The organism is Bacteroidales bacterium, from assembly GCA_013314715.1.
In the GTDB taxonomy this organism is placed as follows: Bacteria; Bacteroidota; Bacteroidia; order Bacteroidales; family GWA2-32-17; genus Ch61.
Genome location: JABUFC010000022.1, coordinates 1 through 54958 on the forward strand (window position 1 = coordinate 1; position 54958 = coordinate 54958).

At 32.2% G+C, this 54958-nt stretch carries 41 protein-coding genes and 1 tRNA gene; 29 read left to right on the plus strand and 13 right to left on the minus strand.

From position 1 onward, the window contains the following. From HPY79_06575 to HPY79_06595, 5 genes are all read right to left on the minus strand, one after another. On the minus strand, positions 1 to 256 hold a 256-nt coding region (locus HPY79_06575), incomplete at its 3' end, for a hypothetical protein (protein NSW45459.1). A gap of 316 nt (positions 257 to 572) precedes the next feature. After that, a complete protein-coding gene (locus HPY79_06580; GenBank protein ID NSW45460.1) occupies positions 573 to 929 on the minus strand; it encodes a heavy-metal-associated domain-containing protein in 357 nt (118 codons plus the stop codon). Between the two features lie 5 nt (positions 930 to 934). Beyond that, a complete protein-coding gene (locus HPY79_06585) occupies positions 935 to 3184 on the minus strand; it encodes a TonB-dependent receptor (GenBank protein ID NSW45461.1) in 2250 nt (749 codons plus the stop codon). 56 nt (positions 3185 to 3240) lie between these two features. Then, entirely contained in the window at positions 3241 to 4488 is a 1248-nt protein-coding gene (locus HPY79_06590; protein NSW45462.1) for an aspartate kinase, read from the minus strand. A gap of 150 nt (positions 4489 to 4638) precedes the next feature. Next, entirely contained in the window at positions 4639 to 5049 is a 411-nt protein-coding gene (locus HPY79_06595) for a hypothetical protein (GenBank protein NSW45463.1), read from the minus strand. Between the two features lie 86 nt (positions 5050 to 5135). Between HPY79_06595 and wecB the strand changes: the two genes are divergently transcribed. Then, positions 5136 to 6272, plus strand: a complete 1137-nt coding sequence (gene wecB, locus HPY79_06600; GenBank protein NSW45464.1) for a UDP-N-acetylglucosamine 2-epimerase (non-hydrolyzing) — start codon at positions 5136 to 5138, stop codon at positions 6270 to 6272. A 93-nt stretch (positions 6273 to 6365) separates the two neighbouring features. Here wecB and HPY79_06605 read toward each other — a convergent pair whose 3' ends face one another. Continuing rightward, a complete protein-coding gene (locus HPY79_06605) occupies positions 6366 to 8384 on the minus strand; it encodes a M13 family metallopeptidase (GenBank protein NSW45465.1) in 2019 nt (672 codons plus the stop codon). A gap of 256 nt (positions 8385 to 8640) precedes the next feature. Here HPY79_06605 and HPY79_06610 point away from each other — a divergent pair, with 256 nt between their 5' ends. From HPY79_06610 to HPY79_06645, 8 genes are all read left to right on the plus strand, one after another. Continuing rightward, on the plus strand, positions 8641 to 9357 hold the full coding sequence (locus HPY79_06610) for a DUF4197 domain-containing protein (protein NSW45466.1): 717 nt from the start codon (positions 8641 to 8643) through the stop codon (positions 9355 to 9357). 67 nt (positions 9358 to 9424) lie between these two features. After that, a complete protein-coding gene (locus HPY79_06615) occupies positions 9425 to 10006 on the plus strand; it encodes an acyltransferase (protein NSW45467.1) in 582 nt (193 codons plus the stop codon). After that, positions 9988 to 11271, plus strand: a complete 1284-nt coding sequence (locus HPY79_06620; protein NSW45468.1) for an oligosaccharide flippase family protein — start codon at positions 9988 to 9990, stop codon at positions 11269 to 11271. Before HPY79_06615 ends, HPY79_06620 begins: the two co-directional genes overlap by 19 nt. After that, the gene (locus HPY79_06625; protein NSW45469.1) at positions 11268 to 12164 is read left to right on the plus strand and encodes a hypothetical protein; all 897 of its coding nucleotides are present in this window, start codon (positions 11268 to 11270) and stop codon (positions 12162 to 12164) included. The genes HPY79_06620 and HPY79_06625 overlap by 4 nt, the downstream gene beginning before the upstream one ends. A gap of 148 nt (positions 12165 to 12312) precedes the next feature. Beyond that, positions 12313 to 13521, plus strand: coding sequence for a hypothetical protein (locus HPY79_06630; GenBank protein ID NSW45470.1), 1209 nt, complete (start codon positions 12313 to 12315; stop codon positions 13519 to 13521). Positions 13522 to 13525: 4 nt separating this feature from the next. After that, entirely contained in the window at positions 13526 to 14572 is a 1047-nt protein-coding gene (locus HPY79_06635; protein ID NSW45471.1) for a glycosyltransferase family 4 protein, read from the plus strand. Next, positions 14569 to 15801 (plus strand): glycosyltransferase family 4 protein, encoded by a 1233-nt coding sequence (locus HPY79_06640; protein ID NSW45472.1) that lies wholly within the window; start codon positions 14569 to 14571, stop codon positions 15799 to 15801. The genes HPY79_06635 and HPY79_06640 overlap by 4 nt, the downstream gene beginning before the upstream one ends. Continuing rightward, entirely contained in the window at positions 15798 to 16259 is a 462-nt protein-coding gene (locus tag HPY79_06645; protein NSW45473.1) for a hypothetical protein, read from the plus strand. The genes HPY79_06640 and HPY79_06645 overlap by 4 nt, the downstream gene beginning before the upstream one ends. On the opposite strand, the gene HPY79_06650 is transcribed toward HPY79_06645, so the two are convergent. Then, positions 16256 to 17368 (minus strand): class I SAM-dependent RNA methyltransferase, encoded by a 1113-nt coding sequence (locus HPY79_06650; protein ID NSW45474.1) that lies wholly within the window; start codon positions 17366 to 17368, stop codon positions 16256 to 16258. The genes HPY79_06645 and HPY79_06650 overlap by 4 nt on opposite strands. Beyond that, on the minus strand, positions 17369 to 19897 hold the full coding sequence (locus HPY79_06655; GenBank protein ID NSW45475.1) for an ATP-dependent Clp protease ATP-binding subunit: 2529 nt from the start codon (positions 19895 to 19897) through the stop codon (positions 17369 to 17371). It abuts the gene before it with no gap. A gap of 198 nt (positions 19898 to 20095) precedes the next feature. On the opposite strand from HPY79_06655, the gene gyrA reads away from it, so the two are divergent. The 16 genes from gyrA to HPY79_06735 all read left to right on the plus strand — a co-directional run bounded on the left by gyrA (position 20096) and on the right by HPY79_06735 (position 45203). Continuing rightward, positions 20096 to 22687, plus strand: a complete 2592-nt coding sequence (gene gyrA, locus HPY79_06660; protein NSW45476.1) for a DNA gyrase subunit A — start codon at positions 20096 to 20098, stop codon at positions 22685 to 22687. Positions 22688 to 22701: 14 nt separating this feature from the next. Next, positions 22702 to 23970 carry a tetratricopeptide repeat protein gene (locus tag HPY79_06665; GenBank protein ID NSW45477.1) on the plus strand — a complete coding sequence of 423 codons (1269 nt, stop codon included), beginning with the start codon at positions 22702 to 22704 and terminating at the stop codon, positions 23968 to 23970. Positions 23971 to 24020: 50 nt separating this feature from the next. Then, complete coding sequence (locus HPY79_06670; GenBank protein NSW45478.1) at positions 24021 to 25145, plus strand: hypothetical protein; 1125 nt, start codon at positions 24021 to 24023, stop codon at positions 25143 to 25145. Between the two features lies 1 nt (position 25146). Next, positions 25147 to 26406 (plus strand): hypothetical protein, encoded by a 1260-nt coding sequence (locus HPY79_06675; GenBank protein ID NSW45479.1) that lies wholly within the window; start codon positions 25147 to 25149, stop codon positions 26404 to 26406. Between the two features lie 7 nt (positions 26407 to 26413). Next, on the plus strand, positions 26414 to 27553 hold the full coding sequence (locus HPY79_06680; GenBank protein NSW45480.1) for a hypothetical protein: 1140 nt from the start codon (positions 26414 to 26416) through the stop codon (positions 27551 to 27553). Between the two features lie 97 nt (positions 27554 to 27650). Then, positions 27651 to 28190, plus strand: coding sequence for a ferredoxin (locus tag HPY79_06685; protein ID NSW45481.1), 540 nt, complete (start codon positions 27651 to 27653; stop codon positions 28188 to 28190). 34 nt (positions 28191 to 28224) lie between these two features. After that, positions 28225 to 29160, plus strand: coding sequence for a hydroxyacid dehydrogenase (locus tag HPY79_06690; GenBank protein ID NSW45482.1), 936 nt, complete (start codon positions 28225 to 28227; stop codon positions 29158 to 29160). Between the two features lie 3 nt (positions 29161 to 29163). After that, positions 29164 to 30057, plus strand: a complete 894-nt coding sequence (locus tag HPY79_06695; protein ID NSW45483.1) for a hypothetical protein — start codon at positions 29164 to 29166, stop codon at positions 30055 to 30057. A 32-nt stretch (positions 30058 to 30089) separates the two neighbouring features. Continuing rightward, on the plus strand, positions 30090 to 30839 hold the full coding sequence (locus HPY79_06700) for a S1/P1 nuclease (GenBank protein ID NSW45484.1): 750 nt from the start codon (positions 30090 to 30092) through the stop codon (positions 30837 to 30839). Positions 30840 to 30958: 119 nt separating this feature from the next. Next, on the plus strand, positions 30959 to 32416 hold the full coding sequence (locus HPY79_06705; GenBank protein NSW45485.1) for an aminoacyl-histidine dipeptidase: 1458 nt from the start codon (positions 30959 to 30961) through the stop codon (positions 32414 to 32416). A gap of 163 nt (positions 32417 to 32579) precedes the next feature. Next, positions 32580 to 35996 (plus strand): hypothetical protein, encoded by a 3417-nt coding sequence (locus HPY79_06710; GenBank protein ID NSW45486.1) that lies wholly within the window; start codon positions 32580 to 32582, stop codon positions 35994 to 35996. A 77-nt stretch (positions 35997 to 36073) separates the two neighbouring features. Further along, positions 36074 to 37045: a DUF4837 family protein gene (locus HPY79_06715; GenBank protein NSW45487.1), complete on the plus strand. Its 972-nt coding sequence runs from the start codon at positions 36074 to 36076 to the stop codon at positions 37043 to 37045. Positions 37046 to 37110: 65 nt separating this feature from the next. Further along, the gene (locus tag HPY79_06720; GenBank protein ID NSW45488.1) at positions 37111 to 42024 is read left to right on the plus strand and encodes a PKD domain-containing protein; all 4914 of its coding nucleotides are present in this window, start codon (positions 37111 to 37113) and stop codon (positions 42022 to 42024) included. A 138-nt stretch (positions 42025 to 42162) separates the two neighbouring features. Continuing rightward, on the plus strand, positions 42163 to 43737 hold the full coding sequence (locus HPY79_06725) for a PD40 domain-containing protein (protein ID NSW45489.1): 1575 nt from the start codon (positions 42163 to 42165) through the stop codon (positions 43735 to 43737). Beyond that, positions 43734 to 44738 carry a PorP/SprF family type IX secretion system membrane protein gene (locus HPY79_06730; protein NSW45490.1) on the plus strand — a complete coding sequence of 335 codons (1005 nt, stop codon included), beginning with the start codon at positions 43734 to 43736 and terminating at the stop codon, positions 44736 to 44738. Before HPY79_06725 ends, HPY79_06730 begins: the two co-directional genes overlap by 4 nt. Positions 44739 to 44795: 57 nt before the next feature. Further along, positions 44796 to 45203 carry a hydrolase gene (locus HPY79_06735; GenBank protein ID NSW45491.1) on the plus strand — a complete coding sequence of 136 codons (408 nt, stop codon included), beginning with the start codon at positions 44796 to 44798 and terminating at the stop codon, positions 45201 to 45203. On the opposite strand, the gene HPY79_06740 is transcribed toward HPY79_06735, so the two are convergent. The 4 genes from HPY79_06740 to HPY79_06755 all read right to left on the minus strand — a co-directional run bounded on the left by HPY79_06740 (position 45201) and on the right by HPY79_06755 (position 49214). Continuing rightward, positions 45201 to 45272, minus strand: a tRNA-Arg gene (locus HPY79_06740). The two genes, HPY79_06735 and HPY79_06740, sit on opposite strands and share 3 nt — an antisense overlap. Before the next feature lie 5 nt (positions 45273 to 45277). After that, positions 45278 to 46417, minus strand: a complete 1140-nt coding sequence (locus HPY79_06745; protein ID NSW45492.1) for a carboxypeptidase-like regulatory domain-containing protein — start codon at positions 46415 to 46417, stop codon at positions 45278 to 45280. After that, positions 46404 to 46844 (minus strand): hypothetical protein, encoded by a 441-nt coding sequence (locus HPY79_06750; GenBank protein NSW45493.1) that lies wholly within the window; start codon positions 46842 to 46844, stop codon positions 46404 to 46406. The genes HPY79_06745 and HPY79_06750 overlap by 14 nt, the downstream gene beginning before the upstream one ends. A gap of 111 nt (positions 46845 to 46955) precedes the next feature. Continuing rightward, positions 46956 to 49214, minus strand: a complete 2259-nt coding sequence (locus tag HPY79_06755) for a T9SS type A sorting domain-containing protein (protein ID NSW45494.1) — start codon at positions 49212 to 49214, stop codon at positions 46956 to 46958. Between the two features lie 135 nt (positions 49215 to 49349). Here HPY79_06755 and HPY79_06760 point away from each other — a divergent pair, with 135 nt between their 5' ends. The 4 genes from HPY79_06760 to HPY79_06775 all read left to right on the plus strand — a co-directional run bounded on the left by HPY79_06760 (position 49350) and on the right by HPY79_06775 (position 54293). Beyond that, on the plus strand, positions 49350 to 52121 hold the full coding sequence (locus tag HPY79_06760; protein NSW45495.1) for a 2-oxoglutarate dehydrogenase E1 component: 2772 nt from the start codon (positions 49350 to 49352) through the stop codon (positions 52119 to 52121). 68 nt (positions 52122 to 52189) lie between these two features. Further along, positions 52190 to 53374 (plus strand): 2-oxoglutarate dehydrogenase complex dihydrolipoyllysine-residue succinyltransferase, encoded by a 1185-nt coding sequence (gene odhB / locus HPY79_06765; GenBank protein ID NSW45496.1) that lies wholly within the window; start codon positions 52190 to 52192, stop codon positions 53372 to 53374. A 37-nt stretch (positions 53375 to 53411) separates the two neighbouring features. Next, positions 53412 to 53624 (plus strand): hypothetical protein, encoded by a 213-nt coding sequence (locus HPY79_06770; protein NSW45497.1) that lies wholly within the window; start codon positions 53412 to 53414, stop codon positions 53622 to 53624. A gap of 12 nt (positions 53625 to 53636) precedes the next feature. After that, complete coding sequence (locus HPY79_06775) at positions 53637 to 54293, plus strand: hypothetical protein (GenBank protein ID NSW45498.1); 657 nt, start codon at positions 53637 to 53639, stop codon at positions 54291 to 54293. On the opposite strand, the gene HPY79_06780 is transcribed toward HPY79_06775, so the two are convergent. Then, positions 54290 to 54838: a cob(I)yrinic acid a,c-diamide adenosyltransferase gene (locus tag HPY79_06780; GenBank protein NSW45499.1), complete on the minus strand. Its 549-nt coding sequence runs from the start codon at positions 54836 to 54838 to the stop codon at positions 54290 to 54292. The genes HPY79_06775 and HPY79_06780 overlap by 4 nt on opposite strands. Between the last annotated feature and the right edge of the window lie 120 nt (positions 54839 to 54958).

Sequence of the window (54958 nt, forward strand, 5' to 3'; positions counted from 1 at the left end):
CCTTGTTGCCTGTCATTCCGATAAACATCCCGATGGTTTGGTTACCAACCGGAAAACCTGTCGTTTGGTTGGTTATATTTAAATAAGTGTTAATAGAATTAAACTCGTGCAGGTGTAATGTTGTTCGAGGTACATAGGCTTCGCTCCAACCAAAGCCTATACCTATTTTATTTTTATGGTACAACCATACATTACACTCCGAATATGAACATAATATTGAATATTGAGAAAACATTTTCAAAGGCGTAAATGCCATATAACTAATTGACAATAAATCTATTGCCCCCCCCCATGTATATTCTGAAGGGCTTTACGAACGTTTGATTGGCTAATAAAACGCATAAGTTGATAAACTAATTTTTTGCAAAGGTAAAGCATATTTTTTTTATTGTCAAGAGGCAAATTTTTAAACTACGTTGTTATTGTATAGATGGTTGGTTTGAATTTACAAATGGTAGTTGTTATTGTATAGTTGGTAAAATTGCAGATTGAAAAAGTTTTTGATTTTTTATAAATCAGAATAATTGCAGACTAAAATCAGTTTACTTCTTATGCGAGAAATAAACAACCTATTAATTCTGGTGTTCTTGATGATTTTTATCGTCAGGGAGTTTACAACATGGAGGTAATTCTTCGTATGCAAATGGGTCGGCTTTTAAATCGTCTGCCTGATAGCCTACTTTTGAGATGGCTAAACGAATTTTATCCGGAGATGTTTTTTGGGGATTGTAAACAACTGTTACTTCTTTTGTTTTAAGATCAAGATTGGATGAATAGATACCTTTTTCGTAAGCTAACGCTTTTTCGATTCGTTCCTTGCACATTCCACATTGAGCCGATGTTTTAATTTTAATTTCGCTTTTGTTTTGGGCATGAACCATAAAAGTTGCGATAAGAAATAAAATAAAGGTTAATAATTTAGATTTCATATACATTAAGATTTAGTTAGTTTATATCGAATACCAATGTAAAATAGACGTCCCATAATAGGTGCATAAACCATTGATGCATCAAAATAGTTTCCAAATGGGTCGTCCGGAGCTATAATAGGGTGATGTTGGGTATAATTAAGCAAATTTTCAACACCTGTATAAGCATCCCACTGTTTAAAACGACGGGTAAGCTGTACAAATATCATTGTATAAGCCGGAGCCGATGAAGGGATTTGATAAGCATTTGGATTTGTAGAATAATCCGGCAATGACGCCGAACTGTTCCATTGTGTAGTAATGTCAATGAGCCATTTTTCGTACCTTGTTGCATACGATACCGTAAAAAGTGCCTTAAACGGAACTACTAATGGCTTTTGAATTAAATGACTGGTATAGCTTTGTTGTACATCGTTATAGCGACCAATCAAAGTTAAATCAAGGTGTTTTATCGGATTAGCGGTTAAGTTAATTTGATAACTATTGCTATAACTTCTACCTGTAAGTTCGTAAATACTAACTTTTTGAGGATGGCTAACATTGTCAACTACAACCTGACTTGTAAATTCGGTTCTAAAAGCATCAACAACAATTTGAATGCTTTTTTCGTCGTTTATTTTTATTTTATGCGAAAAGCTTAAGCCTGCATTCCATGCTTGTTCGGGTTTTATAGGGTTAAGAAAATACCATTTTCGTGCACTTACCATATAACTTAAATTTTCAGCTACGGGATAAGCAAAATGAGTGCCTTTTCCGCCAGAAAGACGCAAGGTTGTATTTTCGTTTATTTCGTATTTAAAATGAAGGCGAGGCGTATAAATCATTCCATACAAAAGGCTGTAATCGGCTCTAAAGCCGAACATTAAAGTAATGATTTTTTGATAATCGTAAGTGTATTGAGCAAATATGCCAACTGTTTGATTGTTCATATTGAAAAGTGTGTCAAGATTGCTTACCTTCATTTTTTCATCAAGTAACGAGGCATTAAAGGAGGAACCAAGGTCAATTTTTTGGTCTTCTTTAAACAGATAACTATGGTAAATTAAGTTTGCATAAAGGCTTTTTTCGTCTGCATTATAATTATTTAAGCCAAAGAAAGCATCCTGAATATGATAAGCACCAGCAATTTGAATTCCTATGCTGGTTTCGTGTCGAGGTAGAATAAAGCCATGCTTAGTGATGAGCTCAAAACGTTGGGTATTTATTCCTATTCCATATTTTTGTTGAGAGTTTTTGTCTGTTTTAGGATTAAATGACGCTAACCCTCCGGTTTTATCGTCTAACAAAATTTTTATTCCATATTGAAAATGTAATTTTCCTTCTTTTTCGTAATTAAATCGCTGAAATACGTTGAGTTGTTTAGATAAGGGAATGTCCAAAAAATGATCGTGGTTGTGGTCTTGTTTAAGCAATTGCGATTCTGTATGAAGCAAAGTCATTATTGAAAAATTTTCGCTGATTTTTTGGGCAATATCTAGATTCATTTCACCTCTTCCTTCGTTATTGGCATAAACATTTAAAAATAAGGGGTCAGATAAATGAGGTTTCTTAAATTCTGCATTTATTTGACCTGTAATAGATTCAAAGCCATTTATTACAGATGAAGTCCCTTTAGAAACCTGAATAGATTGCATCCATGTTCCGGGTACGTAAGTTAAACCGTATGAATAGGCTAATCCTTGCAATAAGGGCATATTTTCACCCAACAACTGCGTATAACTTCCTGCTAATCCAAGCATTTGAATGTGTTTTGCACCGGTAACAGCATCGCTGTAATTTACATCAACTGTTCCACTATTTTCGAAACTTTCGGATAAATTGCAACAAGCCAATCGTTGTAATCCAGTATTAGTAATAATTTCAGTTTTAATGGGGTTAAGTTTATCAATGTGTTCTGCCTTTTGACGAGCAGTAACTTCTACCTCATTAAGTACTTGAATGGACTCGAGTACTATTTTTATGTTATTTTGTCCATCGACAATACGGAGCGTATCGGATTTATAACCCACAAAACTAACAATTAAATAGTTGGTTTCGGGAATGGTCGTTAGTTTAAATTTTCCGTTAGCGTCTGTAGTTGTACCTTTCTGAGAATCTTTCCAATAAACACTAGCTCCAACAAGTGGTTCAAAATGTACACGCCCTGCTTCTTTATGCTTTTCGTAAACATAGCCTGTTAATATATTTTGTGTAAAAGTAGCATTACTTATTAGTAATACTGAAAATAAAATAATAGAATTATAGCGGTTATTCATAGACCGCAAAGATAAGTAATTTATTAATCTATTAAAATGATAGAGTTTTTTTTTGTTTATTTAACAACTAATCGTGCAGTTTTGCGGCTTATTTCTTTAATAATGATTTTGTTATTACCAATAACTTTTTTTATAGCTTCATCAGTATAATGTCGTATAGTTATTAAAGTTAAATCTGTATTATACAATACATCGAATTGATTTTTCATAGCTTGTAAAAAAGCATTTAGTTTTCGCTCATCATAATCAACGCAAATACTAAAGCTTACTGCCGATTGCTGCATTAGGTTAACTTTAATTTTATGTTTTGCCAAATAGCTAAATATAAGACTAATATTATTTTCGGCAATGAACGAAAAATCTTTAGGCATGATAGAAATCAATACCTGATGATATTTATAAATAAAGATAGGAGGTAATGCGATTTTCTCGTTTAAATTCTGAACTACGGTCCCTGCTTCTTGAGGAGCAAGAAAAGGCTTTACCCACAAAGGAATATTCTTGTTTTGAAGAGGTTTGATAGTTTTGGGATGAATGACTTGTGCTCCATAATAGGCTAACTCAATGGCTTCTTTGTAAGTAATTTTGTCTAATTTAACAGCCTCAGGAATAATGCGAGGGTCGGCGTTTAAAACACCCGGTACATCTTTCCAAATGGTTACTGCATTGGCATTGAGCATATAAGCCAAAGCTGCAGCAGTGTAATCGGAGCCTTCTCTGCCCAATGTAGTTGAATCGCCCATTTCGGTACCTCCTATAAATCCTTGGCAAAGATGTATGCCTTTTGTTTGAAAACATTGATTGATTTTAGGTGTAGATTTATCAAATAAAACACTGGCTTCTTTGTAATTCGCATCTGTGATTAATAACCTGCGAATGTCCCACCATGTTAAGACGATGCCTGCACTTCGCAAATAATGTTCTACAATTTTAGATGAAATAAGTTCACCGTATGAAACAATTTGGTCGTATTCAAAATCGATATTGGATGAGGGTGTTGTATTTATTTTTTGTTCAAGTTTATTAAACCAAGTTTGGACTTCTTGAAAAACATTATCTGTTTGTTTAAATAACGAATTTAATATGTTAAAGTGAAATGTTTTTATTTCTTGTAAGGCCTCATATTTTTGAATGCTATTTTCTATGTAATAACGGTAAACCCATTCCAAGGCATTGGTTGTTTTACCCATTGCCGAAACAACAATTACCAAATGTTCGTTCTGATATTGTTTAATGATGGTTCCAACTCGTTCAATGCCTTGTGCGTCTTTTAACGAGGCACCGCCAAACTTAAATATTTGCATACAGTAAATTTTGTGCTAAGGTATGAAATACCTATGCAAAATTCAAAAATAGAGTGTCCCAAAAATTTAAAAAATGACAGAAATATAATTTTATTTCAAGTTTTACAAATTAAATAAATAAAAAATTTTTATGTAAAAAAATATTAAACTTTATAAATCCTGAAATACTCTTGCTAATGAAAACCCCGGTGCTTTAATGGTTAAATCGAGAAAGTATCCAAAAGGCGTTTGATAAACTTCAAAGCCAACATTTTTAAGTCGCTCTTCAATTCGGTTAAAAAGCTCAAGTGTAAATTCTGGCGTAGCTTTACTCTCTGATAGGTGTGCAAAAGAATGTAACACTATTTTGTTTGTATTATTCTTGCGACATATCCATTTAATATTATTCAAAAGTTTTTTAGTAACGTCGTGTTCGGGTAGCATATCTTTTTCTTCGGCTTGAATAAAAGCCACTTGCACTTCATTAAAATTTTTCGATTCGTTTACGTCAGGAAATTTTTCTAATGCTTTTACCGTAGGAGTATAGCCAAATTCTGTACAATAAATAAACAATACTTTCATAATGAACATTTTTGCAAAAATAGGGATACTGTTTAAATATGCCAAGTAAATTATTCTGATTAACTTTGCATGAAATTCATTTAAAGATGGTAAAACTATTAAACATTGTAGGCGCACGTCCACAAATTATTAAGGCGGCTGCTTTGAGTCGTGCAGTAAAAAAATACTATGCTCATCAAATTGAAGATATCATTGTACATACCGGGCAGCATTACGATTATAATATGTCTCAAGTGTTTTTTGAAGAGTTAGAAATACCCAAGCCACATATAAACATGGGAGTAGGGAGTGGCAGCCATGCAACTCAAACAGCCCAAATAATGTTAAAAACTGAAGAGATTATTCAATCTGAAAAGCCCGATATTGTTGTGGTTTATGGAGATACTAACAGCACTTTAGCAGTAGCAATAACAGCTGCCAAAATGCACTATCCGGTTGCCCATATTGAAGCTGGTTTACGTTCGTTTAACAAAACAATGCCCGAAGAAATTAATCGTATTACATGCGACCATGTCTCCACTTTGCTTTTTGCACCTACTCAAACTGCTATAAACAATTTGAAAAACGAAGGTTTTAAATTAACCCAAACGACCTTTGATATTGACCATCCTGCCATTTTAAAGAGTGGCGATATTATGTATGACAATGCTCTTTATTTCAGCAATAAAGCCACTAAACTTGCTTTTTTAGATAAAATAAAAGGTGAATTTGCATTGGTAACTATTCATCGCGAACAGAATACCGATAATATAGATAATCTGAAGCAAATAGCAAGCCTGCTAGTCCAAATTGCCGATGAGCAACAAATCAATATTGTTTTTCCTATTCATCCACGAACAGTGAAAGCCTTATTGCAACATTTGCCCGAAATGAAAGCTCGATTAGATACACATCCGCTCATTCATTTAATAGAGCCGGTTTCGTATTTAGAAATTCTTGCTCTTTTAAAGTCTTGTAAAATCGTAATGACCGATTCAGGCGGTTTACAAAAAGAAGCATATTTTATGCAAAAGCCATGTATTATTTTACGAACCGAAACCGAATGGGTCGAAATTGTTGAGCAAGGAGCGGGGAGAGTTACTGATATAAACCCGATAAAAGTAAAAGAAGCGGTGCAGTATTTTATACAGCATGCAGATGATTTAAAATATGCACCTGTATTTGGCGATGGTCATGCAGCTGAATTTATTTGCAAAAACATATTGAATTATTTGAATGAATAACATTTGCGAGACTTTTGCATCTAATTCGTGCTATATACTAAAAAACAACAGGCTGCCCTTTTGAGACAGCCTGTTGCTATTTTTTGTTTTATTTTACCATATTTTTAGGCGGTTTTCGGGTTTTACATAACGTTTGTCAGTAGGTTTAATGTTAAATGCCGTGTTAAATTCTTCGAAATGATAAATTGGAACATTTACGCGAACTTCGGCCGGTGAGTGAACGTCTTCTTTCAGACGGCGTTGCAATTCCTGTAAGCGGATATTTTGCCTCCATACATTGGCAAACGACAAATAAAAACGTTGAATGGGTGTAAAACCATCAATAGGCTGTTCATTGCCTTTAAAAGTTTTCTTTAATGCATCAATGGCCAAACTTAAACCACCCATATCGGCAATGTTTTCGCCTAAAGTTAGCTTACCATTAACATTTAAAGAGTCGTTAATTTTATAGGCTTCGTAAACAGGAATAAGTTTATCGGCTTTAGCTTTAAAATTAGCGGCATCTTTTTCGTTCCACCAATCATTGAGATTACCGTTTTTATCGTACTGACGTCCTTGATCATCAAAACCATGAGTCATTTCGTGACCAATAACTACACCTATCGCTCCATAGTTTACAGCATCATCGGCTTTGGCATTAAAGAAAGGCGGTTGCAAAATAGCAGCCGGGAATACAATTTCGTTCATATTAGGGCTATAATATGCATTTACAGTTTGTGGATACATATCCCATTTCTGGCGATCGACGGGTTTGTCAATTTGCGAAAGCATATAATCCACATCAAAACGTTCTGCTGCTAATACATTTAATACAAAAGGTTGTTCTTTTATTTCAACCTGAGAATAATCTCTCCATTTATCGGGATAACCAATTTTTAAGTTCATAGCATCAAGTTTCTCAACAGCTTTTTGTTTGGTTTCGTCGGTCATCCAATCGAGTTTTTGAATATGTTCACGGAACGTAGCTTTTAAGTTTTTAACCAATTCGAGCATTCTGGTTTTTGATTCTTCGGGAAAATATTTTTGTACATATAATTTGCCGACTGCTTCTCCTAGCATGTTGCTTGTTAGTTCAACTACTTTTTTCCAACGGTCTTTCATTTTAGTTTTACCAGATAATACGGTACCATAGAAATCAAAACTTGTTTTTTCAATATCTTTATTCAAATAAGATGCACAATCGTTAATCAAATGGAAAGTATAATATTGTTTCCATTGTTCTATTGGGATAGATTTGTACATTTTATTCAATTCAGTAAAAAAGTTGGGTTGACCAATATTGAGTGACTTAATATCGCTTTTGCCCAATGCAGTAAAATATTCGTTCCAATTAAAATTGGGAGTGAGTTTTTGCAATTCTTCTACGGTCATTTTGTTGTAAAGTTTTTTGGGGTCACGCATTTCAACACGTGTCATAGATGCTTTAGCCATTTGAGTTTCGATATCGAAAATGTTTTTGGCTATTTTTTCAATTTGATCTTCTGGATAAAGTTTGGCCACTTTTAACAAATTAACAATATATTTCTGATATTCATCGCGTAACATTTTCGAAACATCGTCTTGGCTAGTGTAATAGTCGCGGTCGGGTAAGCCTAGCCCACCTTGAAAGATTTGAGCAATAACCATTTCGCTGTTTTTCTCATCTTGTCCAGCATATAAATAAAATGGAGCAAATATGCTATTATGATGCATTTTGCCAAGAAAAGCAGCAAAATCCTTATAATCTTTTAGTTGGTTAATTTCATCAAAATAAGGTTTTAAAGGTTCGATACCACTTTTTTCAATGGCATTGGTATCCATTCCAGAACTATAAAAGTTCAAGATTTTCTTTTGTTCGTCGTTTAAATCTTTTTTCTTTGTAAGCTCATCGAATAAATCTTTAAGCATTTGGGTATTCTGCTGATCTAACTGATTAAAAGCTCCATAAACAGAATACTCGTCTGGAATCGGATTGTTTTTTTTCCATCCACCAATGGCGTACATATAAAAATTATCGCCCGGTTTGTAAGTGGTATCCATATTAGCTAAGTCGATACCCTCATTTTTTTTACCATTGGGCTCGTTGAGTGAACAACCGCCTAATAATAAGCCACTTAAAGCTACAATTGACATAAAATTGTTTATTTTCATAAATAATTAATTAATTTGGTTCAAAAATAGTTATTCTATGACGAAAAAATACATGATAAGTTACAATTTGATTATTTCATTAATTTATTTTAACTTTGGAAAAAAAAGCTATGAAATAGCCATGAGAATAAATTCACAGCAACCGAAAATGAAATTATCACTCACAAATAAGCCTTGCTCTTTATTCGAATGGCGTATTCCATGTGACCTTAATTTAAAAATTAAAAAATAATTACACATGAAAAAATTTGTATTTTATACATTACTAATTGGACTAATGGCAACTCTTTCATGTAATAAAGAAGAAGGACTTTCAGAAGAAGAAATTATTCAAGGTTTAAAAGAAGCCTTAAAAGTTGGTACCGATACCTCGAGCACCAATTTACATAAAACCGATGGGTATTACGGCGATCTTGCAGTAAAAATTTTCTTGCCTCCCGATGCTCATGGAGTATTGGAACATCAAAACGATCCGTTACTACAAGCAGCCGGAATCGATCAAAAAATAGAACAACTAATTTTATCATTGAATCGTTCTGCCGAAGATGCTGCCATCGAAGCCAAGCCCATTTTTGTTGATGCAATAACCACAATGAGCATTAGCGATGCTTCCTCTATTTTGCATGGAACCGATTCGGCAGCTACTTTATATCTGAAAGCTAAGACACGTAGTCAGCTTTTTAGTGTTTTTATTCCAAAACTTCAGGTGTCTTTAAACAAACCATTAGTTGCCGGTATGACAGCTTATGAAGCTTGGGAACAATTAAAATCGGTTTACAACCCTTTGTGCAATCCTATAACCGGATGGCAACCCATTACTAGTAACCTTGATACCTTTGCTACCAATAAAGGTTTAGACGGTCTGTTTATTAAAATTGCCGAACAAGAAAAACTTATCAGGCATAACGTCTCGTACCAAGTTAATGATATTTTAAGAAAAGTATTTGGAGAATAATTTTCGTATTTATTACCATTTGTCTTTTCCGTTTTTTTCCTCTTATTTTGCAGAAACAATATAAACCATGCAATTTTTTAATTGGTTAAAAGAAAAAATTTCGAACAGGCTATCGGTATTGTATAAACCTTTAATGCTTTCGAAATACAAACAAGGAAGTATAACACTAAAAAATGTTAGAATTAGTAATACTACTTATATCCATGCAAAAGAACATTTAGTTTTAGCCGATCATGTATTTATTGGACATTACAATTTTATTGAAGCTAGTAACGGAATTGTTATAGAAGAGGGTTGTCAAATCACAAATTTTGTTAGTATTACAAGTCATTCGAGCCATATTTCTATTCGCTTATACGGTGATGAATATTCAAATTACAGTGATTTAAAAGGCTATATAAAAGGACCCGTTTATATTGGTAAATATTCTTATATAGGACCTCATTCGGTTATTATGCCCCATACCAAAATAGGAAAGGGAAGCATCGTTGCAGCTTATAGCTATGTTAAGGGTGAGTTCCCTGATTTTTCTATTATTGCTGGTAATCCTGCAAAGGTTGTTGGTGATACACGTCAATTAGATGAAAATTATCTTAAAGAAAATCCAAATCTAAGAACCTTTTACAATAAATGGGCAAGTCAAAAATAGATATTAAACAATACTCCAATTCACCTTTTATTAAAAGCGTTTTTACCATTTTTACAGGTGGAGCTTTTGCTCAAATCATACCTTTTCTTGTTGAACCAATTCTTACCCGAATATATACACCAGACGAATTTGCTCTTTTTGCACAGTTTGTAAGTTTTACAACATTATTTACCATTATTGCTACAGCACGTTACGAATTAGCTATTATGCTACCCAAAACAGATAGAAAATCAATTAATGTATTTGCTCTATCGCTTATCATTTCGATGATCGTTACCATCGTGTCTTTTATTATTGTTTTATTATTTCGATTTCCCATTGCTCAATTTTTAAAAAACGAAAAATTATCTATTTTTCTTTGGCTCACTCCAATTGTAGTTTTGTTTGCCGGTTTGTATCAGTCGTTAAATTATTGGTCGCTTAGAAATAAACGTTTTGGGTTAATAAGCTTATCGCGTATTGCTCAAACCACAATCAATTCATTAGGTAACATTTTGTTAGGTTTTATTAAATGGGGAAGCAAGGGACTTATCGTTGCTTATATTTTAGGTCAATTTGCTGCTTTTTTTGCATTTATTGGTAAATTTTTCATAACTGACAAAAGAACAACGAAACTTATCAATAGAAAAGAAATCAAAGAAATGGCTTCCCAGTATGCCGATTTTCCCAAAATAAATAGCTTGCATGCCTTTACCGATATCCTTCAGCAAAGCCTAGTAATTTTCCTTTTAAGCTATTTTTTTACATCAGATGACGTTGGCTATTATTCTCGCACTTTTCGTTTATTAATAGCTCCGGTTTCGCTTATTGGCTCGTCGGTAGGTCAAGTCTTTTTTCAACGTGCTTCGAGTGAATTTGCTAAAGGCAACAATATTCGCCCTTTTGTAATTAAAAATCTCAAAATGATGGTGTGGATTGCGATTCCTTTTTTTATAATGATTTTTGTTTTTGCACCGCAAGTTTTTGGTTGGTTTCTGGGAAAAGGATGGGAACAAGCTGGATATTATGCCCGTTATATCTCACTATGGTTAACGATGAGTATTTTAATTAGCCCAATTAGCACTATTCCATTAATTATAGGAAAGCAAAAGCAAGCATTCTTACTTAGTTTATTGGGTAATTCGCTAATTATTTTATCGGTATGGACAGGTGGCTTTTTTTATAGTGATATAAAAATCAGTTTAATGCTAATAAGCATTACTATGTTTTTATACTTTTCGTTTGTTTTGTATTGGTTTGTAAAAATTTCGGGGAGGCAACAATGAAAAGAGTTTTAATGATAGGATTACCATATTTTACAATTAATGTGAAGTCAAATTTATTTAAATTCGACACCAATCATCAATACATCGTATTAAATACCTATTACAAAATTTGGGATAAAATAAGGTATTTATTTTTGCTTCCTTTTTGCCAAACGGTTTATTCTATCAATGGCACCATTGATTATAGTTTTGCTCTTTCGTTAGCCATAAAATTAAAAAAGAAAGTGGTCATGCATTGGGTGGGCAGCGATATTATTGCCGCTCAAAAAGCCTATGCTGAAAATAAATACAAAAAAGCATTTATCGAAAAAGCAATACACCTAACCGATACGCCATGGTTTGTTGCAGAATTATCAAAAATTGGCATCAAAGCTAAATTTCAATCTTTAATTTTGTTTGAAAAAATGGAGCCATTTAAACCCTTTCCTTCTGTTTTTTCAGCATTAATTTATATTCCTCAAAACAATCAAGAGTTTTATGGCATTTATAAACTCAAAAATATTGTAAAGCAATTACCTTCTATTCAATTTGACGTTATTGGCACCGAAAAACCTATCATTGATATGCCTTCAAATGTAATATTTCATGGATGGGTTAACAATACAAAATCGTATATCCAAAATTCTTATGTTTGTATGCGATTCCCTGAACACGACGGTCTCTCATTCTTTGTATTAGAAGCCCTGTCGCAACAGCGTTATGTTATTTATAATCAAAAACTTGATTATACTTTATTGGCTCAAAATGAGAACGAAGTAGTAGATCGATTAAAACAATTAAAAGACTCTTTTGATTCGGGCAATTTAAAGCCCAATTTGGAGGCTGCTCGTTGGGTTGAGCATCATTTTTCGTCTGAGAATTTTATTAAACTGATCGATTATTTAACTGTATGAAATAGCCATGAGAACAAATTCACACCAACCAAAAATTAAATTATTACACATAAACAAGCAATACTATTTGTTCGAATGCTGTATTCCATCTCATCATACTGACGAGACAAGTTCTACCCTTTATTTAAAAATTAAAAAATAATTACAGATGAAAAAACAAGTCATAATCATATCGTCCTATTTTCCACCCATAATATCGGTTGCAAGCAATAGGCTACATGCATTTGCCAAGTATTTAGATAAAAATGAATTTGAAGTTAGTGTTATTTTTCCATACAACGGTGAAGTTAAGAAAAACGAGGATTCTATTCAATTATTCCCAATAAAAAACACAAGCTTTCTTAAATATTGTTCGTTCAATAAAAATACAAACTTTATTCTACACAAATCTAAAGCTTTATGGAACCGAATTTTAATACATTTAAATATAGCTCAAACCGGCAATTTCGAGAAAAAAGCATATAAAAAAGCTTACGAACTCATTAAATTAGAAAATAACTTCATTGTTATTTCTTCATCGCCTTATTTTGAGAATCACCTAATAGCTAAAAGGTTAAAAGACAAGTTCCCAAATGTTAAATGGATAGCCGATTTAAGAGACGCTTTAAGTAATAATCCTTATATACCTGATAATCAAACAAAAAAACATCACATTGTAGAAAAAATAATTCTTTCGCATGCCGATGCTATTACTACTGTTTCATTGCCCATAATTGAAGAATTACAAACAAAGAATAGCAGAAATATTCCTATTATAGAAATCAGAAATGGATATGATTTTGAAGCTCGGTTAAAGTTTCATTACAATGATTGTTTTACCATGGTTTATGCAGGCACTTTTTACGCAAACCGTACTCCAGAAACCTTTTTTGATGCATTAAAATCGTTAATAAAAGAACAGCAGATTACTGACGTTAGGCTTGTATTTTTAGGTAGCACATCAGGTATTAGAATACCCGATGAACTTTATCCTATTGTTGAACGATATGATAAAATTCCATACAACGAGGCCGTTAATATTATTCAAAATGCAGATGCGTTGTTGCTAATACACCCACCCACAACATATAAAGGTGTTTATACCGGCAAGCTTTTCGATTATCTTGGAGCCATGCGTCCTATAATAGCGGTCGTTGACAAAACCGATGTGGCAGCTCAACTTATTCAAGAATGCAATGCCGGATTTGTTGCCGATTTTAATAATATTGAAGCAATAAAACAAGCATTAATGAAAGCATTTAATCTTTGGAAAAATCGACAAACGCTTAACTACAATCAAAGGCTTATTATGATGCATCATAGGGCTTATCAGGTGAAAATTTTAGAACATTTAATCAGACAGTTATACCGTGAATAACAAAGTGAGATATTTGCTAATGGGCAATGCCGAAAGCCCCCACCTGATAAAATGGGCGAGGGAATTGATTAAGCATGTAGATTTGTATGTGCTTTCTTTTCAGGGTATTGATCCTGTTTTTTATTCGTGGTTAGATAAAAATAAATGCATGAGCTTCGACCAAAAAATCAGTGTCGAAGGTGGTAATTTCCATTTAATAAAATTATTGCCCAAAATCAGGCGAATCATTAGACAAATAAAACCCAATTACATTAACGCTCATTATATCACAAGTTACGGTTTTTTAGCCGCTTTAGCAAAACCACAAGATTCAAAGCTCATACTTTCAGCATGGGGTAGTGATATTTTGGTAACTCCATTTGAATCAAATCTCAAGAAAAAAATAACACAATACAGTTTAAAAAAAGCCATTCTTATTACATCTGACTCGCAGTATATGAGCGAAAAAATAAAACTCCTTTACCCCAAAGCCAATATTTCTACTTTTCCATTTGGACTTGAAAAATTGCCGGAATGTAGTATTAAAGATAAAAATCCGTGGCTGTTTTTCTCAAACAGAGCTTTAACGCCCAATTATCGAATAGATTGGGTAATTGAGTTATTCAGTGAAATTTGCAAAACAACTCCAGAAGCACGACTTATTATTGCCAACGACGGTAGCGAAAAGGAGAACCTGATTCAAAAAGCTTTACAACTTGGAATTAAAGATAATATTGAGTGGGTAGGTTTTATCAATGCTGATAAACAAGCCGAAATATATAAAAAAGCCAGTTATTTTTTCTCACTTCCTATAAGCGATGCGACTTCTGTATCTCTTCTTGAAGCAATGGCTTATGGATGTGTTCCTATCGTTTCAGATATACCTGCTAATCGAGAGTGGATAATTCATTTAGAAAATGGTATCATATTAAAAGAAGATGCGAATATAGTTAATTTACTTAAACAAGTTAACTCTTCGCATCTCTTTAAACAGAATAGAATTATTATAAACGAAAAAGCTATATTTCCTAAGTCAATTGAAGAGTTTATATTAAAATTAATAGAAGAATGAAATCAAAAACTCTCATCATATTAACTCAATATTTTCCACCCGAAGTAGGTGCACCACAAAATAGACTATACGAATTAGCAATACATTTACAAAGAGCAGGCTTAAATATTATTGTATTAACAGCTATGCCTAATTATCCTCAAATGAAAAAACATAAAGGGTATCGCTGGAAAATTTATAAAAAAGAAGAAATAAACGGATTGAAAGTGTATCGAAGTTGGATATTTGTTTCTTCGTCCAAATCTATTTTTGCAAGACTTTTAAACTATTTTTCATTTGTATTTTCGTCTATTTTTATAGGTTTGATAGTATTACCTAAAAGCGATTTTTTGATGGTTGAGTCACCACCACTGTTTTTAGGTATTTCGGCATATATTTTAAGTCGTTTCAAAAGAGCAAAAATGATTTTTAATGTGTCTGACTTATGGCCCGAAAGCGCCGAAAAACTTAAATTGGTTACAAATAAAACAATTCTTAAATATACCTATAAGTTAGAAGCTTTTTGTTACCAAAAAGCAGTTCTAGTAAGTGGACAAACACAAGGAATTTGTACAAATATCAATCTGCGTTTTCCTGAAAAAAAAACTTTTTGGCTTCCTAATGGTGCCGATCTATCGTTTTTTACCCCCCAAAACCAATATTCTTTTTACCTTAGAAAAAGTTTAAATTTTACACAAAACGATTTTATATGCCTTTATGCAGGTATTCACGGTCATGCTCAAGGACTCGAAACCGTTTTGAAAGCTGCAAAAAAATTACAACACATTGAAAATATTCGTTTTGTTTTTGTGGGTAGTGGTCCTGAAAAAAAGCATTTAATAGATATGGCTAAAGAAGAAAAAATTTTAAATACATATTTTATCGATACGGTTGATAAAAAAACAATGCCTGAAATTTTAGCTGATATCGATATTGCATTAGTACCATTGCGAAAATTAGAACTATTCGAAGGAGCAATACCTTCAAAAATTTTTGAAACGTTAGCGATGGAAAAACCTATTATTCTTGCTGTAGATGGCGAAGCCAGAAAACATTTTGTAGAAAAAGCCCAAGCTTGTTTTTATGTTGAGCCTGAAAATGATAATGATATGGCTGATAAAATACTATATGCCTATAATCACCGCGATGAAATTAAACAAATGGGAAAAAATGGCAGAGAATATGTTAACAATAATTTTAATCGTACTAAAATAGCCCAATCGTTTTACAATCAATTAACAGAATTATGATCAAATATTTTTGTTTATTATTTTCTTTAAATATTATTTTTTCGTTAAACGCACAAGAACACATTTCGCCCGATTCTATAAAAAGAATGTACAAAAATGCTGATATAATTTTTACAGCCATCGTTATTTACGAAAATATTATTGGCAATACTACTGGCGAAGAAAAAATGATTGATTTTGACATTACCGAAATCCAAAAAGGTAAAGATTATAGCCGATTGATGGTTTATACCAACGACACCATGCAATTTGAGCAAGGAAAAGAATATTTGGTTTTTGCCCAAAAAGATAAAATTTCCAACCGTTACAATCTATTTTTTGCTGAACATGTTTGCAAGTCGTGTACTAACTACACCATCAAAAAAGTTTACGAAATAGTCGATAAAACACCCTTTAAAACTATTAAAAAGCCACGCGATAAAACACCCTGGAACCAACGTGGGTGCGGATGTCATTAATATACTTCATACTCATTAAAAGTGCATTCAATCTTACCATTTAACAAATTAATTTTCTTTTTCGGCTTGAGACTCATAAATTTAGCGTATTCTTTGCTCATTAATAGCCATATACGATTCGATTTGTAATTGAATTTTAGCTGTGTTCCAACATTGTTGTAAAAATGGTTGATATTTTCTACTTCAATACGTTCGTCGTAAGGCAGATTTGAAATTATATATCCATTTTGAAAAGGAATATTGTTTTTTAGAAAATCGTTTTCAATAAAAAGTGTCGATTGTGAATAAGGAAGTTTTTGAATACTTTTTTTAGCAGCTAGTAGTACTCGATCGTCCATATCGGCACCCACAATTTTCAATTTTGCATTTTTTATTTCACTTTGGGCTTTTTCGCGAACTTTTTTCCATAGATCTTTATCAAAATCGGTCCAATTCATAAACGCATATTGATTGCGCAAATATCCTGTCGGGATGTTGTTGGCTTCGTATGTTGCTTCAATAGCAATGGTTCCACTTCCGCACATAGGATCGAGTAGGGGCATATTGCTATTCCAACCGCTTAGCTTCAACAATCCTCGTGCTAAAACTTCGTTGAGAGGAGCTAAGCCTTGGTAATCTCTATATCCTCTGCGATTTAATGTATCACCTGAACTATCGAGCGATAGAGTTACTTCTAAATCGGTAATATGAATGTTAATAATAACTTGAGGTTTTCGGGTATCTACAGCAGGGCGTTCATTAACTTCTTTACGAAAACGATCAGCAATAGCATCTTTGGCTTTTTGAGCTAGAAATAAGCTGTTTTTAAAACGTTCTGTAAGTAACACCACATCTACCCTAAACGATTTATCCACTGTAAAATATCGATGCCAAGGAACATCATATATAAATTGATAGAACTGTTGCTCATTACTTACTTTTTCGTAGTAAATTTGTTGTAATATTCGCAGACCAAGAGAAAGCGTATAATTTGCTCTATACAAATCTTCTAAATTTCCAATAAAAGAAACTGCTCTTCTTAGCAATTTGGTTTTTTGAAAACCTTTTTCTATCAACTCCTTATATAGAACTTCTTCGAGTCCTTCAAAGGTTTTAACAATAAATTTCATTTATTCTTCATCAGAATTTCCGACAGCTTTAGCATCTGAAACTATCTTGAATGTCAATTCTTCATTTTTTTGACTATATCCTACCATTAAAATATCGCCGGCTTTAGGTTGATGCTTAATGATTGCTTCTGCTAATGGATCTTCGAGATACTTTTGTAATGCACGTTTTAGTGGACGAGCACCAAATTGAACATCGAACCCTTTTTCGGCAATATATTCTTTTGCTTTGGGTGTCAATTTTATTTCGTATCCTAATTGTTTTACTCTATTTAATAAGCCTTCAAGTTCAATATCAATAATCTTATTAATATCTTCACGAGTAAGTGAATTAAATAAAATAACATCGTCAATTCGATTTAAAAATTCGGGAGCAAAAGTCTTTTTTAAAGCATTTTCAATAATGCTTTTTGCTTGTATATTAAATGATTCTTTTCTGGCTTTAGTTTCAAAACCCACACCGCGACCGTATTCTTGAAGTTGACGAGTACCAATATTACTGGTCATAATAATAATAGTATTTCTAAAATCAACACGACGCCCAAGGCTATCTGTTAGTCGGCCTTCATCAAGAACTTGTAGTAAAATGTGAAATACATCGGGATGAGCCTTTTCAATTTCGTCAAGTAGCACAACAGAATAAGGACGGCGACGCACTTTCTCGGTTAATTGTCCACCTTCTTCGTATCCAACGTATCCCGGAGGCGCTCCAACTAAACGCGAAACACTAAATTTTTCCATATACTCGCTCATATCAATGCGAATAAGGTTTTCGCTGTTGTCAAATAAGTATTCGGCAAGAACTTTAGCTAATTGTGTTTTCCCAACACCGGTAGGACCAAGGAAAATAAAAGTGCCAATGGGTTTATTTGGATCTTTTAATCCAGCTCTATTGCGTTGAATAGCTTTAACTATTTTTTGTATAGCTTCGTCCTGACCAATTATCTTACCTTTTATTTCTTCAAACATATTAAGCAAGCGATTCCCCTCTGATTGAGCAATACGCTGAACAGGAACACCGGTCATCATAGCTACAACTTCAGCCACATTTTCTTCGGTAACCGTTTGACGGTTTTTATACATATCTTGTTCCCATTTTTCTTTTTCTTCCTGAATTTTGGTTTGCAACGAGCGTTCGGTGTCTCTGAGTCTTGCAGCAGTTTCAAATTTTTGTTGCTTAACTGCATTTTGTTTTTCAGTTCTAACTTTTTCAAGTTCTTCTTCTAACTTTGTTAAGCTTTCTGGAACTTTAATATTTTTAATATGAACGCGTGAACCGGCTTCGTCCATAGCATCAATTGCTTTATCGGGCAGCAGACGGTCGGTAATATAACGATGGGTTAATTTTACACAAGCTTCTAATGCTTCTTTTGAATATATAACGGAGTGATGATCTTCGTATCGTTCTTTAATATTATTAAGAATAGTAATGGTTTCCTCTATCGAGGTCGGATCGACAATAACTTTTTGAAAGCGACGTTCTAAAGCACCATCTTTTTCGATGTACTGACGGTATTCATCAAGAGTGGTAGCACCAATACATTGAATATCACCACGGGCTAAAGCGGGTTTAAGCATATTGGCAGCATCGAGCGAACCGGTGGCACCTCCAGCACCTACCATTGTATGAATTTCGTCAATAAATAAAATGATATTGGGATTTTTTGAAATTTCACTCAATATAGCTTTGATACGCTCTTCAAACTGTCCTCTGTATTTGGTACCAGCAACAATTGCAGCTAAGTCTAAAGCTACAATACGTTTATCAAATAAAATACGTGATACTTTTCGTTGTATTATACGCGTGGCAAGACCTTCGACTATTGCCGACTTACCAACACCAGGGTCTCCTATTAAAACAGGATTATTCTTCTTTCTACGACTTAATATTTGTGATAAGCGTTCAATTTCCATTTCTCTGCCTACAATAGGATCAAGGCGTCCTTCTTCGGCTGCTTTAGTTAAATCGATACCAAAATTATCTAAAAAAGGAGTATCGCTATTACTACTCTTTCCTTGTCCACCAGGGTTATTGCGCGATGAGCCAAACAAATTTTTATCATCATCATCATCACCTTCGTCCGATTGCATTCGAGGCGTTTCGCCTTGCAACATCGTTTTTATTACTTCGTAATTAAGGGAATATTCAGATAAAAGATTTGTAGTATAACATGTTTCGTCCTTTAAAATGGCTAGTAGCATGTGAATGGTATCAATCTCTTTGCTTTTGAGTGATATTGCTTCTAAATTCATTAATTTTAATATTCTTTCTACTCCTTTTGAAACCGGCAATTGTTCCATTTCATTCATATGGAGTGGTTCATCTTTTTTTAAATTGCTTTCTATTTTTTTTCGAATATCTGTCAAATCGATTGGAAAAGCATTGAGAATATGAAGTGCTTCAGAATCGCCATCGCGAATAATACCTAAAAACAAATGATCGGTAGTAACAATTTCGTTACCTAATCGAACAGCCTCTTCGCGACTATAAGTTAATATGTCACTAATTTTGGGTGAAAATCTTGCTTTCATATATAAAAACTTGCCTAATACACCTCAAAGATAAAGAGAATTATTCAAAACAACAATGTTTTCGAGTACATTCTTTAAACATCGACTTGTTAATTAAAAAATGAGTTTTTTATTTTTATTAACCATTTTAAAATACTATCTTAGCGTTTCTAAAAAATAAAGCATATATACTAACATATTTATTTGATACATAGACAAATGGAAACTTTTGAGGGCGAAAATATTATTAAGGTAAACATCGAACAACAGATGCAAGAATCGTATATTGACTATTCAATGTCGGTTATTGTATCGCGAGCACTACCCGATGTAAGAGACGGTTTAAAACCTGTGCATCGCAGAGTTTTATTCGGGATGTACGAATTGGGTAATACTTCAAATAAGCCATATAAAAAATCTGCAAGAATAGTCGGCGAAGTGTTGGGTAAGTTTCATCCACATGGCGACTCATCGGTTTACGAAGCCATGGTGCGAATGGCACAAGATTGGTCATTACGATATCCACTTATTGATGGGCAAGGAAATTTTGGCTCTATAGATGGCGACCCTCCTGCAGCCATGCGTTATACCGAAGCTCGCCTTAATCGACTTGCCGAAGAAATGCTCGCTGATTTAGACAAAGATACTGTAGATTTTAGAAACAATTTTGATGATACCCTACAGGAACCTACCGTTTTACCTGGGAAACTTCCATTTTTACTCATTAATGGTGCGTCGGGTATTGCTGTAGGTATGGCCACGAATATGGCTCCACATAACCTAACTGAAGTGGTAAATGCAATTGTAGCATATATAGACAACAAAAATATTAGTATTGACGAAATTACTAAATATATATCAGCTCCCGATTTTCCTACCGGTGGTATTATTTATGGCTATCAAGGAGTAAAAGATGCATTAACTACCGGGAAAGGTCGTATTGTTGTACGTGCTAAAGCTAGCATTGAAGTTGAAGATAATCATGAAGTTATTATAATTCACGAAATACCATACCAAGTTAATAAAGCTGAGCTCATAAAAAAAATTGCCGAATTAGTTATAGATAAAAAGATTGAAGGTATTTCGAACATCGCTGATGAATCCGATCGAAATGGAATGCGTATTGTTATTGATGTTAAACGCGATGCAAATGCCAACGTTGTACTTAATAGTCTTTATAAATATACCGCTTTACAAAGCTCTTTCAATGTAAATAATATTTGCTTAGTTAACGGACGTCCTCGACTACTAAATATTTTAGAATTAATAAAATATTTTGTTGATCATCGCCATCAAATTGTTATCAGAAGAACCCAATTTGAATTAAGACAAGCCGAACAAAGAGCTCATATTTTAGAAGGCTTACTTATTGCCCTCGACCATATCGATGAAGTAATTACTTTAATTCGTTCATCCAAAACTGTTGATATTGCAAAAGAAGGATTAATGGAAAACTTTGGTTTGTCGGAAGAACAAGCTAAAGCTATTCTTGCAATGCGATTACAAACATTAACAGGTTTAGAACGTGAAAAACTACAAAATGAATACAACGAACTGATTGAACTTATCAAACGCTTAAAAGAAATTCTTTCCGACGAAAACCTAAGAATGCAAATAATAAAAGATGAACTAATATCTTTAAAAGAAAAATATGGTGACGAGCGTCGCACAACCATCGAATACAATGCCGACGAATTCGATCCCGAAGACTTTTACGCTAATGACGAAATGGTTATAACTATTTCGCATTTAGGATATATTAAACGCACTTTGCTCAGTGAATATAAAGTTCAAAATAGGGGAGGCGTCGGTTCAAAAGCAACCGATATACGCGATGAAGATTACATCGAACATGTTTATGTAGCTCGCATGCACAATACATTATTATTATTTACCGAACGTGGTAGGTGTTACTGGCTTAAAGTATACGAAATACCAGAAGGAAGTAAATCTTCAAGAGGACGTGCTATTCAAAACATACTCAATATTGAACAAGGTGATAAAATAAAAGCCTATGTTCATGTCGAACACATCGATAACGAAGAATATTTAAAAAGTCATTATATTGTACTATGTACTAAAAAAGGAATCATTAAAAAAACGACCCTCGAAGCATACTCTCGTCCGCGTTCTAGTGGAATTATTGCCATCAATATTCACGAAGGAGACGAATTATTAGAAGCTAAACTTACTAATGGCAACCATCACATTTTACTTGCTAATAGAGGTGGACGTGCAGTTCGTTTCCATGAGAGTAAAGTACGTCCAATGGGACGCAATGCTGCCGGTGTAAAAGGAATTACTTTAGTTGATCCTGTTCATGGAGGTGTAGTTGGTATGGTATGCGTAGAAAACGATGGCGAAGATATACTAGTTGTATCTGAAAATGGGTATGGAAAACGCTCCAAAATTACCGAATATCCTATTACCAATAGAGGTGGTAAGGGTGTTAAGACAATGAACATTACCGAAAAAACAGGTAAACTATTTTCAGTAAAAGGCGTTATAGATACCGACCATCTCATGATAATTACCAAAAACGGTACTGCTATTCGTTTAGCAGTAAAAAATCTTCGCTTATTGGGACGTACAACCCAAGGCGTACGTTTAATCAACCTCCGCGAAGGAGACGAAATAGCATCGATTACTTATATCGAAAATAATGGCGAAGAAGAAACAATGGATAATACTGAAAATGGCAAGGTAATTGATGATTATACCGAATTAGAAACCATCATCGATGATGAAGAAGATTTAAATGAAGTTAATGATGATAATGAACAAGATAATGAAGAAAATAACGAAAATTAAATAAATTAATACTTATGAAAAAATTAATTGTTTTAGTATCAGTTTTAACGCTTAGTGCTGGATACATAATAGCACAATCGTGTAGTTCTTGCCGTGTAAGCTCATACAATTATTATAAATACGGCGAACTAGATAAAGCTAAAGAAATGAGCGATTTTTGCATTACTTGCGATAAAAACTCTAAAGACCCACGAGTATGGTATTATAGAGGACTTATTTATGAAGGAATTCATTTAAAAAAAGAATTTAACAACCTAGACAAAGAAGCAGTTGACAAATCGTTTGAAGCATATAAAAAAGCCTTATTATTTAACTTTTTAGATCCTTCATTGCAAACATTAGATATTGAAAATAAACAAGAAGACTTATTGAATTTCTTCAAAGCTTTAATGGATCAAAAAACCAAATATACCGACCAAGAAATTACAATGGATATAATTATGAATCAATATCCAACCTTGGCAAATATATTTGTAAACAAAGGAATTGATGCATATCAAAATACTAAAGATTATGAAAAAGCATTGAAATATTTCAAAAACTCTTTATTTGTATCAGGTATGTCGGGAAAAATAGATACACCTGTTATTTATTATGCTGGCTTAGCAGCTCATAAAGCTAAAAAATTCGACGAAGCTAAAGAAATGTTTGAAACTTGCATCAAACTAAGCTATGGAGCTGATAAAAAAGAAAAAGCAAATAACTATTACTACTTAGCCGATGTTTATCGTTTAAAAGGAGATACTGCTAAATTTATTGAAACCTTGAAAAAAGGTATTGAAAAATACCCTAACGACAATACCGTTTTAGTAGTTGAACTTATTAATCATTATTTATCAACAAAACAAGTTACAGAAGCCAAAAATTATTTGGAAATTGCTATCAAAAACGACCCCAATAACCCAACTTACCACTTTGCCTTAGGAACTATTTACGATTCTAACGATAAAAATTACGACAAAGCCATTGAATGCTATACAAAAGCTATACAAATAAAACCCGATAACTTCGATTATCAATATAATTTGGGCGCACTGTATTTTAACCAAGCAGCAGATTTTTATAATCAAGCTAATAATGAACCCGATAATAAAAAATATCAAGCATTAAAGGCTAAAGGTGATGAAAAAATGAAACTTGCATTGCCTTATTTGGAAAAAGCACATGAATTAAATCCTAAAGACTTACCTACTATGGAATCGCTAAAAAATGGTTACTACCGTTTACAAATTTTAGATAAATACGAAACAATGAAAAAGAAATTAGAAGAAGCCAAAAAATAAATTAAGAAAAAGGGGATATAAATCCCCTTTTTTTGTAACTTTGCTTAAAAATGAAACAAATTTATATTTACATATTATTAACTTTAATTTCGTTTTCTGTAAATAGCCAAAATATAACAGAAAATGATTTGCTAAATGTCCTTAAATCGGGCGATGCAATAAAAGCAAAATCTTTATCCGATAAAGCAATAGAACAAACTAACGCTTCAAATGATGCATTCATATGGTTTTATCGAGGACAAATTTATTTAGCATTATTTGCGTCATCTGACAAACAAATTCAAAATTTAGCCCCTGATGCGTTAGAAATTGCATATAATGCTTTTATCAAAACCTTAGAACTCGATAAAAATAAAAAATATAATAAAGAAGCTTTAGAAGCCCTGCAAAGTATTGCCACTCAATTTAACTACGAAGGTGCCCATTTATTTAATCAACAACAATACGAAAAAGCCCTTCATTATTTTGAAAATGCCATTTCTATAAGCAAAATGCCAGCAATCAATAAAATTGATACAATTATCTATTACAATGCTGCATTAGCCGCCGAAAAATGTAATAAAATTAATATAGCCATTGACCTATACGAAAAATTAAAACAATTTAAATTTGGAGGTGCTAATATTTATTTAGAACTTGGAAAAATATATTGTGAAAATAAACTAGAAACTAAAGGTATCGAAACCTTTAAACAAGGCATAAGTCTTTTTCCTGACGAAAAAATAAAATTTTTAAATGAGCTAATCAATTTTTATTTAAAAACGAACAACCTTAATGAGGCCTACACATATACCGAAGAAGCATTAAAAATTGATAAAAACAATGCTAGTCTTTATTTTATAAAAGGAAGCTTGCTTGAACAAACAAATAATGAGCAAGAAGCAGAAAAAATGTACTTAAAAGCCTTGGAAATAAATCCAATTTATCAAGATGCATTATATAACTTAGGTGCCATGTATTACAATAGAGCAACAACGATCATAAAAAAAGCAATGAATAAAACTGAACAAAATCAAGCAATAGAAATTTATACAAAAGCTCAAAGTTATTTAGAAACATATAATAATAATTTTCAACGCGAAGAAATCATTTTAAAAATGCTAAAAACCATCTACACTTTAACTAATCAAACCGATAAATTAAACCAAGTAAACGAATGGCTTAAATCTTTTTAATATGATAAAATATTTTGCAACAATAATAAGTATTATGCTATTTTTTAATAGCATATTTGCTCAAAATAAAACAAACACAAGCAGAGGAGAAAATTTTATTCAACAAATAGAAGGTAAACTCGATAAAGCTAAAGCTCAAGTTGACAAACTATGCGCCGATGCAACAGGTAGCCAAAACGCCGAAAATTGGTATTTAAAAGCATATGTTTATAATGAATTAGCTAAAAGTCAGGTTTTTAAAAAATTAGCTCCCAATGCTGAATTTGAAGCTTTAGAAGCAGTAAAAAAATCGAAAGAGTTGGATAATAAGAAAAAATTTGAATCGGATAGAATTAACTTGTTATTCGACCTTAGTACACTTTTTTATAATAAAGCAATTACACTCTACAACGATGGTGTAGAAAACAAAAAAGATGCTAATTTTTCTGACGCACTTTTAAATTTCGAAAAATTTTTAGAATGCATTGATGTCTTAGGAAGCGATCAGGTAATTGTAACCAATTTACTCGACTACAATAAAGTTTCATTAAATAATATACATATGTATATGGGATATTCTGCTCAAAAGTGCAATCAATATGATAAAGCCAAAAAATATTTCGATAAAATTGTTTTATTAAACGTACCGCCAGCACAAGCTCGTCAAGTTGGAAACCCTTTAGCCTATATTTATTACATGGAATTGCTATTAAACCAAAAAGACACCATAGCCGCACGTGGAGTAGCCGAGAAAGGTCTTGAAGTATATCCTGAAAACCCCGATGTTATTATGGCAGCTATTGATTTATTTAATAAAATGAAAAAAATGAGCGAAATGGCAGAACTTATTGAAAAAATTGTAGCCAATAATCCCAATCCCGATGTAAAAATGATGTTTGTTCTTGGACAAGCATACAATAATATTGCTAAAGAATATAACAGAAAAGGATATCAAAGTACTGCCGAACAATATAAAACCAAAGCTATTAATTATTTCGAAAAAATATTACAACTTAATCCCAACGATAATAAAGTATTATTTAATACCAATTATAATCTTGGTGTAATATACTACAACGCTGGTGTCATTGCTTTTAAACAAAGAACTGAATCTAATACTACAGAATACGAGTTTTTATTCAAAAAGTCGGTACCATATTTAGAAAAAGCACGTGAACTCGATCCCAAAAATAAAAATGTACTTAATATGCTTCTAAAGGCTTACACATCATTAAACGAAAAAGTAAAAGCTGAAGCTATTGAACAAGAACTATATAAATAATTGAATTGTGTTTTTTTTCCGATTAACCTTATACTTATCAGTTTTTTGTTTTTCTGCAGGAGCTCAGAATATCGAACAAGAATATAACGAGCTTATAAAAGCGGGTAATTATTTAAAAGCTTTAAAAATAGTAGAGGAGGGTATTGCTTCAAATCCAAACATTAATTCATTATACTTTAAACATATAGAGGCTATTCTTTATTTATACTCTAGTAATAAAGACACCTCCGAAAACATCTTAAATAAAGCTTACCAATCGCTTTTTAATATTCAAAAACACAATCTAAGCAACCATGAGTCTGAAAAATTAAAAACTTTTTCTCAACAATTATCGATTCCTTTCTACCGTAAAGCTGCAATATATATGAATCTTGAACAATTCGATAATGCAAAAAATTGGTTTCATAAAACATTACAAATAAAACAATTAGCAAACGAGTATGACGATAATTTATTTTTTTATACAGGTTTAGCCGCATATAATGCTAATGACAATGAATTAATGCAACAATGCTTTTCTATTTTAATACAAAACAATAATGCTAATTCAATCGTATATGAAATATTATTAAATTATTACTTCAACAAAGAAAAAAAATCACAATTTAAACAACTCTTTGATAAAGCACTATTACAACATATCGAACTTAATGAAAACATTCATTTACTTTATATTTTAATTTTAGAAAAAGATATGAATTGTACTGATTTTTATAAATATAATAAACAACTACAATGGTATTCAAACCCCAATATCGAAATTAAAAAAGAAGTCGCCAACATGAACTATATTTGCAACGACACAAATGCTGCAATACAACAATACCAAACAATTTTATCTGAATATCCTCACGACACTTTTGCCTTAACACAAATAGGAATTATATATTATAATAAAGGTATTAAATATCTTCAAGAAGCAAAACGAATAATTTCTATTAGTGAGCAAAATATCGAACCTTATAGAAAACTAAAAGATATACATATTGAAAGTATGAAATATGCTGTTTATTATCTTGAAAAAGCCATCATGCAATCAACATCATCTCAAAATGTTATTCAATGTCTTTATTTAGCTAATAAATATCTACAACGAAAAGAAGCGATGAACCAACTAAAACAAAAATACTTGTTTATCAAAGAATAAAACCTATTTAACATAATGTAAATTATAGGACATTTAAATTTATCAAATTCTACACTTAGTTATTAAAACATTCATTATTTTTACCTCAAAAAAAAATATGGTATTAGCATTTGAAGATATTAAAGAAAATTCCATAATAGAAATTGCAAAAAAAATGATGCTAGCAGCAAGAACTGCACCTAAAGCAAGAGGTACAGATAATGTTTGTATTTTTTTGCTAACAGGCGAAGAAATTACAAAGCTTGCTGCGCATATGAAATTTATAGCCCAACGCGATCAAATAGCATTTTTTGAACGCGATGCAATAAATTTAGAACAATCATCGGCAATAATTATTTTAGGAACTCCATATAAATCGCTTGGTTTAAAAAACTGTGGATGGTGTGGTTTTAACACCTGTAATGAAAAAGAAAAACATGCCAATCATCCATGTGTATATAATGTACACGATTTAGGTATTGCTATTGGTTCAGCTGTATCAATTGCTGCCGATAATCGTATCGATAATCGGGTAATGTTTTCAATTGGAAAAGCTGCATTAGAATTAAATTATTTTCCTACAGATATAAAAATGGCTTTTGGCATACCACTTTCTGCTTCTGGTAAAAATCCATTTTTCGATCGAAAACCTATTTAACATAATATAAGTCTTTAAATAACTTTATTCTTAAATGAAAATACTCTTTGTCGATTCGACACACAAAATTTTAAAACAAAAATTTGAACAAGCCGGATGGCAATGCGATTATTTTCCCGATATAAACTATGAAAAAACCATATCTATTATTCATCAATACGACGGAATTATTATTCGAAGTAAAATAAAAGTAGATAAAACCTTATTGTCGTGTGCAAAAAAATTAAAATTTATTGGACGTGTCGGTGCTGGTATGGAAAGTATAGATACCGAAACAGCTAAAAAATTAGGTATTGCTTGCTTTAATTCGCCCGAAGGGAATCGTGATGCCGTTGGTGAACATGCCATAGGTATGCTTTTAAGTTTGTTAAATAAGCTATACCTTGCTAATACACAAGTAAAACAAGGTATCTGGCAACGTGAAGAAAACAGAGGCATCGAAATTAAAGGCAAAACTATTGGAATCATAGGCTATGGCAATATGGGGAGTTCGTTTGCTAATAAACTAAAAGGGTTTGAAGTTAACATTATTGCTTACGATAAATATAAATATAATTTCGAAAATGAATGGGTTAAAGAAGTTACTTTAGAACAATTACAAAACCAAAGTGATATTATAAGTTTACATGTTCCATTAACAGATGAAACCTATTATATGATAAATAAACCATTCATTGATGCTTGTGCAAAACCCTTTTATTTAATTAATACAGCACGAGGTCCTGTCGTTAAAACAATTGATTTGATTCATGCACTCGATGAAGGAAAAGTTTTGGGCGCTGCTTTAGATGTTATTGAATATGAAGAACACTCGTTTGAAAAGCTCAAACAATTTCCAGAAGATTTTTATCGCTTAGCAAGTTTTGAAAATGTAATATTAACTCCTCATATAGCTGGTTGGACATACGAATCAAAAATAAAATTAGCTGAAATACTTGCCGATAAAATTTTAATGCACTTTAATCAATAAATAATGCACCCCGATAATCAAATAATACATAGCTTATGGATCGGAAAAGAATTAAGCCCACTAGAGCTTTTAACAATTTATTCGTTTATTGCTAATGGCCACAAATTCTATTTATGGATTTATGAATCAATAGAAACTCCCCTACCTCAAAAAGTAATATTAAAAGATGCCAATGAAATTATTCCTTACTCAAAAGTTTTTAAATACAAGTTTGCTAATCAATATGGACATGGAAAAGGTAGTTATGCTGGTTTTTCAGATTTGTTTCGATATGCCCTACTCTATCAATATGGCGGATGGTGGGTTGATATGGATGTAACCTGCTTAAAACCATTTGATATTAAAGAACCATATGTTTTTCGTTCGCATCATGAATTAAAAGTGGTAGGCAATATTATTAAATGCCCTCCCAAAAGTGAATTAATGCAAAATTGCTATAAAGATGCATTATTTTTAATTGACGAGCACAATCGAAATTGGAATCGGCCAATCGAAATTTTAAATAGAAACATTGTTGAACTTAATTTAGAATCTTATATTCGTTCGTTTACTAATCCTGACAAATGGTTAATAATAAAAAAATATTTAGTTAACCAGTGGGATATCCCAGAACATTATTATGCTATTCATTGGGTAAACGAAGAATGGAGAAGACATAAGATTGCAAAAAATAAAACTATTGCAAATTCTTTTTACGCCTCCTTATTAAAAAAATATAATGTAAGTTTTATTCATGTAAAAGGTTTACAACTAATAAATTACAAAATTAAATTAACTAATCTGTACTCTGCTATGGTTTTACTAAAATACCCTCATGTTTTCTTTAAAACGCTATTGCGTTTCATAATAAGGCATAATAAAAAAATAATAAACCAATTCAATTCTGATATAAACTAATGTATTTACTTTTATCCCCAAAAATAAAATTTTTGAAAATTCTTTTTTATTTAACCATCTTTCCCTACATTTCATTTGGATGGGGCGAAAAAGGACATCACATTATTGTTCAAATAGCTAAAAAACATATCAATAAGAACATTCAAGATTCAGTTAATAAATATTTAGATGATATAACTTGGGAAAATGCTTCAACTTGGATGGACAATATTAGAAGAATACCAGAATATGCCTTTCTAAAAAACTGGCATTACATAAATATCGAACAAAATATGCCGTATGATAGCATAAAAACAGGTGCAGATAATATATATGTTCAATTACAGCTTACAATAAACCGCCTAAAAAATAAAAACATACTAACAAAAAAACAAATTACTTACAACCTAAAAATATTGTTTCATTTAATAGGTGATTTTCACCAGCCTTTACATGTTGGATATGGAATTGATAGAGGTGGAAACGATGTTAAAATTGACTTTTTAGGAAAGCATTCGAACTTACATGCAATTTGGGATGCTGATATAATTGAACAAACCAATATAAGTTTTGAATTAGTTAACACATTAACTAATAAAAAAAAGTATGCTCTATCTCTAAAAAAAAGTGATATTAATTTAATGCATTGGATGATACAAACCCGCAAACTTTTAAATTTTGTTTACCATTTTACTAATCCTATAAATTACTCATACATAAACAAAAGCAAATCAATCATTCAACATCAACTTGCATTAGCAGGTATTCGATTAGCAATAATATTAAATACGATTTTTAGTTAAAAATTGCTTGAATTATTTTAATAATCCGCAAAAATCAAATTTTAAAAAAAAACATAATCAATGAAAATTAATTAAATAAATTAGTATCTTTATGCAACGAAAAATTTAAACTTAAATATATGGGAAAATTAAGTCATTTAGAACCTAAAATTATTTGGGAAAATTTTGAAAAAATATGTTCAATTCCTCATCCATCAAAAAAAGAACAAAGAATAATTGCTTTCATGAAGCAATTTGGTGAAGATTTAGGCTTAAAAACAATTGTAGATGAAGTTGGCAATGTAATTATTAAAAAACCAGCTACTCCTGGTTACGAAAATCGCAAAGGCATTATTTTACAAGGTCACCTCGATATGGTTCCTCAAAAAAATAATGATAAACAGCACGATTTCGAAAAAGACCCCATCGAACCAGTTATTCATGGAGATAAAGTAAAGGCAAATGGTACTACCCTGGGTGCTGATAACGGCATTGGCGTTGCCGCTGCTATGGCTGTATTGCAATCGAAAGATTTGCAACATGGTCCAATTGAAGCACTATTTACCATTGATGAAGAAACAGGAATGACCGGTGCATTTGGCTTAAAACCAGGTTTATTAGATGGCGAAATACTATTAAACCTCGATTCCGAAGATGAAGGCGAAATATATGTGGGTTGTGCAGGTGGAATGGATGCCAACATTACATATACATATAAAAAAGAAGATGTTCCTCTTAATTCAGTAGCTTTTAAATTATCTTTAACCGGCTTAAAGGGCGGACATTCTGGAATGGAAATTATTTTAGGAAGAGGTAACGCCAATAAATTAATGAACCGTTTTTTAAAATATGCTAATAAAAAATTGCACGCACGCATAGCTCATATTGATGGAGGAAGTTTAAGAAATGCTATCCCTCGTGAATCATTTGTTACTATTACAGTTCCTCAAGAGCTCGAACAAGATTTAATGAGTGCTGTTAAAGAATTTGAATCCATTTATCGCAATGAATATGCTAATACTGAGCCCGATTTGAAGTTTGTAGCTGAAAAGACTACAAAACCAGAAAAAGTCATAGATAAATTTACCCAAATAAATTTAATTCACGGTATTTATGCGTGCCCCAATGGTGTTGTTCGCATGAGCGATGCTATTCCTGGACTGGTTGAAACATCAAATAACTTAGCTAGCGTAAAAATGAACAATGACACCATTCAAGTTTCATGTCTACTAAGAAGCTCTGTCGATAGTGCCAAAAAAGACCTATCAGAAGCCATCGAAAGTGCATTTTTACCAACAGGGGCAAAAGTTGAATTCACGGGTGGCTATCCCGGATGGAAACCAAACATGAATTCTGCTATACTAAAAGAAGCTCGCGAAGTTTATAATAAAAAATTTGGCAAAATACCCGAAATTAAAGCTATCCATGCTGGTCTTGAATGCGGATTATTAGCAGGCGTTTATCCACATCTCGATATGATATCGTTTGGACCTACCATTCGTTACCCTCATTCACCCGATGAAGAAGTACATATACCTACGGTTCAAAAATTTTGGGACTTTTTAGTCGAATTACTTAAAAATGCCCCAACAAAATAATTTTTTTTAATAAATTATATTTAAAAGACGCAAAGCATTTTCTTTGCGTCTTTTTTTCTATTTACATGCATAAAACTTATATTTTTGCGTTAAACATACATCAACTCATAGATATAATTTGCATTTAACTTTAAAAATATTGTTAAAATACATATATATATTATTGTATAACAAATTATTAATACTATTTACCTTACTATTAACTTTAAACATATTATGGGCACAAAATAATAAAACTATACTTTTAAAAGTAGATACTAATTTTATAGTTTTTGATTCTATTCCTATTTCACCTTTTAACTTTCAAGTCTTCGATGTTAAAGGTCAAAAATTATCGAATAAACAATATGAAGTAAATTTTATTAGAGCAGCTATTCGCCTAAAAAACAATAGCGACAGTATTATTTTAAAATATAGCCACCTGTCTTCGCAGTTGCCTTTTCATTATTTTCATAAATCAAAGCAAATTATTTTAAAGGATACTATAAATTGGAGAGAAATTGAGAAAATATCATACTCAGATAATATTTCTAATCCATTTAATAACGACGAATTAATAAAACGTGGAAGTATTTCACGAGGTATAAGCATAGGTAATAATCAAAATGCTTCAGTTACTTCAAGCCTAAATTTACAATTATCGGGCAAACTTGGTAAAGATTTTCAAATTATAGCAGCTCTAACAGACCAACAAGTTCCCTTTCAGCCAAGTGGGAATACACAACAAATAAACGATTTTGATAAAATTTTTATACAAATATTTAATAAAAAGAATCAAATTATTTTGGGTGACTATGATTTAATAAACAAAGAAAATACTTTTATGCCATTTTCGCGTAAAGCCCAAGGGATTGAATATTCTTTCAAAAATAATGATGGCTCGTTTTTACTTCAAACCAGCAATTCTGTTAGTAAAGGTAAATATAACCGTATGGTATTTAATGGCAAAGAAGGCATTCAAGGACCCTATAAATTATCGGGTGTTAACCAGGAACCCTATATTGTTATAATAGCAGGCACTGAACATGTTTATATTGATGGAAAATTACTTGTTAGAGGCGAAAACAATGATTATATAATAGATTACAATACAGCTGAGCTAACTTTTACAGCTAAAAATCCCATCAACAAAGATAGTCGCATTGCGGTTGAATTTGAATATAGTGATAGAAACTATGCACGTTTTTTAACATACAATAAAGTTAGTTTTAAAAAACAAAAATCATTTTTTCAGTTTCAAATATTTCATGAATTTGATGCTAAAAACCAACCCCTTCAACAATCACTAAGCGACGAAGAAAAAAAAGTACTTAGTTTTGCAGGAAACAATGAATGGAAAGCAGTTGTGCCATATGTTCATTATGATAGCGTATTAAATTCAAATACTATATATTACCGTTTACAAGATACTTTAGTTAATGGAGTTTTATACGATAGTATATTTGTTTATTCAACCGATAGTTTAGCTCATTTTAATGTAGGTTTTACTTTTGTAGGTAAAGGCAATGGAAATTATGTTCAAGCTTCAAGCCAAGCAAATGGTCGTGTATATAAGTGGGTTGCTCCTATAAATGGTATTAAGCAAGGCGATTTCGAACCCGTTAGAAAACTCATTGCCCCTATCAAAAAGACCATATTTGCTGGTAGCTATCAATTTAAATTATTCAATAAATCGTTATTCCTTGTTGAAGCTGCAATATCTGATTTCGATAAAAATTTATTTTCTTCTATTGACAATAATTTAAATCAGGGTTTTGCAATTAAAACCTCGTTTTGGCAATCTTTACATAAAAACGATAGCAGTAAACATCAGTTTTATATTAAACCATATGTACAATGGATAAGCGAATATTTCCAAGCACCTGAGCGTTATAAATCTGTAGAATTTGAAAGAGATTGGAACTTTGTACAAAACAATACAGTCGAAGAAAAGGCAGCCGGAATTGAAAATCAATATCATTTTAAAAATATTATCCATGCAAACATTGGGAGCGATTATCTTCAAGCAAGCAATATTTTTAAAGCATATAAAGAATATGCAAATTTCGAAATTAAGCCCTCAAATTGGTTATTTCAACACAAGATAAGTTATCTGAATACCAAACAACAAAGTGTAAATACTTCATTTTTAAAATATAAAACCATTAACGAAAGATATTTTAGCCTTTTTAAACTAGGTGCCGACGGAGAATTAGAGCAAAATCAATGGAAAAAAAATAATACCGATAGTTTATTAACATCATCATTTCAGTTTTACCGATGGAATAGTTATTTCGGAATTTCTGATACCAACCAAATTTGGGGATTGATAAGATATGGAGAAAGAACCGACTTATTGCCATTAAATAATCGTTTAACAACCCAATTTTTTAGTAGAGAAAGTGCTATCGAAGTCCATATACCTAACCAAAAGCATTGGACCGTTAATACCATCTTAACATATAGACAATTAACATCTTATTACGATAGCATAAAACCAATCGAAAGTAATTTAACTTCGCATATTGATTTAGGAATAAGATTTGCAAAAAATGCAATAAGCCTAAGCACCATGCACGAAAGCAATGCCGGTTTAGAGCCTAAACTTTCATATACCTACTTAGAAGTTCCGCCTGGCAAAGGTATTTACACATGGATAGATTATAATCAAAATGGAATAAAAGAGTTAAACGAATTTGAAATTGCGCAATTTAGCGATCAGGCTACATTTATACGCATTACTTCGCCAACTACAGAATACATTAAAGTATATGGAAGTCGATTAAGTCAAACACTGAATTTAAGACCAGAATTATTTTTTCAGCAACCTCAAGGACTTAAAAAAATATTTGCTTCAATAGCCAACCAAACTGTTTTTCAACAAGATTTAAAAACTCAATCCAACAATTTATTTTATCGTATTATTCCTTTTAATCAAAATGATAGTATGCAACTACTTTTAAATCATTTAATTCGAAATACATTTTCGATAAATAAAACAAATAATCATTGGGGTATAGATTTTATTTTTCAACAATCTAACAATTCCCAATTACTAATAAATGGTATAGATAAGAGACAACTTACCAATTACACTTTAAGTTTTCGATGGAATATTAATACATTATTTACAGTTTTTATTAACCCTACAAAAGGACAAAAAATATTTACATCGGCATATTTTAACTCTAAAAATTTTAATATTCATTTTTTTAGCATTGAGAGCAGTATCGCTTATCAATCAAATAAAGATTTCAGGCTTAGTTCTATTATTAAACAAACAGAAAAAAATAATACGATTGGAAACGAAACCACTACGATGCAATCGTTTGGCATCGAAATGCGAAAAAACATAAATACTGATAATTTTCTATCAATAAAAATTGAATTAGTAAAAAACAAATATTACGGAAACTTAAATACTTCCATCGCTTATGAATTATTAGAAGGTTTACAACCTGGCTGGAATCAAATATACAGCATTCAATTACAACGAAACATATCATCCACTTTACAAATGCTGGTTTCATATCAAGGTAGAGACTCTGAATCGAACAAAATGATACATACTGGCAATGTTGAATTAAGAGCTTGGTTTTAATTTTTTCACTATTCCCTTTATTTTTATATTTTTTTGCCTTATCTTTTTTCATTACATTCGCTTCATAAATAATGATTATGAAAATAATATCTATAATTTTGTTAATCAGTGCATTATTTTATGCATGTGGAAATAAAAAAGACCTGTTACCCAATGCAGGTGGCAAAGCAGGCGAAGTAATTGTTGTTATAGAAAAAAATGTTTGGAATAGTAGTGTAGGCGAAGCACTAAAGTCAAAACTTATGGACGATTACCCTGCTCTACCACAAGACGAAAGTACTTTTTCTTTATATCCTGTTCCATTAGCAAATTTTAGCGATATTTTTCAGTTAAACAGAAACATTATTAAAATTAGTTTTAACCCTAACTCCGATAGTGCTTTAATACGCATTGGACGAGATCGTTGGGCAAAACCACAACTTATTATAGAATTAGTAGCTAAAGATATACCTACTATGTCTAAACTCATAAACTTAAATGCTGATAAGATAAAAGAAATCATATTAAATGAAGAACGATTACGTTTAAAACAAGTTTATACTAAATTCAGAGAAAAAAGCCTTATAGCACCCATTCAAAAAAAATATGGTATCGATTTGATAATTCCAACAGGTTATAGACTCAATCTTGATACTAACAATTTTATGTGGATATCGTCAGAAACTCCCTATATGAGTCAGGGTTTATTTATATACGATTTTCCTTATACCGATACTGCAATTTTTAACACAACTAAACTATTAGCATTACGCGATTCTATTTTAAAAAAATACATACCTGGACCACTCGCTGGAACTTATATGACAACCGAACATAATTATACACCAACAGAAAAACGCTTTTACTTAAATAACAATTTCTATTACGAAATTAGAGGTCTTTGGAAAATTGAAAACGACTTTATGGGAGGACCATTTATAAACTTATCAACCGTTATAAAAAATAAAAAACTTGTAATTATTGAAGGCTATGTATATGCTCCCAAAGATGATAAAAAAACATATATATGGCAAATGGAAGCAATATTATATTCTATTAGTCAAATATAGTTAATAAAATGCTTCTCATATTTAAAACATAACGATTTTATTTTTCGTAAAAAAATAAAAAAAACATGCAGCGAAAGCTTTTTATATTCATTTATTTATTATTAGTTTCTATTTTAAATTCTTATGCACAAGATTGCAACATAACCTCTAAAGCAAACGATATGCTTCCAGATAAATTATGTGCCCCTGTTACAGTAACTTGGGAAGTTACCTATAGAGGCGTTAATAATGGTGGAACACCTGTTGAAATAGTATTTAATTGGGACGATGGTAATCCTGTTCAAATTGTTGCAGCTACCAATACCAATGTTGCATTAAAAGAATGGAAAGCAACTGTTGTTCATGTATATCCACAAGGTGGTCCAAGTTGCAATTATCGTCCAGAAGCAACTTTAAGAGTAAATGGAGTTATATGTACCAGTAGTGTTCAACAACAAAATGTTACCGTTTGGGATACCGATAATTATAATGGCGGACATTTAGAAATAAATCCTCAAATTTTTCCTATATGTGTTGGCAACGATGGTACCGTTAGCTTTCAAGATGTGAGTTTATGGAATTGTGTTCCTCCAGTCGAAAACGATAATCCCAACGACCCAACTCGTTGGACTCAATGGATATACGGAACAAACTACACTATTAATGGGGTTTTGGTTAATGGTGTTGCTCAAACATATCCCTATTATGGAGCTATTGTACCTGCAATAGGACCTGTATACGGTCCACAACCACCTAACAATACTAGTTTACCTGTATATGCCCCCAACACAGCATTAGTAGGACAATTTTTCGAAGTTACATTACGCAACTGGAATTATTGTAATCCATACGATGACCCAAATATTCCAGGACCACCAGCCGATCCTATAAATGGCGATTATCCACCTATTACAACAACGGCTATTATTTTAATCGTACCTTATCCAGATGCTACTATACAACCCGCTGGACCATTTTGCGTTAACGATGGATCTGTTAATTTGAATGCTGCTACTCCAGGCGGAATCTGGTCTGGTTCAGGTATTACTAATGCTACTGCTGGTACCTTTAACCCTTCGACTGCTGGACCTGGAACTCATACCATTACCTACTCTGTTACCGATGCAAATGGCTGTACAGGAACCGATAATGTTCAAATAACTGTATATGCAAGACCTAATATAAATATGCAGCCTGGAACTAATTTAACGGTCTGTCCAGGAGATACATTATTTTTAAATGCCAATCCAACTCCTGGAAGTGGTGCAATTATAGGTCATTTATGGAGTGGTCAAACTACTTATTTAAGTGCAACTAATATTCCCAATCCTTACTTTGTAACAAATAATGCAGGTACCTATAATCTAACCTATAGAGTAACCGATGAAAACGGTTGTTGGCGTCAACAAAATGTTACCATACATGTAGCATCGGTTACAGCTAACATTTCTCCAGACCCAGCCCATGCATGCGCAGGCATGCCTATGCCGCTCAACGGTAATCCTGGTGGTGGTACCGGCAATTATATTATTCATCAATGGACTGGAGCCGATACTCTTTTGTCTAATAACAATATCGTAAATCCCATTTTTATTGCTCAACAACCTGGAACTTATACCCTACATTATTTTGTGCAAGATAATTTAGGTTGTAATGGCTCTGATAATATTACCATACAAGTTTCGGATGTCCCTCATGCAAATGCTGGTATTAATGATAGTATTTGTGGTAAAAATTATAATTTACAAGCAATTCCAAGTATAGGAACTGGCACTTGGTCAATCATAAATGGACCAGGAAGTGCTGTTTTTTCGGATATCTCATTACCTTCAAGTCAGGTAAGTGTTACACAATTTGGTACTTATACTTTTCAATGGCAAGAAGTTTATGGTTTTGGTTGCACGTCAAAAGATACAGTTATTATCAACTTTATTCAAACACCCATAGCCAATGCAGGTATAGACGATAGTTTGTGTGGTAAAACGACTCAGTTAAATGCAACGCCTAGTTTAGGAACTGGAACATGGACCTTAATTAGTGGTGCTGGAAATATTACATTTGCCGATATTCATAATCCTAATACAACTATTACGGCAGACAATTACGGAAGCTATACATTTCAATGGTTAGAAAATGCAGGTGCTAGTTGTACGGACAGCGATACGGTAATCATTAATTTCGATGTAGTACCAATAGCTTCATTTATACCCAATAATCCTGATGGTTGTAGTCCTTTCAACATTCAATTTCAAAACACATCACAATTTGGAGTCAACTATGAATGGTATTTTTCTGATAATACCACTTCCAATATCGAAAACCCATCACATACTTTTTATAATACAACCAATAACGATGTTAGTTACTCAGTGCAACTTATTGCAACATCTCAATATGGATGTAAAGATACCGTTATGAGCTCATTAATAGTACACCCCCTACCCGTTTCTCAATTTTCTCACAATGCTAGTCCTCAATGTAGCCCTGTTAATGTTCAGTTTAATAATACTTCAATAGGAACTGTGAGCTACTTATGGGATTTTGGCGATGGTCAACAATCGAATGCTTTTAACCCTAATCACACATTTATAAACAACACCAACTTAATTCAATATTTTGCAGTAAAACTTATTTCTACTAACCTATTTGGTTGTACCGATACTGCTATTCAATATGTTACAGTATACCCTGACCCCAACTACAATATTATAGCTCAACCCACCGAAAGTTGCTCGCCTGCTTTAATTGATTTTCAGACTGAACCCGGTGCTCAAGAATACTTATGGAGCTTTGGCGATGGAACCAACATTCAAGGCAATAATATTATTCAACATCAATACGTAAATACTACTCAAAATGCTCAAATTTTTCAGGTTCAACTTATAGCAACTAACTATTTCGGATGTAGCGATACTGTTATGACATCAATAACCATTTCACCTAAACCTATTGCTAACGCTACATCACAAGCCATCGACATGTGTAGTCCTGCCTTATATAATTTTAATAATTTATCGCAAGGGAACGTACAATCTCACTGGTATTGGGGCGATGGAAGTGATGAAATCAATAATGCGTCATCTATTCAACATACATATACAAATTCTACCAATTCAATAAAACAGTTTGTAGTTTCGCTTGTTGCAATCAATGCTTTTGGCTGTAAAGATAGTTTTACATTGCCTATCAATGTTTATCCTAGTGTTTTATCACAATTTAATTCACCAACCAATGGTTGTAGCCCTTTAAACATCAATTTTATCAACAACACTACTTCGAATTGTACTTACTTATGGAATTTTGGTGATGGCAATACTTCAACATCTCAAAATCCTTCTCATACATACATCAATCAAACTTCTTCGCAACAAAATTATACCGTTAGTCTAATTGTTACATCCACTTATGGATGTAAAGATACTGCACAAACAACTATTACAGTATATCCATCACCTATTGCTCAGTTGACCATTGACCATGCTTCGGGTTGCGCTCCTTATCAAGCTCAATTTACAAACAGTTCTTCGGGGGCAACTTCATTCTTATATCAATTTGGCGACAATACAAGTTCGACCAATACCAATAGTATTATTCATCATACTTACGACAATATTACTAACAACCCGGTTACATATCAGTGTAATTTAATTGTACAAAATAACTATGCATGCAAAGACAGTACTCAATTATCCATCACAGTATATCCTAGAGTAGTAGCTCAATTTACTAACGATAGTACAGGTTGTAGTCCTGTAAACATTCATTTTAATAATCATTCACTCAACGCTATATCGTATTTATGGAATTTTGGTGATGGTAGTACTTCTAATATGTTTGAACCCAACCATACTTTTATAAATAATACTTCAAACGATATTACCTATCCTATTCAACTGACAGCAACTTCTGCTTATGGATGTTCTCAAACCTATTCTAAAAATATTATTGTTTATGCAGTCCCCATAGCTTCGTTTACATTAGACTCTAGTATTTTTCATTTCCCAAATACAACAGTATTAATAGATAATACAACTCAAGGTATGTGGCAATATATATGGACTTTTGGCGATGGAACGACATCTACATTTATAGAACCCCAACAACATACGTTTCCGAATTGGGGCGATTATACAATACATTTAATAGCCTATTCGAACCATTGTAGTGACACTGTAATTCAACATATTCAAATTATTCCACCTGCCCCTATTGCACATTATGAACCTAGCTATGCTTCAGGGTGTTTACCACTTACTGTCAATTTTACCAATCAAAGCTTATATGCAACCAGTTATGTATGGGATTTTGGCGATGGTAACAGTTCAAACGAAATAAACCCTATATACACTTATTCGACAAGTGGCAGCTATGTGGTAACACTTATTGCCACTGGACCAGGTGGACAAGACACCTATAATGCCGGAAGCATTGATGTATTTCCGAATGCTACTGCTTATTTCACCGTAAGTCCTTCGGTTGTTTTTATTCCAGAGCAAGCAGTTCAATGCTTTAATCTTTCACAAAATGCTCAAACTTATTACTGGAATTTTGGAGATAATACCTTTTCTACTGACGAAAGCCCCAAACATTACTATTCAAACGAAGGAGAATATAATATTACTCTTATTGCTAATAATGCTTATCAATGTCCCGACACTTTTACTATATACAGAGCAGTTGTAGCCAAATCGGCAGGTAAAATAGAATTTCCAAGTGCATTTACTCCTAATCCAAACGGTCCTAATGGCGGTAAATATAATCCTAACGATTTAAATAATGATGTTTTTCATCCGGTGTTTGTTGGAGTAGAACAATATCAACTAAGTATTTTTAACCGTTGGGGAGAATTAATTTTTGAAAGTACCGACCCAAATATTGGTTGGGATGGTTATTATAGAAACGAACTTTGTAAACAAGATGTTTATGTTTGGAAAGTTAAAGGAAAATTTATTAATGGACAATCGTTTTTTAAAGCAGGAGATGTAACTTTATTAAGATAAAAAATAATATATGAAATAGCCATGAGAACAAATTCACACAAACCGAAAATGAAATTATCACTCACAAATAAGCCTTGCTCTTTATTCGAATGGCGTATTCCATGTGACCTTAATTTAAAAATTAAAAAATAATTACACATGAAAATAACTATTTTTAAAATAAGTTTAGTTTTATGTTTAATTGTTCATTTAAGTATAAATGGACAAAAACATAACAAAATCTATTATTCAAAACTAGAAAAAGCAAATAAAGAATTTTTATATGAAAATTATTTTTCTGCTTTTCCTTTATTTAGCGAATTGTACGCAATGGATTCTACCAATCAAGATGTAATTTTTAAATTAGGTGTATGTATTTTTAAAGTTCGACGCGAATCGCAGGAATCATTTTATTATTTTAATAAGGTAAAAAATATTTACCCTGCTGCTAATTTTTATTTAGGTCGTTTATACCATGCTCAACAAAAATTCGATAAAGCATTGGAATGCTATCAGGAATGCAGAAATAGTGCTGAAAATAAAGACATTAGCGGCGAAGAGATTTTATATTATATGCAAAAATCGCTCAATGCAAAAGAGATGCAAATAGTAAAATCAAATGCAACAGTAAACAATATGAATAATGGTATAAACACTCCTTTTGCCGAGTACTGCCCTCTATTATCGCCCGATGAAAATACAATATACTTTACAAGTCGTAGAAAAGGTTCAACAGGTAATAAATTAGATGCTAATTATGAATATTACGAAGATATTTATTATGCTCAAAAAACAAATGGTCAATGGGGCGATGTAAAAAATATAGGTGCCCCTTTAAATACAGAATTACACGATGCCACCGTTTCTATATCGAAAGATGGACAACAAATATATATATTCCGCACCTCTCCAAATTTAATATCGGGAATGATACTAGTCTCAAAAATTGAAGATGGTAAATGGACCGAACCCATACCAATAAATATCCCTATAATTGACGAGCAAAGCGTAGTAACTTCACTCAGTATTTCGCCCGATTTAAATACCATTTATTTTGCAAGTAACCGCGAAGGTGGTTATGGTGGCAAAGATATATATCGTATTACTCGCATGCCCGATAGTTCATGGAGTAAACCCATGAATTTAGGCCCCGTCATAAATACCCCCTACGATGAAGAATCGCCTTTTATTCATCCCGACGGTGTTACTCTTTATTTCTCCTCACAAGGACATAAAAATATGGGTGGCTTTGATATTTTTTATTCAATAAAAGACGAAAACGGAAATTGGACAGCACCTGAAAATATGGGAACCCCTATCAATTCAGTACTTGATGATTTGTATTTTATTGCAACATACGACGGCAAAACCATATATTTTTCATCTAACCGTGATGATGGTAATGGTTCAATGGATATTTATAAAGGTGAAATAATTGATCCACAAACCAATCGACTGATTTTAAAAGGAACCATTATGACTCAAGAACCAGAAATAAAATCTCTTAAAGCTACAATTACCATTATAGACTTTGACACTAAAGAGTTACAAGGCATATATAGAACTTCTAACAATGGTAAATATATTTTGGTACTTCTACCTCGTAAAAAATATAAAATGATTGTAGAAGCCGATAAATATTATCCTTTTTCAACAGAGATAGATTTAAAAGAACGTTTACAATTCGAAGATTTATTTAAAACCATTATTTTAAAACCAATTAATAAAGAATGAAAAAAAGAATTGCATTAACATATTTGTTTATATGGTTGTATTTTAAATTATTGGCTCAAGACCCTCATTTTTCACAGTTTTTCGTCAATTCGCTCTATTTGAGTCCTTCGTATGCTGGTAGTACTCAAGGCACACGTCTTATAACCAATATACGCGACCAATGGCCGGGTATTCCAGGTTCATTTTTTACTACTACCCTATCGTTAGACCATTTTATACCTTCTTTGAACAGTGGCGTTGGATTATTATTAATGAAAGATGTTGCAGGTCAAGGACATTTAGGAAGTATGCAAATAGGGATTCAATATACTTATCAGTTTCGTGCTTTTAGAAATTATCAAGTACGCCCTTCAATACATTTTTATCGTTCCAATCGTACCATCGATTTTAATCGTCTGGTATTTAACGATCAACTAAGTCTTTCAGGAATTGCTGGTGGATCGGTCGAAGTACCACCACTTAAACAAGTCGGTTATATCGATTTTGCAAGTTCTATCTTGATTTATTCTTCAACAAATTGGGTAGGTTTTACTTGGGATCATATGCTAGAACCCAATCAGAGCATTATTGATGCCTATAGCCCTATTCCAGCAAAATATTCCTTTTTTGGCGGACATAAGTTCTATTTACATGGAAAAACAAGTGTTTACAATGAAGAAAGTATAAATTCGTGGATACATTACCGCTCGCAAGGTAAATTCGACCAAATAGATATAGGTGCCTATTGGACAAGAACACCTATTATACTTGGATTATGGTATAGAGGTATACCCATTTTTAAACATTATAAATTGGGCTATCAAAACAACGATGCTATTGTTATTCAAGTTGGCTATATATGGAAAGATATAAAATTGGGCTATTCGTATGACATTACTATTTCTCGATTAATTGCAAATACATATGGTTCACATGAGTTTTCGCTTGTATACGAATTCAATCAAGATCAGCGAATTCGCAAAAAAACTCGAAAAGTAATTATTCCTTGTCCCAAATATTAAAACATAAAATACCGATAAGAACTAATGGAGAACCTTAATTTTTTAAATTAAAAGAAAATGAAAATAGCTGTTGATTTTGATGGAACCATTGTAGAAAATGCTTATCCTCAAATAGGAGAAGAAAAAATGTTTGCTATTGAAACTCTGAAACAATTACAAAAACGCGGTCATCAAATTATTCTTTGGACCTATAGAACTGGTAAAGAATTAGATGCAGCAGTTAACTTTTGCAAGCAACGTGGCTTAGAATTCTATGCAGTAAACAATAATTTTCCGGAAGAAAAGCCTCAAGATAATCTTCCTCGTAAAATCAATGCAGATGTTTATATCGACGATAGAAATTTAGGTGGCTTTATTGAATGGGGAAAAGTATGGCAAATATTAACAAATGAAAGTATGGAACAGTTAGAAGAAAATTATAAAAAATCGAAAAAAAAATTTTGGTCAAAGCTTTTTAGAAAGTAGCCCTACCAGGAATCGAACCTGGATTTAAAGTTTAGGAAACTTCCGTTCTATCCGTTGAACTATAGGGCCAAAATTTATTTTAAAAAGTTTCTTATTTCAATTACATTACCTTTTTCGTCCCACTCTGTTTTTTCAATATAAACGCCATTGCGAAATACCGCTTCTTTCTTTTTCTGGCCATTTTCGTGATACCAAATATTAGTACCATCCATTTCATTATCTTTATAAAATGCTTTAATTCTTAATTGACCGCTAGGATACCAATATAGCCATTGTCCGTCTTTTAGACCTTTTTTATATTTGCCCTCAACTTTTTTTTGACCATTGCTATACCAATATTCCCAAACTCCATCGCGTACTCCGTTAACATAAGCACCTCTTAACCCTTTTTGTCCATTTTCGTAATAACCATAGCATTGACCCGTATAGGGTTCAGTAGATTTTTTTAGGTAAGTAATAGAGTCACGTGATTCTAATTGTCGATAATCTACACCTTGAGCAAAAGTTTTATCAAGTAAATTTTGAAAATATTTTTCTAATTTTTTGGTATATGTTGGGTTTTCAACCAAACTATTGTCTTTTTTGTCCATAACATCAATGGTTACCGTTATATTTTCAGGATCTGGACAATAAGGACATCGAAACCATGCAACCACAAAAGTTATTTTATCGCCGACTTCGGGAATTTTAACCTTTTTCCAACGTATGAAATTGCTTTTAAGTTTAAAATCTTTACCAAAAGTTTCTTTTAATATACTAATAAAATTAGCGGCATTTTGTATTTCACGCGTTGCAAAAGTTAAATATAAACGGCTTTTATCATCTTTTTTGGTTTTCCATTTAAGTGCATCAATAAAATCATAAGCCATGGCAACAACTTCGTTCAGCAATATGAGCGAATCTTCGAGTTCAAAGTGTTGTAATTGCTTAAGATTTAATGTACTTAATGGTAATACTAATCTTTTATATCCAATACAACTTATGATTAATGTATCTTTAGAAAATTGGTTTGGAAAACTAAATTCAAATTTACCATTTTCGTCAGAAGTTGTACCGTATGGGCTATCTTTTATGCGAATATTGGCATATTGAATGGCTTTTTCTTCTTTTTGACTAATAATAATTCCTTTAAGCACATTTTTTTCTTGTGTCCATACATTTAAAGACAAAAGAACAGCCAAAATAATAAGCGAAAATGCTTTAAAATAGCTCATCTTGAGAGTTTTTATTGTCTTCGAATGATAACAATGAAATACTTTCTTCTTCTGGTGTTTCTAGCATTGAATCATTCTTTTGTTCAGTAGTGTCGAAAAGCGGATTTACCGTATTTTCAGTTTTTAGTGTTACTGTTTTTTTAGACGCTTTTGTCTTTGCTGATGAAGGTTGAAGTTTTGAAACCGAAGGGTTTGAAATGGTTTCTAATAGAGGATTTTCTACTAAATCTATTTTATTTGCTTTTAAATACATTCCCCATTTAATCGCTTCTATTATAGATTTTATATTTAGTTCTATTTCCCAAGTGTCGTTAGAATTTTTTGGAATAACTGTAAATTCTGTTTTAGATTCGATACAATAATCGAACAATGCTTGTAAATTTTTTGTTTTTACATGAATACGAGGTTTATCCATTGCTGTTGCCATAATTTTTATGAATTTATAAAAGGACAGCAAAAATAATGTTTTTTTGGTACATAAACAAAAAAGGGCTTCAAATATGAAAGCCCTTTATTTGTTTATTAGGTTATATTTTATTTATTCAACCATAAATTGTTTAATGAATGTATGTTCACCAGCAATTATGCGAACAAAATATGAACCTGTAGCATTAAAATCATTATGCGAAAGTTGATAATAATGGATACCAGCATTCAATAATTTATTATCTAACGTCATCACTTTATTACCCAACACATCAAAAACTTCAATAGTGGTATAATTATCTTCCGGTAAATTAAATGATAAAGTTGCATCAGAATTCATAGGATTAGGGAAAATATTCATGTCAATCATATCACGCGTAAATTCATTCATCCCTAAATAGGTTCCATTATCAATATTAATGTCGTCGATATAAATGTTATTACCACCATTTGATTGGAATTCGAATTTAAATTGGAAATTTGTTTGATGTTGGGTCAGATATATATGAATATTAACTGAATCTTCTTTCCATTGATTAGAAGCAGTAGGTTTAAAGCTATTTTGTGTAGGCACCGTTGTCTGAAGTGCTTCGTTAATTTTTGACCATTTTTGAACCCATGTTCTACCACAGTTAGTCGAAACCAATATTTTTAGCTTATCGTATGCCGTATCGTTTTCGGTTAAACCAAGTGAACCAGGAATAACCTTACCTGCGTATGCATATTTAAATTTTAATTTTAACGGAATTGAAGTTGATAATGAAGTTAAATTATATCCATTGCTACAAATGGCATCAATACTGTTAGGAGCATTACCCGAAAAATTTAAAATTCTAATTGATTTAGTGCCACTTGCTGCTGCCGTATCAGTAAGTTGCCATCCATTTCCACCCTCGTTAAGTGTATACCAGTTGGAGTTGATGCCTGTTTCAAAGCCTTCAACTAAAGGAACATAAGGGTTATTCGATGGATCAATAACATGAATTAAAGCTGTTTTTGTTTTAGAGTTCGAACCACTTGCATTATTAACCGTCAAAGTAACATCATAAACTCCTTCTGAAGCATAAGTTACTGAAGGATTGGGATCAGTAGTAGAAGATGCTGTGCCCCCAGGGAATGACCAAGTTCTATTTTCAACAACACCATTATACGAATTATCATAAAAATAAACCGGATCACCAACACAAACATAATAGGTCGAAGCATGAAAATCAGCAATAGGAGCACATAAAGGATGATATGAAGTATCGAGTACACCTGTAGCAATTAAATTTTCTTTGCTCCAAAGATTTCTGCGGTCATTCATAAGCGTAGCATCCATACGTGCTTTCTGACCATTTGTAAAAATGTTAGTACAATATCCCCATTGATAATCCATATAATTTTCAATCATATCGGGCTCATCTGGATTATCTTGTGTGCAAGTATTACGACTCCCTGGTGTAAAACATGAAAGAGAAGTATTTTGTGTAGCTGCATCAACAGGAGGTGTATCATCTACTTCATCGCCATTAGGAGCTAAAAACGAAGGACAACCACTCGATGCTGGTAATAAGCCTAACATTAAATTTTGAAAAGGATGGTATAAATTAAAATAATGCCCAGTTTCGTGAGTAAAAGTTCTATTAGCTAAATTAATACCCATACCACCAACATTGGTAGCAGTTCCAATAGTACCAATACAATCTTGACGAATTAATACTCCATCAATATCTGCATCGCCTCCAGTTAGTGCTTGCGATAATGAATTACTAGGTGGAAATGGACTCATACCACCTATAAAGGCTCCATCTGGGAGTGCCATTCCCGATGGATAAATAAAATTTACGGCAAAAACATTTAAATATTTGTCGGTTGGCCAATGATATTGTTTCATAGTACTAAAATATGCCCAATTGGTTTGAGGATCGTATTCGTGAACGATGCCATTGGTACAATTTCCATTAGGGTCTATTTTGGCTAATCGAAATTCTATAGCAGGATTGGCTGCACGCGATTTAAATAAATAATACGTATCGGCTGTATCTGCATTTTGTTTTGCGTAATCGATGTTTAATTTTTCGAGTGCATCTAACACTTGAGCATCTGAAATATTTTCGGCACCATAATTATGAATAATATGAAACACCACAGGAATAATACGTTTTCCATTTATTAATGTATCCGTTTTACTTAATAAATTTTGAAGTTGAGCTTGATCGACCAACAATTTGAAGTTTTTTTCATAAGCATTATACCGATCAATCAATGATGGGTCTTCTTGTACCTTTTTACGAATTAATATATCATCGGCTAAAATTTTTTTTAGCTGTTGTGCATCTACAAGCACAACAAGTGAAATTAACAGACTAAAAATGAAACACTTTTTCATATTTTTAAAATTTTAATTGATTGCCCTAAGTTGAATATTTTCTTTTAAAGTTCAAAATTTTTTTATCATTTTTTTGTAATTTATATTTTGTCTAAATAAGATTTTGTGTTTATATTTGCAAATAAAATAAATAAAATGAGCGATCAAACTTATTTATCTAATATAGAATATATTAACGATTTATTTGAACAATATTTGCACGATAAATCAGCAATAGACTCAAGTTGGCGTTATTTTTTTGATGGTTATACTATAAATATTGATAATGCAACTATTCATTCAGAAAATTCAACAAAGGATTTAGAAGATATATATAACGAATTTAAAGTACTAAATCTGATAGACGATTATAGAAAACGTGGTCATTTATTTACCGAAACAAATCCTGTTCGAAGACGTCGTCATTACTCCCCTTCGCTCGATATAGAAAATTATGGCTTGCAAAAAGAACATTTAACAAAAAAATTTAAAGCAGCATCAGAAATTGGTTTACCTGTTTCTACCCTTGAAACCATAATCAATCACTTAAAACAAACTTATTGTCGTTCGATTGGAGTTGAATATATGTACATTCGTACCCCCGATATTATTCGGTGGTTTAAACAAAAAATGGAACCCATTAAAAATGAACCTCAATTATCTATCAACGATAAAATAAAAATATACACCGACTTAGTCAAAGCAACCTTTTTTGAACAATTTTTACATAAAAAATTTATTGGTCAAAAGCGTTTTTCATTAGAAGGTGTAGATGCTATAATACCAACCCTAAATTTTGCCGCAGACTTTGCATCTGCTAATGGTGTTGATGAGATTGTTTTAGGCATGTCGCACCGTGGTAGGCTTACTGTATTAGCAAATTTTATTGAAAAACCCATTGATGAATTGTTTCAGGAATACGTCGGAAAATCGTATGACGACGAAACCATATTGGGAGATGTAAAATATCACTTGGGTTACAACAACATAAAAACGATTAATAATGGTAAAAAACTTTTTGTTTCGCTACTCCCCAATCCATCGCATCTCGAAACTGTGGCACCTGTTGCTCTTGGTTTTGCCAAAGCTCGAATAAATAAAAAGCATCATCATAACTTTGATAAATTATTGCCTATTATTATTCATGGCGATGCCGCCATATCAGGCCAAGGTATTGTTTACGAAACGGCTCAAATGTCTCAACTTGAGGGTTATGGTGTTGGAGGAACCATTCATATAGTACTTAACAATCAAGTAGGCTTCACTACCAATTATACCGAAGGACGTTCAAGTACTTATTCTACCGACGTTGCAAAGATAACTCAATCGCCTGTTTTCCATGTAAATGCAGACGACCCTGAGGCTCTTGTTTATGTTACTCAATTAGCTATTGAATTTAGGCAAACCTTTCATCGCGATGTATACATAGATATTTTAGGATATAGAAAATATGGACATAACGAAGGCGATGAACCACGATTTACACAACCTACTCTATATAAAGCCATTGAACAGCATTCCAACGTACGACAACTTTATTTTGAAAAATTAGTTCAAGAATTTCCCGATTTTATCAATGAACTAAAAAATATTGAAAAAAACTATTCCAATCAACTTCAGCAAGCATATGACAATGCTTTACAAATGCCTATTGTAAAAGTTAAACATTTTTTACACGATGAATGGGAAAATTATAGACATGCCATACAAACAGATTTTGAACAAAATATAAATACCTCTGTTAGCGAAGAACATTTGCGTAAATTGGCAATTCTATTAAATACCTTGCCAAAAGATAAAAAGTTTTTTTCAAAAGCACTCAAAATATTAAATGAGCGAATTCAATTAATCAACAATAATAAAGTTGATTGGGCTATTGCTGAACAATTAGCTTATGCTACTTTACTTGAAGAAAATCATTCGGTTCGTATTAGTGGACAAGATAGTGAACGTGGAACGTTTAGTCATCGACATAGTGCCTTAGTTGTAGAAGATACGGACGAAAAATATTATCCACTAAAAAACATTAGCTCAAATCAAGCACCTTTTTATGTTTACAATTCGCTTTTATCTGAATACGGGGTCTTAGGATTTGAATATGGTTATTCGCTTGCTTCACCTAACGATTTAACTATTTGGGAAGCCCAATTTGGCGATTTTCATAATGTTGGTCAAGTTATTGTTGATCAGTATTTAAGTTCTGCCAAAGATAAATGGTCGTTAATGAGTGGTTTAACACTTTTTTTGCCTCATGGTTATGAAGGACAAGGTCCTGAACACTCGAGTGCCCGTATTGAACGCTTTTTAATATTAGCGGCTAATGACAATATGATAATTGCTAATATAACTACTCCTGCCAATCTTTTCCATTTACTACGTCGTCAAGTATTAGCTCCTTTCCGATTACCATTAGTTATTTTTACTCCCAAAAGTGCGTTAAGGCATCCATTAAATATATCTGAATTAAGTAATTTAGCTGAAGGTCATTTTCAGGATATTATAGACGACAACATGCCTAATAAAAAAGAAATTAAGCAAATTCTAATTTGTTCAGGGAAAATATATTATGAACTAGTTGAAGAGCGTAAAAATAATAACATAAATGATACAGCAATAATACGTATAGAACAGATATATCCTTTAAATAAAAAGAAATTGCATCAAATAATAACATCATACTCTAATGCTCGACGAATAGCTTGGGTTCAGGAAGAGCCTGCCAATATGGGAATTTGGAATTACTTTCGTCTTAATACCAATTTACCAAACTTACTAGGTATTTGTCGTCCAGCAAGTGGTAGCACTGCACCCGGATTATACGAACTTAACAAAACTCAACAACAAAAAATAATCGATAAGGCATTTAAAAAATGTACTTGTAATAAATTAGACGAATATTGTTATATGTCTTGTTCAGAAAAAATATAAAAAAGCTATGTATAAATATTCCTTTAGATATTCTGAAGAAAACTTAGTTTTAAATTAAAAAATAATTGATGATGAAAATAAATATTCAAGTTCCTTCACCCGGCGAATCAATTCATGAAGTAACCATTGCACGTTGGTTAGTAGAAAACGGCAGTTACGTTGAAAAAGATACCGAAATAGCTGAGTTGGAGAGCGATAAAGCAACTCTAACTTTAAATGCTGAACAAAGTGGAATCATAGAAATACTTATCCCTCAAGGAAAAACAGTCGAAGTGGGTGCCATCGCTTGTATTATCGACACCGATGCCCATCAACAACCAAATAAGCCAGTTCAAAAACTCAACCAAACAAACACACATGAGGAATCTAATCTTCATAACGCAACAAAAGTTACACCTCTAGCTAAAAAAATGATTGATGAAATGGGACTAAACACAAACACTTTAAAAAACGATCATAGCAAAAGAATTACAACTGAAGTTGTTAAAAATTATATACACTCTACCGAAACCATGCCATCAAACTATAAACGTACAGAAAAAAGAATTGAACTCAGCCCTCTTCGTAAAAAATTGAGTGAACGCTTAATGCAAGCCAAAAACAGTACGGCAATGCTCACTACCTTCAATGAGATAGACATGTCTGCACTTATCGATATTCGCGCTAAGTATAAAGATATTTTTACTCAAAAACATGGTGTAAAACTTGGTTTTATGTCTTTTTTTTCTAAAGCAACTACCATAGCATTAAAAGAATATCCCCTTGTTAACTCTCGCCTTGAAGACAATCAACTCATATATTTTGATTATGTTGATTTGGGAATTGCTGCCCAAACCGAAAAAGGTCTTGTGGTTCCAGTTGTAAGAAATGCCGAAAGCAAATCATTATCTCAATTAGAACGAGAAATCTTTGAATTAGCTGAAAAAGCACGAAACAAAAAAATATCCATTGCCGAATTAGAAGGTGGCACATTTTCTATTACTAATGGCGGAGTGTTTGGCTCATTGTTAGCTACACCCTTACTAAACTATCCACAAACAGCCATATTAGGTATGCACACCATTCAAAACCGCCCAATTGCACTAAATAATGAGATTGTAATTCGTCCAATGATGTATATTGCACTCTCATACGATCATCGCGTATTAGATGGCAAAGATTCTATTTTATTTTTAAAACGCATAAAAGAACTCATTGAAAATCCAATACTCATGTTTAATAATTTAACCTTAGAAAAATTTTTAGATTTATAAAAATGTTTTACCTTTGTCAAAATAAAATATAGTGCATATGAAATATTTATTTGTTATTCTATTCATAACTTTTGCATTTAGTTCCTGTACAAAAGATTGCAAAGAATGTAAAACAGTTACTACAGACGCACAAGGTAATGTTGTTCAAACAAGTTCATCAAACGAATATTGCGACGAAGATTTAGAAAAAAAAGAAAATGAAGAACCTGTTGTAGTTGGCGATAATACCACCAAATGGGTTTGCGAATAATTTTCTAAATTTATGATTCGATTTCTTTTCAGCCTCATTTTGATGAGTCTAATATTTGTTTTACCTATTTTTTCTCAAGAACAAGAAATTGGAGAAGAGGAATTTGATTTATCAACACGAAATGAATTTCAAATATATGGAGGGGTGGGATTGGGTATATATTCTCTAAACGATAACGATAGTAAAAGCGATAAATTTATAACTGCAACTGGAATTTATTCTTTAGGTGTTTATTATTCTGTAAGTAACCGTTTTTATGTTGGTATTGGTTATGAGCGTTTAGGATTTGCAACCAATCAAGATTCTGCGAATACTGCTTTTGTAAAAAATCTAGCCATCTTAACAAAATATAATGCTCATTGCACCGAAAAATCGGCTATACATTTTAATTTATCATTAGGCACTACTCGTTTTAAATATTTTGACCAAAAAACAAGTACCAATATAAATGCTTCGAGTATTTTTATAGAACCAGGCCTAGGTTATACACACTTTTGGGGACAACATTTAGGTTATTATTTAAATACATCGTATTATTTTACAAGATATAATAAGCTAGTTAATAAAGATAATCAACCGCTTAAAGTAAATAACAATGGTTTTGAAGAGCAATTTTGGATTTCGCTTAATGGGGCCCACCTTAAAATAGGTTTAATTTATAAATTTTAATCAATTTTTGGTTTCCAGTGAACTTCGTTTATATTCGTTTTTTTAGCAATAAACCTCGATAATACAAAAAAATAATCGGATAAACGATTGAAAAATTTTAATATTTCTTCATCTACCTGAAAAGATTGATTAAGTTCAACTATACGTCGTTCGGCTCTACGACAAACTGTTCGACAAACATGAGCTTGCGAAACTGCCCAACTACCACCTGGAAGCAAAAAGTTATTGAGTGGTGTTAAACTTGCTTCCATATTATCAATAGCATGTTCAAGCCATTCAACATCCTTTGACAAAATTTCAGGTATATTTAGTTTTACCGATTTATCGTAAGCTAATTGTGCAGCAGCAACCATTAATTTATCTTGTAAATATAGTAAAGCATCTTTTATTTCGTTATCTGTTGCCATATCCCTTAATAAACCAACATGAGCAATAAGTTCATCAACGGTACCATAAGCTTCGATACGTGGATGTATTTTAGAAACCCCTACTCCACCAATAAGTGTAGTATTACATTTATCGCCTTTTTTAGTATATATTTTCATGTGTAATTATTTTTTAATTTTTAAATTAAGGTCACATGGAATACGCCATTCGAATAAAGAGCAAGGCTTATTTGTGAGTGATAATTTCATTTTCGGTTGCTGTGAATTTATTCTCATGGC

Bases quoted from the DNA above. Each gene is read 5' to 3' on its own strand.
- HPY79_06580 (NSW45460.1), bottom strand. From the start codon at position 929: ATGAAATCTAAATTATTAACCTTTATTTTATTTCTTATCGCAACTTTT.
- HPY79_06585 (NSW45461.1), bottom strand. From the start codon at position 3,184: ATGAATAACCGCTATAATTCTATTATTTTATTTTCAGTATTACTAATA.
- HPY79_06590 (NSW45462.1), bottom strand. From the start codon at position 4,488: ATGCAAATATTTAAGTTTGGCGGTGCCTCGTTAAAAGACGCACAAGGC.
- HPY79_06595 (NSW45463.1), bottom strand. From the start codon at position 5,049: ATGAAAGTATTGTTTATTTATTGTACAGAATTTGGCTATACTCCTACG.
- wecB (NSW45464.1), top strand. From the start codon at position 5,136: ATGGTAAAACTATTAAACATTGTAGGCGCACGTCCACAAATTATTAAG.
- HPY79_06605 (NSW45465.1), bottom strand. From the start codon at position 8,384: ATGTCAATTGTAGCTTTAAGTGGCTTATTATTAGGCGGTTGTTCACTC.
- HPY79_06610 (NSW45466.1), top strand. From the start codon at position 8,641: ATGAAAAAATTTGTATTTTATACATTACTAATTGGACTAATGGCAACT.
- HPY79_06615 (NSW45467.1), top strand. From the start codon at position 9,425: ATGCAATTTTTTAATTGGTTAAAAGAAAAAATTTCGAACAGGCTATCG.
- HPY79_06620 (NSW45468.1), top strand. From the start codon at position 9,988: ATGGGCAAGTCAAAAATAGATATTAAACAATACTCCAATTCACCTTTT.
- HPY79_06625 (NSW45469.1), top strand. From the start codon at position 11,268: ATGAAAAGAGTTTTAATGATAGGATTACCATATTTTACAATTAATGTG.
- HPY79_06630 (NSW45470.1), top strand. From the start codon at position 12,313: ATGAAAAAACAAGTCATAATCATATCGTCCTATTTTCCACCCATAATA.
- HPY79_06640 (NSW45472.1), top strand. From the start codon at position 14,569: ATGAAATCAAAAACTCTCATCATATTAACTCAATATTTTCCACCCGAA.
- HPY79_06645 (NSW45473.1), top strand. From the start codon at position 15,798: ATGATCAAATATTTTTGTTTATTATTTTCTTTAAATATTATTTTTTCG.
- HPY79_06650 (NSW45474.1), bottom strand. From the start codon at position 17,368: ATGAAATTTATTGTTAAAACCTTTGAAGGACTCGAAGAAGTTCTATAT.
- HPY79_06655 (NSW45475.1), bottom strand. From the start codon at position 19,897: ATGAAAGCAAGATTTTCACCCAAAATTAGTGACATATTAACTTATAGT.
- gyrA (NSW45476.1), top strand. From the start codon at position 20,096: ATGGAAACTTTTGAGGGCGAAAATATTATTAAGGTAAACATCGAACAA.
- HPY79_06665 (NSW45477.1), top strand. From the start codon at position 22,702: ATGAAAAAATTAATTGTTTTAGTATCAGTTTTAACGCTTAGTGCTGGA.
- HPY79_06670 (NSW45478.1), top strand. From the start codon at position 24,021: ATGAAACAAATTTATATTTACATATTATTAACTTTAATTTCGTTTTCT.
- HPY79_06675 (NSW45479.1), top strand. From the start codon at position 25,147: ATGATAAAATATTTTGCAACAATAATAAGTATTATGCTATTTTTTAAT.
- HPY79_06685 (NSW45481.1), top strand. From the start codon at position 27,651: ATGGTATTAGCATTTGAAGATATTAAAGAAAATTCCATAATAGAAATT.
- HPY79_06690 (NSW45482.1), top strand. From the start codon at position 28,225: ATGAAAATACTCTTTGTCGATTCGACACACAAAATTTTAAAACAAAAA.
- HPY79_06695 (NSW45483.1), top strand. From the start codon at position 29,164: ATGCACCCCGATAATCAAATAATACATAGCTTATGGATCGGAAAAGAA.
- HPY79_06705 (NSW45485.1), top strand. From the start codon at position 30,959: ATGGGAAAATTAAGTCATTTAGAACCTAAAATTATTTGGGAAAATTTT.
- HPY79_06715 (NSW45487.1), top strand. From the start codon at position 36,074: ATGAAAATAATATCTATAATTTTGTTAATCAGTGCATTATTTTATGCA.
- HPY79_06720 (NSW45488.1), top strand. From the start codon at position 37,111: ATGCAGCGAAAGCTTTTTATATTCATTTATTTATTATTAGTTTCTATT.
- HPY79_06725 (NSW45489.1), top strand. From the start codon at position 42,163: ATGAAAATAACTATTTTTAAAATAAGTTTAGTTTTATGTTTAATTGTT.
- HPY79_06730 (NSW45490.1), top strand. From the start codon at position 43,734: ATGAAAAAAAGAATTGCATTAACATATTTGTTTATATGGTTGTATTTT.
- HPY79_06735 (NSW45491.1), top strand. From the start codon at position 44,796: ATGAAAATAGCTGTTGATTTTGATGGAACCATTGTAGAAAATGCTTAT.
- HPY79_06745 (NSW45492.1), bottom strand. From the start codon at position 46,417: ATGAGCTATTTTAAAGCATTTTCGCTTATTATTTTGGCTGTTCTTTTG.
- HPY79_06750 (NSW45493.1), bottom strand. From the start codon at position 46,844: ATGGCAACAGCAATGGATAAACCTCGTATTCATGTAAAAACAAAAAAT.
- HPY79_06755 (NSW45494.1), bottom strand. From the start codon at position 49,214: ATGAAAAAGTGTTTCATTTTTAGTCTGTTAATTTCACTTGTTGTGCTT.
- HPY79_06760 (NSW45495.1), top strand. From the start codon at position 49,350: ATGAGCGATCAAACTTATTTATCTAATATAGAATATATTAACGATTTA.
- odhB (NSW45496.1), top strand. From the start codon at position 52,190: ATGATGAAAATAAATATTCAAGTTCCTTCACCCGGCGAATCAATTCAT.
- HPY79_06770 (NSW45497.1), top strand. From the start codon at position 53,412: ATGAAATATTTATTTGTTATTCTATTCATAACTTTTGCATTTAGTTCC.
- HPY79_06775 (NSW45498.1), top strand. From the start codon at position 53,637: ATGATTCGATTTCTTTTCAGCCTCATTTTGATGAGTCTAATATTTGTT.
- HPY79_06780 (NSW45499.1), bottom strand. From the start codon at position 54,838: ATGAAAATATATACTAAAAAAGGCGATAAATGTAATACTACACTTATT.